This window comes from Flavobacterium sp. 21.1 (genome assembly GCF_057801535.1).
This window is the reverse complement of record NZ_JBYNXA010000003.1, coordinates 576714-621446: the sequence shown is the minus strand read 5'-3', so window position 1 is coordinate 621446 and position 44733 is coordinate 576714. Positions and strand designations below refer to the sequence as shown.

Sequence of the window (44733 nt, the reverse complement as noted above, 5' to 3'; positions counted from 1 at the left end):
CGGTCAAATAAATTCTTTTCATGTTATTTTGTTTTCCTTTTAGAAAACACCGCTCCCGGTAAACGGGAGCAGTGACTCTTGTTCATTTCTATTATCGCTCTCTGTTAATGTATACCCATCCCGTGCGGATCTTACCGTCTGTTGTATCGATCACATAATAGTATGTTCCGTCTGGTAATTCCTGACCTGCATCGGACTGACCATGCCACTGGTTGGTATAACCTGAACCATATGTATAGGTAGCAACACCGTAGCGGTTAAAGATGGACAATTTAGTTATGTCATAACTAGCCAAATCAAAAGTATCGTTCTTACCGTCACCATTTGGAGAGATACCACGTGGAATAGCTAAAATACAACCTAAATCTTCAACAAAAATAGAGCTTGCACCAGAAACACATCCTGTAGTTGTGTCTCTAACTAAAATAGTATAAGTTCCTTCGTTCAATCCGTTGAAAACAGGACTGGACTGATATACACCTGCATTCATCGAATATTCCAAATTAGATCCCAGTGGCGCTGAAACTTTGATACTACCAGCTAAATCATCACAAGTCGGCTGAGCATTAAGGACTATTGTAGGAGCAGCAGGACTAACAGCAGCGTCAATAACAATTGAAGTCTGAGAAGTACATCCTGTAGTGATATCACGAACGATAATAATATGCGTTCCTACTGATAATCCCGTAAATACAGTACTTGTCTGGAATGTCGGATCACCAGCATTATACTCGTAATTAGCCCCTACAGGCGAAGTAATTGTTACTGTCGCTGAAGGAAGTGTACAGGTAGCAGGCGTCGTAATGTTAACTACCGGAACCGTTGGATTTGCCGGTAAAGGATTAACAATCACAATTATTGCTGACGAAGTACATCCGCTAGTTGTATCACGCACTGTCACACTGTATGAACCAGGAGCCAATCCAGCAAATACAGTAGATGCCTGATAGGTCGTACCATTAATACTATATTCATAATTAGCACCTGTTGGAGCAGTTACTGTAATCGTTCCCGTAGGCGTTGTACAAGTAGGCTGAACAGTAGTACTTGCAGTCGGAGCTGCAGGCATACCTGTTGCAGGGTTGATTACAACAACTGTAGCCGCTGAAATACATCCCGTATTGATATCGCGCACAGTAACATTATAAAGTCCAGGTGTTAATCCGGCAAATGTTGTTGCGCTCTGATAAATGTTTCCATCTACACTATATTCATAATTAGCACCAAGTGGAGCTGTTATGTCAATAGTTCCGGTCGGCACAGCACAAATTGGTTGTGCAACAATATTGACTGTCGGAGCCGCAGGTGCTGCAGGAATCGGATCTACTACAAGCGTTGTTGCAGAAGAAACACATCCTGTAACCGTATCGTGTACAGTAACATTATAACTTCCTGGAGCCAAGCCAGCAAAAGTAGTTGATGCCTGGTAAGTTACCCCGTCAATACTATATTCATAGTTTCCTCCTGTCGGAGCAGTCACTACAATTGTACCTGTTGTAATAATACATGTCGGTTGTACAGTAACGCTAGCCGTTGGAGCTGCCGGAGCAACCGGAATTGGATTCACTACCAAAGTCGTCGCAGTTGAAATACATCCTGAAGCAGTATCGCGAACAGAAACCATATAAGTACCAGGAGCCAGACCAGCAAATGTAGTTGCTGCCTGATAAGTAACTCCATCCAAAGTGTACTCTAAAGTAGCACCAACCGGAGCTGTTACTACAATTGTTCCCGATGTCGTAATACAATTTGGCTGAACTGTAACACTAGCTGTTGGAGCAGCTGGAGAACCCGGTGCAGGATTCACAGTTAAAGTTGTAGCTGTAGAAACACATCCTGAAGCAATGTCACGAACGATTACGTTGTAAGTTCCCGGCAATAAATTCGGGAATGTAACACTTGTCTGGAATGTTGTTCCGTCGATACTGTATTCAAAATTCGCACCGATAGGAGCGGTTACCGTTATACTACCAGTAGGAACAGCACAAGTCGTAGGAGAAGTAGCTGTTGCCGTAGGAGCAGCAGGGGCTGGAGGAGCAGTTAATACTGCAGGTGTCGCGTTAGAAACACATCCTGTCGCAGTATTTAAAACAGTAACGTTATATGTCCCTGCCGGAACGTTAGTAAACACAGGACTTGCTTGATAAGTAGTTCCATCAATACTATACTGATAGTTTACAGTTAAAGGAGCATAAGTTCCTACATTAGTATAAACCTCAGGATCTAAGGCGTCCCAATCAGCAGGGTTCCAAGTATTGCTTGGAGCTGATGCTGTTGCAAGTCTTCTGTAAGTGTAACCAGGTAAATTATTAGGTGTAAATGTAACACCGTCTCTTCTACCCCAGTTGTCAATTTCTACTCCTGCGGCATTAGTTAATCTGATGTTGTCATCAATATTAACACCACCGCAAGCCGCAACGACCTGATGAGGAACAACGCCTCCCTGATTTGTTGTACTTCCCACAGCGATGATACGAGTTGCATTATTTGCCACTGTACCCGTCAAAGCAAAATCACAAGATGTAGTTGCCGAAGGTAAAGAAGTATAGAATTTCAATCTGTAATTAGCAAGATTTACCGTTGCACCGGTTCCGTTATAAATTTCAACATAGGTTAAAGAACCTGCGTTCGAATCCGTCACCTCAGAAATAAATAAATCAGAATAAGATCCCGGACCACTTAGCGGAGCAGTAACCGTTATCTGACCACCTGTAGTACATGTCGGCTGAACCAAAGTTACAGTTGGTGCACTTGGTTGCGCCGGTACTGCATTAATTACTGCAACAGTTGGATTTGAAGCACATCCTGTTGCTGTATCACGAATAACAACGTTATAGCTGTTTGGTGCCAATCCACTGAATACGTTCGTCGGAAGGTATGTCGTACCTCCGTCAATACTGTATTCGTATGTCGCCGCAGTAGGTAAAACAGTTATTGTACCTGTTGGCGTTGTACATGTTGGTTGTACAGTAGTTGGAGCCGCAACTGCAGTCGGATTAATAGTAACTGTAGTTGTAAACGACGTATTACCACAACCTGTTGTTACAGGGAAATTATATGAAACTGTATAAGTTCCAGGTACACTTCCTACAGGTGTTATCGCACCATTGTTGGCATTGATAAGTAATCCTACCGGTGTAACGGAGAATGTACCTCCAGGTGTTCCCGTAACCGTAACAGCTTGTGTGCCTGCTAAACTATTACAATAAGCCGGAGCGTTATAACTAATAGTTGCTAAAGCTGGCTCAACGATAGTAATTACATAAGAATAAGTCTTAACAGCACAGTTCGCCGTAGCTGCCAATGTATTGTAAATTACATAGTTTCCTGCCGGTGTCGCTGTTAAGTTGATTTCTCCTGTTGAAGTATTAACAAAAACAACTGCCGGGTTCGGACTAGAGAATGTTCCGGCAAAAGAACCTGCAGATATTGTTGCCACAGGGTTTGCACTGGTACCTCTACAATAGGTTCCCGGAAGATATCTGAAATTAGCGTCAGGACAACAGATAGTTGTTCCCGCTCCCGGAGCACCCGCATTGATTTGATTCAAACTTATCGTTCCTGTCTGGTTAGAGAAGTTAGTAATCAAGATAATATATATTTCACCAGCCTGAGCATTTGGAATATTAAACTGCTCGATTGGTGCAGCACTATAACTACAACCGTGATCCTGAGGGTTATTAGCCGGAGGATTCGTGTTTACCGGCGGTATAAATGGAATACCGGCAGCACATCCTGCAGCCTGACTTGTATATGGTCCCCACGCAGCATAATCCACGTCAAGATTCGGAGTCGCACTTCCAGGAGAAGACTGTGTCAACTCGAAGTTAATCGGACCCGAAGTTCCAACCTGAATTGCAAAATATGTAGGGTTCGGAGAAGATGACAAACATCCGATAGTTCCCAAACTTGTTACACCGGTAGTATTTCCATAAGTAATATTACAAACTGTTGATGCAGTAGCACAAGTTGAAGGTGTTGAAATACATAAGTTGAATGTTGAAGTCTGTGGTCCTGAGGCATTTGAATATACACGAACAAAATAAGTTCCTCCAACAGTTAAACCATTAAGGGTTCCTGCCAGCTGATTGGCTGCACTACAGAAAACCTGAGTTAATCCAGAACATGATCCTGAATAAACCGCAAAATTTAAATTCGTTGTTGAACCTGCTACGTTTTGAAGTGCAACGTTCAAGTACGAGTTGGTTGCAATAAATTGGTACCAAACGTCATCGTCTGCGGTACCGATACACGGAGCAATTGGTGTTCCTGTTGACCCGGTTGCCAAAGCAAGCGTACCCGGAACAGTCTGATTACAAACAGCATTAGCATTTACAGGAACGAATGTTGCAGTTGCACAATCGTCGTTTGCTGGTGCTGTTGTGAAATTAAGTCCGTTTGACCAGTAACTTGCATCCGTTGGAGAACAAATCGCACTTACGAAATAAGTATAAGATGTGCTTGGATTCAATCCGGTAATTAAAGCAGGGTTTGAGTTAACCACTGTTCCGGTAGTTCCTGGAGTAGGTACAGGAGAACCTGCAGGCAGAACCAATACCTGCCATTGTGTTGCTGTTCCCGCTTCAGTCCATCCCAACATTGCTGAAGTGGATGTTACCTGAGTTACTGTTAGAGCAGATGGCTTAGGACATGTTGGTCTTGGCGCACAAGTGACATTCGCTACCCATCCTGCTCTATCAACCGAACTGTCGCTTCGGAAACGGAATGTTAAACATCCGTCTGTACTACTCGAGGTGAAAGGACCAGGGATTGCAGTACCCCAATAACCACCGGCTAAACCTCCCGGTACATTTCCGGCCCCGTTTGTACTGGCAAGTTGTGGAGCAGCAATAGAGTTACCATCAAAAACATAAAGGGCATCCCAGTTTGTTTCTGTATTGAAAGACGTGAATGTAACTGTAACTAAGTCCGTCGGGTTAGTTGGACAGATTGTCCAAGTCACATCCTCACTAAGTCCATAATTTCCTGGTGTAGTAGTACTTGCTCCCGTATCAACAAAGTTTCCGCCACAAACAGGTGGTGCTATTTGCGTTGTTGCCGAAACCGGACCTGTTACCGCACTTGCGTCGGTTGGAGAACAGATTCCTCTTACATAAAAATCATAACACGTAGAACCGGATAACCCAGTTAATGTAAATGGATTCGTAGGCGCCGAAACCCACCCTGGAGTAGCTCCGGTAGGTCTAGGTGATCCACAAGGCACGGCGATTACCTGCCAAGCCGTTGCATTTCCACCACTCCATGATAAAAGAGCAGAGTTGTACGTAACTGCTGATTGTGAAAGTGTAATAGGCGCTTCACATGTTGCTCGTGGCGCACAAGTTACATTAGCTACCCAACCTGCTGCAGTCGTTGATGCGTTAGATCTGAAATTGAATGTTAATGAACCATCTGCTGCCGAAGAGGTGAAAGGGCCAGGAATCGTAGTTCCCCAATATCCGCCGGCCAACCCGCCAGGAACCGTTCCAGCACCATTTACACTGGTAAACTGAGGAGCCGCAGTCGTGTTTCCGTTAAACACATATAAAGCATCGTTACTTGCTTGTGTACTGAATGATGTAAACGTAACCGTTACAACATCTCCAGGATTTTGCGGATAAACCGTCCAGGTTAAGTTTTCATTATTAGCATAAGCTGCAGTCGATCCTCCAGAATCAACAAATGTTCCACCACAAACCGGCGGTGCAACCAAAGTTGTAAAAGTTACAGGACCAACCCAAACACTTGGGCCATTAGCACCACAATTTGCCAATACATATACATCATACGTCGTTGAACCTAAAAGTCCGGTTTGGTTATATGGTAAAGGTAAGTTAGCAGTAGTACCAGCCGTAGGTGAAGTCGGTGCCGGTTGACCCGTCGGTTGCACCACAACCTGCCAAGAAGTCTCAGTTCCACCCGGTGTCCAGCTGATATTTGCCGAGTTAGGAGTAATTCCTGACACTACAATATCCATTGGTTCCGGACAAGGCGGAATATTTTCAACAATTACCTGATCGATAAATATTCTGGAACCGTTCGCTCCCGGAGCAACGTGGAATCCAATATTTACGGGGCCTGAAAGTGACGCCGGTATATTAACAATCTTCTCAAGATACGTCACATTACTGTAAGTGGCCTGAGCAAGGACAGTCGTAGTAAAGTTCCCAGGAATCGGCCCCGCAGTTGAAGCCTTAATTTCAAAGTTACAAGGCGAAGCCGCTGACGAAACTCTGTATCGGTATCTTAAACGCTGACCTCCGCTGGTCAATTGTATTTGTGGAGACATCAACCAGTCGTCGTTAGTCGCTAAACTTGAAACAATACTCGCAGATTGATTTCCTTCAAACGGAGTGGTTGCATAGTTCATGTCCCATGCATTCGCATCGGCGCCAACGTTTGCAACTGTCCAACAAATTTCTGATGTGGAAGTCGAGTTAAACCCTTCAGTGAAAGTAACCGGAAAAACGCCGCACAATGTTCTGAACTGATAAGGACCAGCCCAAATACTGAAAAGACCTCCACCACAATCAACTCTTACGTAAAACTCGTATAAAGTATTCTGAGTTAAACCTGTAATAGGAGCTGAAGTAGCTGCAACAGCGGTACCTGTACCTAAAGGTAATCCTGTACCTGCAGGCTGCACCACATATTCAAAGTTAGTAAAACCGCTTGTCCAAGCAATTGTCGCAGTAGTCTGCCCGATAGCTGTAGTTGTTAAAGCCGTCGGCTGTGCACAGTTAACCTGTTGTATGCTTAAGGTATACGGTATCGTTTGAGGCGTACCATTAGTAGAGATTACTATATAATAAGTAGTTCCTGCTGTTACGTTGAAAGCCGGAATATTTCTGATTCCACCACCCGTATTAGCAACACCTGCCAAACATGTTGTACCAACGTTAGCACAACTGCTGTATACGAATACGCCTGAATTGTTTCCTGTAGGTGTCATTGAAATATCAACAATCCCTGTGAAAGTTGGTGTAAAAGAATAGAAAACATCGTTTCCGTTTAAGTAAGTCCCTGTAATTCCACAAGAAGTTCCCGGGCTTCCGTCGATAAGATCACTGAATAAACCGGTATTACTAGTAGTTGTATAAGGTAATGTTGTAATAGGAATAGGGCCCGAACAAGCCGTTCCCAGAGGAATAGTATTAAAGATAAATGGTCCGGTCCACGCACTGGTGTTACCAGGACCACACACTGATCTTACATAATAATTGTATTGAGTGCCTGGAAGTAATCCTGTATAATTATAAGGCTTGGTTACTCCTGTTCTGGTTGGAACTCCTGTCGGCGCACCTGGCATAGCCACCATTTCAATATCCCATGTTGTAGCAGGTCCTGTACTTGTCCAGTCCAATAACGCCGAAGTTGACGTAACCGAGGAAGCCGTCAATCCTGAAACCGTTGTACATTGTTGTACCATATTCACATCATCAATCAACCATCGGTCGCCGGTTGTCGTAGCTCCGGTTTGCTGATGAACTCTAACAAACGCAAGGTAAACGTTTTGCCCTGCGTAAGTACTTAAGCTTTTTACAATTTCTCCATAGACATTGTAAGCGGTAGATCCGCCTGCAGCCATATCTGTTTCCAGCTGGGCTTCCGTCCATTGTTGGATTGGTGTAAAACTTGCCTGGGCTTGAGTTGTCGTTGAAATACGCAACTGCAAAATCGTTCCATTGTCGCCGGACAACGTCATTTTTGTCCAAAAGCGCAACTGCCCATTTGTCGGAACTGTAAACTGAGGGGTTACCAGCCAGTCCTCCGAGGTGTTACCCGCACCTATATTTCCTCTGTCTATCAAGGCATGCTGCGCACCGCCATGCGTAGGAAGAAACAAAGTACTCGTAGTCGTCCAGCTTTGAGCTGTCCCTACACCATTGTCCATAACACTCCATGTCCCGGGAATTCCCGTGTCAAAACTTTCCGGGAATTGGGCAAACCCCAGGAAAGAAATTAACGACATGAAAATTACAAGAGTAATTTTTTTCATAACTAATATTTGGTTTGTTGTAGTTTAATTTCCAAATGTAAAAAAAAATAACCATTTTATAACACCTCATTGTAAAATTCACAAAAACCGGCTTGTTTGTTTGGTTTTTATTTATTTAACATTTTAAGGCCATTTTGTAAAACCTTCATAGTATTAGTTAATTACTTATTTTTGCAGTTCAATTTAGAAGCATGCTAGAAAAAGTAACACATAATTTTGAGAAAACGGTAATCGTCGGAATCGTTACGCAACAACAAAATGAGGACAAACTCAACGAATATCTGGACGAACTGGAATTCCTTACCTACACGGCTGGTGGAGAAGTAGTTAAGCGTTTTTCTCAAAAAATGGACAAACCTAACCCGAAAACGTTTGTAGGGACAGGAAAAATAGAAGATATTAACCTATATATTAAGGAGAACGATGTTTCGACCGTGATTTTTGACGATGAACTTACGCCGGCACAACAAAAGAACATCACCAAAATTTTAGATTGCAAGGTTTTGGACCGAACCAACCTTATTCTGGACATTTTTGCCCAGCGAGCTGAAACTTCTTATGCCCGCACCCAGGTTGAATTAGCTCAGTGTCAGTATTTGCTGCCACGACTTTCGGGAATGTGGACGCATTTGGAACGTCAGCGAGGGGGTATCGGTATGCGTGGTCCCGGGGAAACCGAGATCGAAACCGACCGTCGAATCGTTCGTGACCGAATTGCTCTCCTTAAAGAGAAGATCAAAACGATTGACAAACAGATGTCGGTTCAGAGAAGCAACCGTGGCGCTATGGTACGTGTGGCTTTAGTGGGGTACACCAATGTCGGCAAATCAACCTTAATGAACGCCGTTGGTAAAAGTGATGTATTTGTGGAAAATAAACTTTTCGCTACATTAGACACTACGGTTCGTAAAGTGGTGATCAAAAACCTTCCTTTTTTATTGTCGGACACGGTTGGATTTATCCGAAAACTACCTACGCAATTAGTTGAATCTTTTAAAAGTACGCTGGATGAAGTTCGTGAAGCGGATTTGTTATTACATGTTGTAGATATTTCCCATGCCGACTTTGAAGACCACATTGCTTCGGTAAATCAGATCCTGCAGGATATAAAAAGTGCCGATAAGCCAACGATAATGGTTTTTAATAAGATTGACTCGTATAAACACCTTACCATTGCTGACGACGATCTGATCACCGAAAAAACAACCAAACATTATTCCTTAGAAGAGTGGAAAAACACCTGGATGTCTAAAGTAGGTAAAGACCACGCGTTATTCATATCTGCCAAGCACAGGGAAAATTTCGAAGAATTCCGTGAAAAGGTTTATGAGGCCGTACGCGAAATACATATCACCCGATTCCCGTACAACAAATTTCTATATCCTGACTATAAGGATGCTGTCGAAAAAGAAGACGAATAAAAAAATGCCATCTGTTACAAGATGGCATTTTTTTATTAAAAACCGTAATTCACAGCGACTCCAAAAACCTGTCGTGTCTGAAGCCCGCGGACGGCGTTATCATCGTATACCTCTTGCAGTGAAAAGTTGGTGGTGAGATACTTATTGATCTTCATGACAACATTCATCTGATAGTCAATATCTACATTTTGAGGATCTTCCAGATAATTGGAATAAAAACTTACAATATTCTCGATGGAGACATTGGCCATAATAATAAGTTTATAATATCCCGAAACATAAGCTCCCAGTTCATAACGCATCGATTCACCCTGTTTTACACCAAAATAAGCTTCGTCCGGTAGTGTTTGCGTCTTGTCAACAAAAGTCATTTTTGAAGTCAGCGGCGCGATGTTAAACTTCAGATTGTCGTTTTTCTTCCAAAGCATTCCGGGTCCGAAGGTAAGATAAGCAGGAGAAAACAAATCGGAGTATTCCGTTCTGATTTCAGTACCGTTTGCATCCTTACCATAAATATAACCTACGGTAAGCTGTGTTTTGAAGTTTGCAAATGCGGAATACGACCAATAACCTATCGCTCGTTTCCCTACTAGGGAATTTAACTCAAAACGGTCATCGGTTTTTTTCTCAAAGGGAGAGTTTGCGGTCTTTACCAGTCCATAGGAAGCTATTACTTTGTTGTCCCAGGTCCATTCGTCTTTCTTATAGTTGAAATCATAATTCACACCCAAAGTCCCGGAAAAGTTATTTTCACCTCCGGCCACCCAATTATTAAAACTGGACTGGTTAAAAAGAAAGGAGATATTGCCCTTTTTCACCCAATGTTTGGTGGTATCCTGCACAACTTCCTGAGCTGAGGCGGTTAACGTCCCAATAAAACATAACAAAAGCGTAATCCTTTTTTTCATAATCAGTACTTTTTGTTACTACTAAAGTAACAAAAATCTGTCAGAAAATAAGAAAAAAAAGGCCTATTTAGATGAGCTGCTTATTTCCTTTTATAAAGTGGAACTGCGGAGCACGCTTCGCCAAACATGATGCTTTTTGCAACGGGTACTAATTTTTGAATCGCCAATACATACACCTCCTGTGGAACCGGTTTGTTGGAACATCCCTTAAGGATTACAGGTTTGTTCTCAAATGGTGTATAATCCACAGCATCCAGTTTTTCCTGATACAGGACCTGCAACAGTTCTTTTTTGGTACCGTTGACAATTTTTAACGCAAACGGCTGTAAAGAAACAGCCACTAAAGAGTAAGCCCAGGCGGGCAGTATAGCATCCTCAGAACAATACAACGCGACATAACTGTCTTGGTATTGTGTCCAATCATGCTCTTTGAGCTGTTCACGAAATTCAGTTTCTTTCAGAATGAATCCGCCAAACAACCATTGTGAAATATCCAACTCTACAATAGGCTGTTTTGGAAAATAATCTTCCAGATCGAACACCTGTAAGGCGCTGTTGGCTACTCTGTTTACAATTTCGTCCATTATTCAGTGGAGTATTCAGTGGTTAGCATTCAGTGATCAGTATTAAGTTAAAACCCCGCTACCTGACCATTGAATACTGCTTACTGATTTATAGCATTCCTAATTCTAATTTGGCTTCTTCGCTCATTAAATCCTTGCTCCATGGCGGGTCGAAGGTAATTTCCACTTCGCACGATTTTACTGCGTCGATGGATTTGATCTTCTCCTCCACTTCCATTGGCAGGGTTTCAGCCACCGGACAGTTAGGAGAGGTTAAAGTCATGAGGATTTTCACTTCGTTGTCTTCATTGATCATTACGTCGTAAATCAATCCTAATTCATAAATATCCACAGGGATTTCCGGGTCGTAAATGCCTTTTAATACTTTTACAACGTCTTCCCCTAAATTGATGGTATCGTTAAATTCTTCCATTGTTCATGTCATTGCGAGATTGCTTGGCAATCTCTTCTATTTAATTAATTCCTTGCCTGAAAGGCCAGGGCGTACATTTTTATCTGTTTGATCATTGACACCAATCCGTTGGCACGAGTAGGCGACAAATGTTCTTTTAATCCAATCTCATCGATAAAATCCGTATCGGCCTCTAAAATGGCCTTCGGGGACTGATTCGAAAAAGCTCTTACCAAAATAGCGATGATTCCCTTAGTGATGATGGCATCACTGTCTGCCGTAAAAACGATATTTCCGTTTTGTTCTTCGGCGTGCACCCATACTTTGGACTGGCAGCCTTTGATAGTATTTTCATCCGTCTTGAATTGTTCATCGATCAACGGAAGATCCTTACCTAAGTCAATGACATATTGAAATCGTTCATCCCAGTCGTCGAACATGGAGAACTCATCAATAATCTCATTTTGTATTTCCTTAATTGTCATTTTATTGTGTATTATCGGCCAAAGCAACAATTTTATTTACCAATTTTTCAAGCTCAACCGGCGGATCACCGTGATCAAAGCCTTTGGTCTCATATCGGTTCCTGTCTACCTGGAAGGTAATGTTTGCATGTGCCGCCCCGTCATAAAAACGTTTTTCCGTCGGTCCTTTCATCTCCTTTACTTTTTCCAGATTTACTGCTTTTGCCAGTGTTTCTAATTCTTTCCAGTCGGCATCACTTACAGGTGTTGCCGTAAGCAGCTTTTTAGCATCCCTGTTTCTTGAGATATACAAATTATGATTCTCCACCCTCACAAAAAGGAAAAAACCCCTTGAGTTGGCTTCATATTCCATTGCCGGCATGACTTGTTGCTGATCTGCCACTTTCATTTCGGTTACATTTGTTTGTTCAGCCGCTTTTTTTTGACAATTACAACTTGCAAAAGTCAGTGTCAGGGCTGATAAAAGAGCAATTCCTTTCATAATGTACAGTTTTTAAGATAACATTCGCTGTGCTTTTTTTACCGCTTCCACAAAGATATCAATTTCTTCCTTGGTATTGTAGAACGCAAAACTTGCTCGTATTGTTCCCGGAATATCGAAGAAGTTCATGATCGGTTGTGTACAATGGTGGCCGGTTCGCACCGCTATTCCTAACTTATCTACAATCGTGCCAATGTCGTACGGATGGATCCCCGCGATATTGAACGAAATTACAGAAGCCTTGTTGTCACTTGTTCCGTAGATTTTCAAGCCTTCAATTTCCGAAAGTCGTTTTGTGCCGTAGTCCAGCAATTCCTTTTCATAATTCGCGATGTTGTCGAAACCGATACTGTTCAGATAATCGATAGCGGTTCCCAGTACGATACCCGCTTCGATGTTTGGTGTTCCGGCTTCAAACTTATGCGGAAGATCGGCATACGTTGTTTTCTCGAAGGTAACTTCTTTGATCATCTCACCTCCGCCTTGGTAAGGAGGCAAATCGTTCAACCAGTTTTCTTTTCCGTATAAAATCCCTACGCCGGTGGGCCCGCACACTTTATGTCCTGAAAACACGTAGAAATCGCAATCCAACTCTTGTACGTCCGGACGTAAATGAGGTGTCGCCTGTGCACCGTCAATTAAGACCGCAGCACCGACACCGTGTGCTTTATCAATGATATATTTGACCGGGTTTACCGTTCCCAAAGCATTGGAAATATGGTTAACCGCCACAATTTTCGTTTTTTCGGAAAGTAATTTATCAAATTCGGATAGGATCAATTCCCCTTTGTTGTTCATCGGGATCACAACCAATTTAGCACCGGTTCTTTCACAAAGAAACTGCCACGGCACAATATTACTGTGGTGCTCCAAAGCCGAAACCATAACCTCATCCCCTTCTTTTACAAATTTTGCAAAACCATTAGCCACCAGATTGATCCCTTGGGTGGTACCGGACGTAAAGATGATTTCGTGATTGTGTTTCGCATTCAGATGCGCCTGGATGGTATTTCGGGAAACTTCATAGGCATCCGTGGCGAGCTGGCTCAACGTATGCACCCCGCGATGGATGTTGGCATTGATCTCGCTGTAATATTGAGAAATCGCATCGATAACTACTTGAGGTTTCTGGGCAGTAGCGCCGTTATCAAAATAAACAAGTGGTTTTCCGTTTACGGTTTGGGACAATATCGGGAATTGTGCTCTTACTTTTTGAACATCAAACATTTTAGTACTTCTAGTTTCTGCAAATTTACGTCTTGTTTATTTAAAATTGGTATAAATAAATGATAAAATCTACTCTAAAACACAATATCAAAAAAATAATAGCGTTTATTTAAATACATTTGAATAAAATGTATATTTACAATATGTATAGCAAAGAACTAACCAAAGGGACTTTATTGCCGATCATCTTAAAACTCATCAGTGAAAGCGATAAGATGTATGGTTATGAGATCACACAGAAAGTAAAAGAGCTCACCTCGGGAAAAATTGACATTTCCGAAGGGGCATTGTATCCGATTTTACACAAATTGGAAGCAGACGGTATTCTGGAAACCGAACGAGTTTATATAGGAAAGCGAGTAAGAAAGTATTACAAGATCACGGTTTCAGGCCAAAAACACGTACAGGAATTAAGTAATGAACTGAACGATTTCATTAATACATTGACTTTGATTTTTAATCCAAAAACCATCAACTCATGAATGTAGCCGACCGTGACATCGATTATATCGAAACCAATCTAAAGTTTTATGGCATTACCGATCCGCTCCTTAAAGAAGACCTGCTGGATCATATTTGCACGCATCTGGAAAAATCCAATCTTACTGATTTTGAAACGGCCTATCAGGAAGCGATAACCAACTTAGGTGGTTATGCAGCAATGCAGCTGCTTCAAAGAGAGAAAACCGAAAAAGCCTTGATCAAAAGTTTTATCCGAAGAAAGCGAAATGTCCATCTGACCTGTGCCATAAACGCCATCGTATTGCTTATCGGATTTCTTTTCTTCATGTTTAAATGGCCTTTTTCGGGGGTATTGATTTTGATTGGCTTTTCAGTACTTATCCTGATTACTATTCCAATGATCATTTACGAACAATACAAATTAAAGGCGCAAAAAATTCTACTACTAAATAAATAAACCATGACAAAATCGTTTTATCTGGTTGGATTTCTGACCACATTTGTTTTAGGAATCGGTACGATGTTCGAATTCCTGCATTGGCCTTTTAGAGGTATGATTGTTTTTGTTGGATTTCTGATGCTGAACTTCGGTGTGATTCCGATGTTTTTCTATCACAAATACAAAACCGCCTTAAAATGATACGGCTTGTTCTCTCGACTTGTTGTCTATTAGCATCCTGGATTTGCGCTTCACAACACAATCCGTATTCTAAAATTGACGAATTACTCCGAAACTATGACAAGCCGAATGCCCCGGGACTCAGCATCGGAATCGTTGAAAATGGGAAGCTGATGTATTCCAAAGGAATCGGCAATGCTAACTTGGAATACAACATCAAAAACTCAGATTCTACCGCTTTTAGTCTGGCTTCCATTGCCAAACAATTTACCTCAGCATGTGTTTGGACATTAGTTCGAGATGGCAAGATTTCGCTCGAAGACGACATCCGAAAATACTTGCCTGAGATGCCTGACTATCCGCAAACCACAAAAATAAAACATCTCCTGAACCATTCCAGCGGATTGAGCAATTACCACACTTTAATGGATCTGAAAGGTTTTGATTATGATGTGGAATACTACGACAACAACACGGTTTTAGATCTTGCGTCAAAACAAAAAAGACTCAATCATACTCCCGGTACCAAAACAGTGTATGGCAATACTTCGTATACCTTGTTGGCAATAATCATAGAACGGGTAGCACAGAAAAATCTACAGGAGTATGCCAAGTCGCAACTGTTTGACCCTTTAGGAATGCATCATACACAAGTACGGATCGAAAACCAATCCCTGATCAAAAACAGAGCCGTTGGCTATCAGGAGCAAGGGACGGAATACCTTCAAAATCCGCGAATTCAGAAAAGCTATGGCTCGGGAAGTATGGCTTCCACGGTAACCGATATGGTGAAATGGTGCTCAGTTTTAAACGGGACAAATACGAATTTTAAAGGTTTATCCGAATTTTTAACAACTTGTGATATAGCTAATCCAAACGAAAAAGCCAATTATGCCCGCGGCGTAATGACCGACAACTACAAAGGCTTTAAAACCATCAGTCACAGTGGCTACGGATGGGGCGGGCAAACCCAGTTAATTACTTTACCGGAAAAACAACTGGGGATCATCATCCTGACGAATCTGGAATCCATCACCTCTGGCCCGCTTTCTTATCAAATCTTGGATTTGTTGCTGCCTAACACCAAATCTGAAAACAAAAAAACGTCCCTATACAAAACGAATCCGAAACAATTTAAGTATTATGTCGGAGCGTACAAAGAAAGCAACAGCGACATGAAAATGAAAATTTTTGTTGAAAACGATACGCTCAAAGCCAGAGGTAGCCAAGCTAAAAAAGCCATCGCGCTAGTAGGCTATGAAAAAGGAAAATTCCATCGAACAGGCAATGAAAGCGCGAAGTACGATTTTACCAAAGCCAAGGAATATGATCTGATCATCCGTTTTGGCGGGACGCCGTTTTACTTTCAACGTGCCGAATTCGTAAAACCGGAAAACGTACAAATCGATGAATTTGTCGGGGATTATTATTCGGAGGAATTGGAGGTTGTCTATCGATTTACTAAAAACGGTAATCGGCTGATCCTTGGTTATACAAACCACGAAAACATACCTTTAGCGCCTGTTCAAAAAGACGAATTCGGAAACAACCAGCGCACTTTATATCATTTTGTAAGGGATGATAACCAACAGATAAAAAGCCTGTTACTTTCCAGTGAAGGCACTGTACAAGATATCCTCTTTGTGAAGAAATAAGCTGTTTTTCCTTCAGCTTATTTTCTAATATCCTCCTCCCGCTCCGCCGCCACTGAAACCGCCACCACCGAAAGGCATTTCATCGTGAGAAGTAACCACTTTGGTTTGCATTTGGGAATTGATGATCAGCGCCTGGGCATTTAAGATCAGGCTGCTGTCGGAACTGCGGTCAGGTGTAAAGGTTAAACCAACTTCTTTGTCTTTCAGTTTTCGAATTGTAAAATAACTTAAAGCAAAAAGCGCCAATCCGCCTAAGATCAAAGCCGTTTCCAAGGGCATCAACTGGTAATAGTACCGAATAGTAAAGAACGAGTACCCAAACGTGAAAAGACCAATTAACAACACCATTCTGTCCTTCCTAAACAAGGAATAACCCATGTAAGAAATGGGAATAAAGAAGGTCAGCCCATAGAACAAAAATGCAAAAGGAATATCATTTTCAGCAGTGACTACAACATGCAGCAAATCGGCCGAAAGTTCCCGAACCACCATATAATTAACAGAGAAATATCCCAGCAATAGGGCAAAACCTCTAACAGCCATAATCGCATTACTGTAGATGAAAAACTTTGGGTTATCTTTGATTTTCTCACCAGCAACATAAAAGCCGCAGGCCAATGCAAAACCGATAAAAGGAAGAAATACGGCGTTGATCATCCCTTGATTTGCAATCAGATCAAACACGAAGGCGACAAGTCCGACACATCCAACCACAGCAGATAAAGTGTGCGCATATCGGAGACAACAGGAAAACCCCAAAAGCATCATTATTATAAAAACCACAGCCGTATTATCCGTGGCAAAAAAGAAAGCAAGGCAGAAAAACAAGGGTATCGACAAGATGAACGCATCATCCAATCCATGTTTAAAATAACCGGCTTTGGCTAAAAATTCCGAGCCAATGATGCTGATTATTGCGTAAATAAAAAAAACATATTCAATCTCTGCCTGCAAAAGCGGAGACAGGAGCATTGCCAAAAACCCCGTTATGGCAGATAACATCAGACATCCCAAAAGGAAAAAACCAATCCTTATCAGTAAATTATTGTGGGAATTAAATAAGTTTAACCGCGAGTTAATATCCTGCAATTGTGCTTTCGGTATAAATTTCATCTGATACAACCCCCTGGCCTGAGCGACCAACAGTTCGTTCTCTATAATTTCTTTATTGTAAGCCAGCATGTTTTTCCTTATTAAAATTACGGACTAATTTGATGAACATAATAATCGATCCCGCCACATAAATTGGTGAAAGATACATGAGTGGTATGGCAAAATCCGCAATATCCAAAGTATCGAAGACTCTTATCACAAAAATATTAAACCCGATATAACCATACAATAACGAAAAAACAAAAAGCGAAGTGGCTCTGTGCTTATGACCCATCTTATAAAAAAACCAAGTGTTTCCCACTAGAGCAAAAATGAATCCGAACCAATAGTCCTCTGTCAGACCTGCAATCGTACAAATGGCGACCAGATGTTGGGCAAAGGTGTAAAAAACAAAATAAAAATGAGGCTTCAGGTTTTCCTTAAGGGTGTACTGCGTCCAGAGAATGAGGACAATCCCTATTAGGATTCCAAAGTAGGTCAGATTCGGGTTGGAATAGATCTCGTTTTCAAAAACCGTTTGTGGCGTTAAAGTAATTCCGGCAAACGCGATTAAAGAAGTGATTGCCATCGAAAGCACGGTCCGATTATCGAAAAAATAGGCAACGCCAAAACAAAGCACAGCCGAAAACAAAGAAACCAGACTGAAATCCTTCCCGAAAATAGTATACTGAAACTGAAGATAGCCAACAAAAATACACGCCAAAAGACTTCCCGTAAGTACAAGATAATCATATAACGAATTGTCAAAAACCACTTGTCCCCTTGAAAATCCTTTGGCTTTTTTAAAACTGAAATAGAAGCAGACCAACATCAAAACCAAGTTCACCGCTAAAATCGCAATGTGTCCGATACTGTCAATATTTTTATAAACCAGTGTTCCGATGCCGGTTGTGAAAAGCAGTACTGATAAATACACCAAAAAAAGAAGTTCCGTATTTAAGGAAAAAAGCCCTAATGACTTATGGTCTTTTACTTCCTGATATTGTGCTTCGGAAATAAAGCCTTTGTCGGCCAGCTTTTGGAGTTGCTGTTCTGAGAATTTATCCATCTCTTGATAATTGAATTACCCAAATATAGGGAAATAGCGCTATGGAAAATTCCTGCAAACAAAAAAACCGCCTTTTACAGCGGTTTGTTTTAGTATAATGATGGATTCTTTGTCTTACAGATCAAAGCCCATATTCACGTTAAGCTTCGTAGCGATGATTTTTGCGATTTTAGCCTTCAATTCCGGAATTTTGATACTCGAGGTCACTTCGTTTGTAAACGCGTACATAAGCAGCGCTTTTGCCTCTTTTTTCGGGATGCCGCGCTGTTGCATGTAGAACATCGCGTTTTCATCCAACTGACCAATGGTACAACCGTGCGAACATTTCACGTCGTCGGCGAAAATTTCCAATTGCGGTTTCGCGTTGATTGTTGCTTTATCGCTTAACAAAATGTTATTATTTTGCTGGAAAGCGTCTGTTTTCTGCGCTTCTTTTTCCACATAGATCTTACCGTTGAACACGCCTGTCGATTGTCCGTCCAAAATTGTTTTGTAGTTCTGATGACTTTCGCAGTTCGGCTGTTCGTGGTTTACCAAAGTATAATGGTCTACGTGTTGTTTGTCGCCGATGATCGTAATTCCTTTCAACGTCGAATCGATTCTTTCCCCGTGATGGAAGAAATTCAGATTGTTTCGCGTAAGATTTCCACCGAAAGAGAACGTGTGAACGGATACTCTACTCTCCTGTTTCTGCGAAATAAAGGTATTGTCAATCAAGTTCGCGGTCTGCACATCATTTTGAATTTTGTAATAATCCACGATAGCGCGTTTTTGAGCGAAAATTTCGGTAACCGAATTGGTCAACACCGGGTTTTCGTTCAGACTCTGATGACGCTCCACGATTTGTACATGTGCATTTTCTCCCACGATTATAAGATTTCTCGGCTGAACCATCAAAGCCGCTTCGTTACCGGTAGAGAAATAAATGATCTCAATCGGTTTGTCCACCACCTTGCTTTTCGGGATGTTGATATAAGCGCCTTCAAATGCAAAAGCGGTATTCAACGTCGTTAAGCTTTCCTCTTTGCTGGCCACCTGATTGAAATACGTATCAATCACCATTTTGTATTTCGGTTTGGTCAATGCCGAAGACATTAAGCAAACGTCCAATCCGTCATGGGTGGTTGAAGATAAAAACGTACTGAAAATCCCGTCGATAAAAATTACCTTATAGGTATCCAAATCGTTCAGGAAATATTTTTTTACGTCTTTAACTTCAATGTTATTTTCCTTTTTCGGGAAGATGCTGAAATCGTTTTTCAACACCGCATTCAGCGAAGTATATTTCCAGGCTTCCTCTTTTTTGGTCGGAAACCCTTTTTCTTCAAAATTCTTTAAGGCTTCGGTACGAACTCCATGCAACGCTTCCGCCACATCAACTTTTTCTTCGAAAGCCATGAAAGAAGCAATCAATTTCTCTTTCAACTCCATTTCTTAGCTTTTTAACCAGTCGTATCCTTTTTCCTCTAACTCCAATGCCAAATCCGCACCGCCTGTTTTCACGATTTTACCGTCGTGCAGCACGTGTACGAAATCCGGAACGATATAGTCTAACAAACGTTGGTAGTGTGTAATCACGATTACCGCGTTGTCTTTACTTTTCAACTTATTAACTCCGTTGGCTACAATACGTAAAGCATCGATGTCCAGGCCAGAATCTGTTTCGTCCAAGATCGCTAATTTTGGATTTAACATCGCCATTTGGAAGATCTCGTTACGTTTCTTCTCCCCACCGGAGAAACCTTCGTTTAACGAACGAGAAAGGAATTTACGGTCGATTTCCAACAATTCGGATTTTTCACGGATCAGTTTCAGCATTTCATTCGCCGGCATTTCTTCTTCACCACGTGCTTTGCGGCTTTCGTTGATTGCGGTTTTCATGAAGTTGGTTACTGAAACGCCAGGGATTTCTACCGGGTACTGGAACGATAAGAATACACCTTTGTGCGCTCTTTCTTCCGGAGCCAGTTCGGAGATGTCTTCCCCGTCCAGGATGATTTCCCCTTCGGTTACTTCGTAAGTTTCATTTCCGGCGATGATTGAGGATAAAGTACTTTTTCCGGCACCGTTTGGTCCCATGATCGCGTGCACTTCACCGGCTTTAACTTCTAAATTGATTCCTCTTAATATTTCTTTGTCTTCTACTGAAGCGTGTAAATTCTTTATGGTTAACATAATTAATTTGAAAATTACGTAATTTGAAAATTTGAAAATTTCTAAACTACTTTTGTTTTTGACGTTATTATTATCTTATTTACTATTCTTGATATATTATTAATTTGTTCTATTAATCTTTCTGTACATGGATAGTTTTCAGAAAACTTACACAATTCCAGCCAATATATCGTTTCTTCAATTTCTTTTGCAGCTATTTAAATTTATGGATGAAATCGGCTTTACTCTCGGCATTTTGTGCTTCACGTATATTTGCTCCGATTGATGTTCCTGATTTTAAAAGCTGATTGGCAATAACAAACTTCTTGTTTTCTTGTAAATCTTCACAATACTGAATGATTTCTAATGCAAACTGAAAAGTCAATTTTATATTACATTTTCTTTGTGCTCCATTTACAAATTTTCAAATTGCCTCATTTTTAAATTTTTATCCTACTGATCCTTCCAACGAAATTTCTAATAATTTTTGGGCTTCCACCGCGAATTCCATCGGTAATTTGTTCAATACGTCTTTGCTGAATCCGTTTACGATAAGCGCAATGGCCTTTTCGGTAGGGATACCGCGTTGGTTACAATAGAACACTTGGTCTTCCCCGATTTTGGAAGTGGTCGCCTCGTGCTCGATCTGAGCCGTTGTATTTTTAGATTCGATATACGGGAAGGTATGCGCTCCACAATTATTACCCATTAATAACGAGTCACATTGCGAGAAGTTACGCGCGTTATCCGCTCTTGAAGAAATCTGTACCAAACCTCGGTAACTGTTTTGCGATTTTCCGGCAGAAATACCTTTTGAAATAATGGTCGATTTGGTGTTTTTACCCAAATGGATCATTTTGGTTCCGGTATCGGCCTGTTGGAAATTGTTGGTCACGGCGATAGAATAGAATTCTCCGATGGAGTTATCCCCTTTCAATACGCATGACGGATATTTCCAGGTTACGGCTGAACCGGTTTCTACCTGTGTCCATGAAATTTTTGCACCAGTCTCGCACAAACCTCTTTTGGTCACGAAGTTGAAAACCCCACCTTTCCCCTCTTTGTTTCCGGGGTACCAGTTTTGTACGGTTGAATATTTGATTTCGGCATTGTCCAAAGCAATAAGCTCAACGACCGCCGCGTGCAATTGGTTTTCGTCACGGCTTGGCGCGGTACAGCCTTCTAAGTACGAAACATAACTGCCTTCATCGGCAATTACCAACGTTCTTTCAAACTGACCTGTTCCTCCCTGATTGATTCGGAAATAGGTTGATAATTCCATCGGACATCTAACGCCTTTCGGAATATAACAGAACGATCCATCTGAGAATACAGCCGAATTTAACGCAGCATAGAAGTTATCGCGTTGCGGTACTACCGATCCGATGTATTTCTGAACCAATTCCGGATGTTCCTGAATCGCTTCGGAAATCGAACAGAAGATAATTCCTTTCTCGGCCAATGTTTTCTTGAAAGTGGTCGCCACGGAAACGGAGTCCATAACGATATCCACAGCCACTCCGGCCAATTGTTTCTGTTCGTCTATAGAGATACCCAGTTTTTTGAAGGTCTCCAACAATTCCGGATCAACCTCATCCAAACTTTCGTATTTGTCTTTTTTCTTCGGAGCCGAATAATAGGAAATAGCCTGAAAGTCCGGTTTTTCATAATGTACGTTTGCCCAGTGCGGCTCGGTCATTTCTTCCCAGGCACGGAACGCTTCCAAACGCCACTCGGTCATCCATTCCGGCTCGTTTTTCTTTTTGGAAATGGCACGTACAATGCCCTCGTTCAAGCCCGCAGGGAACGTATCCGATTCGATGTCGGTGTAAAAACCGTATTCGTATTCTTTGTTTTCGAGTTCGACTTTTAAGTCGTCTTCAGTGTATTTTGACATAATTTCTTGTAACTAAATTTTATAGCGAAAACGATTCGCCACATCCGCAGGTTCTTTGTGCATTCGGATTGTTAAACACGAATCCTTTTCCGTTCAATCCTCCGGAATATTCTAAGGTGGTTCCTACCAGATATAGGAAACTTTTTTTGTCAACGGCAATTTTTATATCGTTGTCCTCGAACACTTTATCATCATCCCCTAAAGTTTTGTCAAACTTTAATTCATACGACAGCCCTGAACACCCGCCACTTTTCACGCCCACGCGGACATAATCGGTCGCAGTGTTAAAACCATCATCCTCCATCAAAAGTGTGATTCTTTTTTTTGCTGTTTCAGATACTTTAATCATAACGTTTATACAGATTAACTCTAATTTAGTGCAAAGATATCACATAAAACGATTAATACCTAACTGCTAACATTTTTATAACTTATTCCGTCATAGTCTTTTCCTATAAAGCATTTTAGATTGCGAATTCCCCGAAGATTGATTAATTTGCAAACGCAATTTTTAAGTCACGAAATCATGAAAATATACCCAATAGAAGCCGGAAATTTCAAATTGGACGGTGGTGCCATGTTCGGCGTGGTCCCGAAAACCCTTTGGAACAAAACCAATCCGGCCGATGAAAACAACCTTATCGATATTGCGGCGCGTTGTATGCTGATCGAAGACGGCAAACGCCTGATTTTGATCGATACGGGCATGGGCGACAAACAATCCGACAAATTTTTCGGTTATTATTCCCTTTGGGGTGACGATACAATAGACAAGTCTCTGGCAAAATACGGATTTCATCGTGACGACATTACCGACGTGTTCATGACGCACCTTCATTTCGACCATTGCGGCGGAAGTGTGGAATGGAACAAAGACCGCACCGGTTACCAACCGGCATTTAAAAATGCTGTCTATTGGTCAAACGACAACCATTGGGATTGGGCCACGAAACCGAACGCAAGAGAAAAAGCGTCTTTTTTGGCGGAAAACATCATTCCGATGCAGGAAAGCGGGCAATTAAAGTTTATTGAACGTCCAAAAGCTGATTTCGGGATTTCCAAGGAAATGGATTTCGGAATTTTTTATGTCGACGGTCATACTGAAAAAATGATGATCCCTCATATCCAATATCAGGACAAAACCATTGTTTTTATGGCCGATCTGTTACCAACTGCAGGACATCTTCCCCTGCCTTATGTAATGGGTTATGATACGAGACCGTTGTTAACGCTTCCGGAAAAAGCCAAATTTTTGAACACAGCAGCGGAGAAAAACTATTATCTGTTCCTCGAACATGATGCCCACAATCAGATCATCACTGTAGAACAAACCGAAAAAGGGGTCCGCCTAAAAGAGGTTTTTACCTGTGAAGACATCCTTTAATAAATGATTAAACGCCTTCCAAAAACTGAAGGCGTTAATTTTTTACTAAAATTTACTTGATATATCAATTATTTAAAAATCCTTCATAACTTTGAGTAAAGAAATTTGTTAGTGGAGAAATTAGTCAATATCATCTTTTACAACATTGATCACAGCATACGACTGTATCGAATGTTTGCACAAAAAAAACTGCGCGAACACGGTTTCAGGATAACCATCGATCAGTGGCTGGTAATCAAATGCATACTCGAAAACCCAACCATCACGCAACACGAACTGAGTGAGATGGTTTTTAAAGACAATGCATCCGTTACGAGAATCATTGACTTATTGATAAAAGCCGGATATCTGGAAAAAGAAATCAATCCGGAAGACCGAAGAAAATTCATGCTTCATGTTACAAAAGCCGGTGAGGAAGTAATAAAAAACGTTCAGGAAGTTGTATTGCAAAACCGCAGCATAGCCTTAGAGGGAATCGGCCAAAAAGAACTGGAAATTGCCGATGCGGTTTTAAGAAAGATAATTGCCAATTGTAAGCAATAGCATCAATCAGAAAACAAAATCATCAATCAAAAATCGAACTGTTATGATTAAGGTTATTTTAATTTTAGTTACCATAGTGATTACAGCAGTGAGCTACCTTATCTTATAAGTAGCTCATTTTTTTTTGCTCCGGCACGTAAGTTTGGTTTTTAAAAAATCGTAACTTGCGGTTTGTTGCCAAAAATCTGTTAATATTTTCCGATTTTGTAACAATTAATAATACTTCAGACAAATCTCAAAAACAAAAAGCACTATGAACATATTCAGAACCTATTACCTGTGCGCAGGACTGGCTTTGGCCCTTGCGAGCTGCGGAACCCAAAAAATGGTGTCCACTCCTACGGAGAACATTGATAAAATGCCGATGAAAACGGGCAAAATTGCTGAGAGCGATTTGAAACGCTGGAGTCATCTGGATTTAGGCAAAGACACTATCCCCGGAATGAGCGTGGATAAAGCGTACAATGAACTGCTAAAAGGTAAAAAAGGGACGAAAGTTATTGTTGGGGTTGTAGACTCCGGTATTGATATCGATCATGAAGATTTAAAACCATCCATCTGGACCAATCCGAAAGAAATCGCAGGAAACGGAAAAGATGATGATAATAATGGCTATGTGGACGATATGCACGGCTGGAATTTCCTAGGGGACTCCGACCAAGAGAACATGGAATTTGTTCGTATCCTTAAAAAAGGTGATGACGGCTCGGAGACCTATAAAAAAGCAAAAGCTGAATATGATAAAGCCATGCAGGAAGCCATGCAGGGCAAAATGCAGGTGGATTTCATAATGGCAGGTGATAAAGCTATTGCTGACCATCTGAAAAAGAAAAACTACACGCTTGACGATGTAAAGACAATTCAGACCACGGATCAGACTTTGTTGCAGTACAAAGGAATGATGATGCAGATTCTGGCCCAAACTTCTAAAGAAGAATTCGACAAAGAAATCGAAGAATACAAAGACCATATCTACGGAGAGACCAATTATCATTTAAATCTTCAGTTCGACGGAAGAAAAGTGGTAGGAGACAATCCGGATGATCTTTCAAACAAGAAATACGGAAACAATAATGTGATCGGACCTGAGAAAAAAGGAGCGAAACACGGAACACACGTTGCCGGAATCATTGCCCAAACAAGAGGTAATAACAAAGGTGGCGACGGTGTGGCAAGCAACAATGTACAGATTATGGCTGTCCGCGCTGTGCCGGATGGGGATGAGTACGACAAAGATATCGCTTTAGGTATCCGTTATGCAGTAGACAACGGTGCTAAAGTAATCAACGGAAGCTTCGGTAAGTACTTCTCAACCCACAGAGACTGGGTTCACGATGCTATCAAATATGCGGCTTCTAAAGACGTTTTGGTGGTCTTTGCTGCCGGAAACGAATCGTATGATTTGGACACGATGAACAAATATCCTACCGATTCTTATGATGGTCAGCCGGAAATTTCCAACAACGTTTTGATCATTGGGGCCATTGCACCAACTTATAGTTCAGACATGGTAGCAAGCTTCTCAAATTACGGAAAAACGAGCGTGGATATTTTTGCACCGGGTGATAAAATCTACGCCACAACGCCTAGCAATACTTACCAGTATCTTCAGGGAACTTCTATGGCATCGCCAAATGTTGCCGGAGTTGCAGCGCTGATCCGTTCGTACTATCCGACACTGACAGCCGCTCAGGTAAAACAGATCATCATGGAATCCGGAACACCAATAACACAAAAAGTTTCTGTTGGAGAAGCTAAAGAAATGAAGTCGTTTAGCGACGTTTCCAAATCCGGAAAAATAGTAAATGCTTACAACGCGTTGGTAATGGCGGCGAAGATGGCAAAAAAATAATTATCTTTGAAAACGTATAATCGGAAGGGAAAATTCCCTTCCTTTTTATTTATTTGAAAATGAAAAAATACCTTTTATTATCGCTGTTCGTTACCACTGCGGTTTTTGCGCAGAACAATCCAAACCCCGGATACTGGCAACAACACGCCGATTACAAAATGGAAGTTTCCATGGATGTGAAAACATACCAGTACAAAGGAAAACAGACCTTGGTTTACACTAATAATTCTCCGGATACTTTACGTCGTGTCTACTATCATCTGTACAATAACGCATTCCAGCCAAACAGTGCAATGGATGCTCGTTTGAAAGCCATAAAAGATCCGGATGGTCGTATGGTAAATAAGGTGAAAGTCGGCGAGAAAGAAACCCGAGAAAGTCGCATCGCCGCTTTAAAACCAAATGAAATCGGATTCCTGAAAATCGCCAACCTGAAACAAGACGGAATGACAGCTCCCAATAAAGTCGTAGGGACTATTTTGGAAGTGGATTTAGCGAAACCATTATTACCTCATACTTCTACTACTTTTACATTGGATTTTAACGGACAGGTTCCGGTACAGATCCGTCGTTCAGGCCGAAATAACAAAGAAGGTGTGGAACTTTCCATGTCGCAGTGGTATCCGAAAATGGCCGAATACGATTTCGAAGGATGGCAGGCAGATCCTTATATCGGAAGGGAATTCCACGGCGTTTGGGGGAATTTCGACGTACAGATCACCATCGATAAGGATTATGTTTTGGGCGGAACCGGTTATCTGCAAAACAAAAACGAAATCGGTCATGGCTATCAGGATAACGGAGTAAATGTGACTATTCCGAAAAAACAGAAAAAATTAACCTGGCATTTTATCGCGCCGAACGTGCATGATTTTACTTGGGCGGCCGATAAAAACTATTTACATGATATCGCACAGGTTCCTGGTGGTGCTACCATACATTTCCTATACAAAAACAATCCTAAAATCATTGATAACTGGAAAAAATTACAGCCGGCGACTGTCCGACTAATGGAAATTTACAACAATACGGTTGGTAAATATCCGTATGACCAATATTCGGTTATTCAGGGTGGTGATGGCGGAATGGAATACGCCATGTGTACGCTTATCCTTGGCGAAGGCACTTTTGAAGGATTGGTTGGCGTTACAGCCCACGAAATGGCTCATTCCTGGTTCCAGCACGTATTAGCTTCCAACGAGGCAAAAAACAGCTGGATGGATGAAGGTTTTACCACTTGGTTGGAGAACTACGGTTTAAATGAAATCGCCGACAAAAAAGTTGACAACCCGCATGAAGATTCGTACAAAGGTTATTACATGCTTGTAAAATCCGGAAAAGAACAACCACAGACCACGCATGCCGACCGATATGACGAAAACCGCCCGTACAGCATTCAGGCATACAGCAAAGGAAATGTATTCTTATCACAATTGGAATACCTTATCGGAAAAGAAAATCTGATGAAAACCATCAAAAGATACTATGCCGAATATAAGATGACCCACCCTACTCCTAATGACATAAAACATGTGGCGGAAAAGGTTTCGGGTGCGAATTTAGACTGGTATTTACAGGAATGGACCAAAACGACCAATACCATCGATTACGGCATTAAATCGGTAGAGGAAAACGGGAAAATCACAAAGGTGACCCTTGAGCGTATCGGAAGAATGCCTATGCCTTTAGACATTGTGGTAACCTATGAAGACGGAACTCAGGAAAGCTTCTATGTACCGCAAACCTTAATGCGTTGGAACAAACCCAACCAAACTTCACTAAAAAGAACAGTTACTGAAGGATGGGATTGGGCCTACCCTACTTTTGAATTTAGTATCGGTAAGGAAAAAGGAAGCATCAAATCCATAGTGATCGATCCTTCCGGTTTAATGGCCGATGTTAACGGAGCCAACAACATCTACAACAAATAAAAAATCTGAACTAAACCGGCTGTAACAGGCCGGTTTTTTTATGTTTATTGGAATTTGACAAATACGGAAATTTGAATTTGAACTTCGTATCTTTGCCCTGAAATGAAAAACACTTACCCAAAGCACGAAAAGCTGAAAAGCAAAACCACCATCGATTTACTGTTTTCCGAAGGGAAATCCGTATCGAAATATCCGTTGCGTTTGGTATATGTTCCGACAGTTTTAGAAAACGAAGAACAGATTAAAATGGGCGTTTCGGTTTCTAAAAAATACTTTAAGAAAGCAGTTGACCGGAATTACTTCAAGCGACTTTTGCGCGAAACCTACCGTCTGAACAAATCATTGCTCTTGGACAACATTAAGGAACCGTATGCGTTTATGTTCTTCTATCAAAGTAAAGAACGCCTCTCCTACCTGGACATCAATAAAAAAACCATTCAGCTTTTTGAAAAGTTTATCGAAGCCACAAACTCCGATTCCAAATAACCCCTGATCAGAAACACTTTTTCTTACAGTTTTTGCGTTACTCATTAAAAACCAAAAACTTATGAGAAAGATACTTTTCTATTTATCACTGCTGATCATCCCGATTTCCTGTAAGAAAGCCACTGCCGAATACGACTCAATGGCTGTCATTGTAGACAGTGTAGAAGTAGAAGACGCTGATAAGGTAGCAGAATCCGCGTTGCTGCCGCCTCCTCCGCCTCCAAGCGAATATTCCAGTGCAAAAATGGATGCGCCTATGCCCGTTCAACAAGAAGACATTCAGCCCAAAATCATTAAAACGGGTCGTTTGCGATTTGAAACATCCGATCTTGAAGCCTCTTTTTCATCCGTTAAAAAAGCAATTACTAACCACCAGGCGTCGGTCCAAAGTGATGTTTCCGGCACAAACGATGAATACCTGTACAGAAACATAACCATCCGAATCCCCAGCGTTTCTTTCGATTCCTTCATCAGCGAAATCAGCAAAGGTGTGAAACACTTTGACCGTAAGGAAATTTCAGCCGAAGATGTCACGGAGGAATACATTGATGTCGAAGCCCGTCTCAACACAAAAAAAGCGCTGGAAAAAAGGTATTTCGAATTATTAGGAAAAGCTACCAAGGTTTCCGAAATGCTTGAAATCGAAAAGTCACTTTCTGAAGTACGCGAGGACATCGAAGCAAAAGAGGGTCGATTAAAATACCTGAAAAGTCAGGTTTCCATGAGCACGGTACATCTGGAAATGTACACCAACATCCCTTCCGAAAGCGGGGCTACGGTTTCTTATGGCGGAAAAATGGGCAATGCCTTCAAAGAAGGATTCAACAACATTGCAACTTTCTTCCTAAGAATGCTAAACGTTTGGCCTTTTATCCTTATTTTCGTAATTGGCTTCTTCCTTATCCGAAGACGACGCCGAAGAAAAACGACTTAAAATGCTAGCAGTACTAAAAAGAAAATACGTCCTTCCTGTTTTGGCGGGCGGATTTTTGTTTGTGGGTGCGAGTTTCAAACAGGATTTTTTTGAGATCGCCAAGCAAATCGAAATTTTCACCACACTCTTTAAAACCGTAAACCAGAATTACGTAGACGAAGTGAATCCGGGTGAATTAATGGACAAGGCCATCAAAAACATGTTGGCCGATCTGGATCCGTACACCAATTACTTCAACGAGCAGGATGTGGCGCGTTTCAAGATCAATTCTACCGGCGAATATACGGGCATTGGTGCAATGATCAACCGAAAGGAAGGGCGACTGATCGTGGTGGAACCATACAAAAACTTTCCTGCCGATAAAGCCGGACTCAAAGCCGGTGACGAGATTGTTCAGATCGGCGATGTGAATCTGGTGGATTTCAAGGAAGACGCCGGAACCCTTTTACGCGGTGCTAAAAACACCAAAGTGGATATCAAGTACAAGCGTCAGGGGAAGATGATGAACACGCAGATCACTCTGGACGAAGTAGAAGTAAAGGCTGTTCCGTTTTATTCCATGCTTTCGGATAAAACAACGGGCTATATTGTCTTATCGCAATTCAATACCAAAGCCTCTTTCGAGGTAAAAGAAGCTTTAACGAAATTAAAAGGGGAGGGCGCTACGAAAATTGTCCTGGATCTAAGAGGAAATCCGGGCGGTTTATTGCACGAAGCGGTGAATATCTGCAACCTTTTTGTGCCGCAAAATGAGGTGATCGTAACCACAAAATCCAAAAACGAAAAACACAACAATACCTACAAAACACAAAAAACACCGGTAGATTTGGAAATTCCGTTGGTGGTTTTGGTAGACGGAAAAAGCGCTTCGGCTTCCGAAATTGTTGCCGGTGCCTTACAGGATCTGGACAGAGCGGTAATTGTAGGGGCACGAAGTTTCGGAAAAGGTCTGGTACAACGTCCGTTGGATCTGACCTACGGGACTCAGGTAAAAGTGACCATTTCAAGATATTACACACCTTCCGGACGCTGTATCCAGGCGTTGGATTACACGCATAAAGACAAAGATGGAAAGGCTATTCGTACAGAATCCAAAAACTATAACGCGTTTAAAACCCGAAAAGGTAGAACCGTGTACGATGGCGGCGGTATTCAGCCTGACGTGGAATTGGCAGAGACCAAACAGAGTACCGTTGCAGCCGCGCTGCTTAAGAACGACGGCATCTTTAATTTTGCCACGGAATATTACTACAAAAACCCGAATATTGGCACTACGATTCCGGTTATTACCGACGCAGATTTCACGGCTTTCAAGGCTTTTCTTAAAAAAGACAACTTCCAATTGGATACCGAAACGGAAATTGCCCTGAGAAACACTTTGGCTACTGCCAAAAAAGAAAAAATCGATGAATCCATTGCTGCAGAATATCAGCAATTATTGTCTGCTTTGCAGCGAAGCGAAGAAAAAGAACTTGAAAAAAACAAAGCCGAAATCAAGGATTTACTGCTGGATGAAATCATCAAACGCTATCAGTACAGAGAAGGTTTGTATCAATATTACACCAAAAGCAACATCGAAATTTCAAAAGCAATTTCCATTTTGAACAATAGCGCAGAGTATAATAAAATTCTGAAAAACTAAATTTCATACCCTTTTTAGTTTTACTGTACTTTTTTATAATAATTTTGTGCTAATTTAAATTTTCTAAAAGTGAGTTCACACAGTAGCAACCACCTGAACAAATTAACATTAGGTGGTTTAATTGTAACCTTAGGGATTATCTACGGAGATATTGGTACTTCTCCGCTTTACGTAATGAAAGCCATCATCGGCAAACAGTCCATTAACCCGGACGTCGTTCTTGGAGCCATTTCCTGTATTTTCTGGACACTGACTTTACAAACCACATTCAAATACGTAATCTTAACGCTTCGAGCGGACAACAAAGGTGAGGGGGGAATTTTTTCGCTTTATACCTTGGTTAAAAAACTGAAAAAGAAATGGTTGCTGGTTCCTGCAATTATTGGAGGGAGTGCCCTTTTAGCGGACGGAATCATTACTCCGCCCATTTCGGTATCCTCTGCCATCGAAGGGTTAAAGACTTATAACCACGACCTGAATACCATTCCGATTGTAATCGGTATTTTGTTCATTCTTTTCTTTATCCAGCGCTTCGGAACCAAGTTTGTCGGGAAGTTTTTCGGTCCGATGATGTTGCTTTGGTTTGGGATGCTGGGCGTATTGGGTTCAATCCATCTTTTTGGAAACATCCAAGTACTAAAAGCTTTAAACCCTTATTATGCAATCCATTTACTGCAGATTCACCATGAAGGTTTCTACGTTTTGGGATATGTTTTCCTTTGTACAACCGGAGCGGAAGCCTTATACAGTGACCTAGGACATTGCGGGATCAAGAACATACGAATCAGTTGGATCTTTGTAAAAACCATGTTGGTTATTAACTATTTCGGACAGGGCGCTTACCTGATTGCGCACAGCGGAAAAACCTTAGCCGAATTAAGCGGCAGCGCGAGCAACCCCGGTAATCCATTCTATTTGGTGATGCCGAACTGGTTTTTACCCTTCGGAATCGCGATCGCTACTTCGGCAGCCGTGATCGCTTCTCAGGCTTTGATCAGTGGTTCGTTTACCTTGATTTCAGAAGCGATGCGTCTGAATTTATGGCCAAAAGTTCGCGTAAAATATCCAACCGAATTGAAAGGGCAGTTGTACATTCCTTCCATCAACTGGTTGCTTTTCATCGGCTGTGTGTTCATTGTTGTTCATTTTGAAGAATCCGGAAACATGGAAGCCGCCTACGGTCTGGCTATCGTACTTTGTATGATCATGACCACCATCCTCTTAGGTTTCTTTATGGTTTTAAAACGATACCATCCGGCGTTCATCATTTTTGTACTGGCGATGTATCTGTCCATCGAGCTTTCATTCTTCATTGCCAACATCGATAAATTCCCTCATGGAGGATATGTGTCGGTATTCATCGCAGGTCTCTTGGCTTTTGTAATGGTAGTCTGGTTTACGGCAAAAAAAATCAGAAAAGAATATACGGAATTCGTAAAGGTAGACACGTTTAAGAAAGTGATTTCCGACTTAAGCAACGACCTTTCCATCCCGAAATACGCCACGCATTTGATTTATTTAACAAACGCTGGAATCAGTGATGAAATTGAATCAAAAATTGTATATTCGATTTTACAAAAAAGACCAAAACGTGCTGATATTTATTGGTTCGTACACGTTAATGTGACCGACGAGCCTTATGAAATGGAATACCGGGTTCGTGAAATGGTGAAAGATGATATTATCCGTGTGGATTTCTACTTAGGTTTCCGTGTGGCGCCACGTATCAACCTTCTTTTCAAAAAAGTAGTTCAGGATATGGTGAAAAACGGTGAAGTGGATATCACCAGCCGTTATGAATCCTTACAGCGAAACAACGTAATTGGCGATTTTAAATTTGTACTGATTGAGAAATTTATATCTTACGATAACGATTTTCCTTGGTATGAAAGAATAATTTTAGATATTTACTTTTTACTGAAAAAAATAAGTTTATCGGAAGAAGAAGCATTTGGGTTGGACAGCAGCTCGGTAAAAGTGGAACAATATCCAATTTTGATCCATCCGCCGTCTGATATCAACCTGCATCGAATTAAAGACCGTAGCCATCATTAAAGATGAAAAAAATTATTTTCTTTTTGTTATTCCTTACCCATTTTGCCCACGCGCAGGAAGAGGTTGTACATTCCGTCTATTTTGAATTTGATAAATTCAAATTGGACGAAAAACAGGCCAATGAGGTAGTGGCTTTCGTAAAAGCAATAGATACTTCCAGAATTGAAAGTGTTCAGATTTACGGATACTGCGATGACAGAGGCAAGGACGCTTACAATTACAAACTTTCAAGCAACAGGGCCAACACGATCAAAGCCAAATTGATTGAGAAGGGAATCAAAAATGTGATCATAGTAACCATCGAAGGAAAAGGGCGCATCTTAATTGATGATGATATCGTTGAAAATCTTCCGGAAGTCCGTCAGAAAAACAGACGTGTAGATGTGGTGATGAATTTCAAAAAGATTCCTCCAAAACCGATACCGGGGGTTTACAAAGACATCAAAAAGGATCTGATCGTAGGGGATCGCATCTATCTTGAAAAAATCCTGTTTGACAATGGAAGCAGTAAGTTAACGGCGAAATCAAAACAGGAACTGGAGCGTATCGCACGTATCCTTCACAAATACAAAAACATTCAGTTTGAAATCCAGGGACACATCTGCTGTACCCCGACATTTCAAAGAGAAGCCATTGATAAGGATACCCGTAAAAGAATGCTTTCCATAAACCGTGCGGAAGCCGTTTACAAATACCTTATCTTCAAAAGAATAGACAAAAGCAGAATGACTTACAAAGGCTACGGAAATACAATGCCTTTAGGAAATGGTCCGGATCAGGACAGACGCGTGGAATTGGTTATTACGAAAATCTAACAGCTTATGAAGAAGCTTTTTACTTTCCTTCTTTTATTCGGTCTGACATTGGGTTATTCTCAGGAATTAACTCAGATAAAAACGGATAAGTATTCCGTTTACTTTAACTTTGACAAGCACAAATTGACCGACGAGGAAAATAAAAGGCTTAACGATTACGTGAAAAGTCTGGGAGACATCGTAATTCTTTCCATCGGATTGGAAGGTTTTTGCGATGACCGCGGAAGTATCGAATACAACAGAGCCTTATCAAACCGCCGTGCTAAAACGGTATCGGATATCCTTCAGGAAATTGCTTCCAAACAGAAAAACGTGGAAGGGAAAGGAAAAATCGATTTGCGAATTACCGAACTTCAGCTTAACGACGACGAATTGGATGCCACGCGGCAATTAAACCGAAGAGTTGATATTTACCTCGAATATTTTCATAACGACTTCATCGACCTAAGCAAGCCTAAAGATTCGGTTCCGACAAAAATTCAGGTGGAAAACCGTCAGCTGCGCCTTAAAACTTTCGAAGACAAACCGCTGAAAGTAGGGGATATCATCAAATTGAAAGATCTTTATTTTGAAGGCGGGCGCGCCGTTTTACTAAGAAAATCAGAAAAGCAGCTGGAGAAACTATTGAACGAATTAAAAAACAATCCTAATTTCAAATTCCAGATACAAGGTCATGTTTGCTGCATTGATACGCAATATTTCCGTGATGCCGTCGATGAAGATACCGGAATCAACAACCTGTCCGAAGCAAGAGCCAAAGCTATCTTTGCTTACTTAAAAGCCAATGGTATTCCTGAGGAGCGTATGACCTACAAAGGATTCGGACGCGATTACCCGTTAGAAGGCGCCAAGGAACACAACAACAAACGCGTGGAAATCGCGATTACCAGTATTGATTAATACCGTTTCATTTCGATGTGAGGAATGTCGTCTTCCAGATACATTTCGCTCGTTTGGGCAAAACCGTGGCTTTCATAGAATTTCTTCAGGTACAATTGTGCTGAAATGGTAATATTAGATTCGCCATAATGCACCGAAATTCCCGATATCGCTTCCCTCATTAGATCATGACCCCATTTTTTATCGCGGTATCCGGGCTTTACGATCACTCTTCCAATCGAAGCTTCATCAAAATAATCCCCGGGAGCAAATAAGCGCGCATAGGCCACTAAAACACCTTCGTACATTCCCAAAAGATGCAATGCTTTGTCATCCTTCCCGTCAATATCCTGATAAACGCAATTTTGCTCCACTACAAAGACTTCTGAGCGCAGTTGTAGTATTTGGTATATCTCGGAGACAGAAAGTTCTTTAAATGGCTTTATTTCGAATTTTGGCTTCATTTGTTTTTCGGTTTTATAAATTGTGTGGATTTTATGATCGATTCCAATTCAAAAATCATATCTCTTTTCATGCTTGACGGATTGTAAACAAAACCTTCAACGATAATATACCGACGGTTTTTAGTATCTTTTATCACATAATTCAGAAAAGGACCGTTCATGAAATTGTTCTGCAGTTCCCAGGTCCCACGCATTTCAAACGCGGGTTTTTCATCGATGTACGTTTTCGAAACGTAAGGGTAATAACTTTCTTCGGTCCGCATACTGGATTTGTCCAGCATACCGTGAATGTACTTTTTTCCGATGGAATCGCGAATGCGGATGACATTATCCACAACGCTGCTTTTTCTGAATGATGAAAGCGGCACCTGATAAATCAGCAGACTGGAATTACCCGAGGGAATGTCTTTTTTCAGCCAAACGAATTTATTTTTCAGCAGCGCATAGGAGAAGTCCTCAGGGATTTGAACTGAAATATTGAATTTCTGCCTGATTTTCTTATCGTTGAATAACGCTTTCGCCGTTACTTTCTGATTTTCGATAATCTCCGAATAATTGATGCTGCCCGTTAAAGTAGACGCATGCAGTTCAATCGTTTCTATGATTTCATTCCAGTTGTGACCGCTGATGTAAAAGATATTCTGCGGCACGGCGTACTTGTCCATTACATGTTTGAATTCGGGATGTGCCGCTTTGGAAATAACGACGATATTCCTGGCCAAACGTACGTTGCTGTTAAGCATCTTGGGCGAATACTGATTCAGCGTAAACAACGGTTCTTCTTCCTGAAGACCGTCCACCGGAGCGGCCAGTTTTTTTCGAAGTACGTCGCCGACTTCCCCATTCCATAAAACATCGTCGATAATTACGGAAACCGAATTGATTTTACCGGTAGATACGGGTAAAACGAAATCGTCCTGCTTAACAGTCTTTTTGCACGCCACGGACAATAGCAGCAGGAACAGGCCGAAAAAAAAATTCGCTTTTCTCACAGTGTTGTTTTGAAAAGCGAATTTACTAAATTATCCGTTGATTTTGAGTTTCATTCCGGGTCTGATGTCATCCCCTTTGATTCCGTTCAGTTTTCTGATGGCGTCAACAGTTGTTCCCTGTTTTTTTGAAATGCTGATTAAAGAATCTCCTGATTTAACAATGTATTCTTTAATTTTTGCGCGCTCGCGTTTACGAATCTCTTTCTTAACCTGGTCTTTTTCAGTAGCAGTTTGTGCAACAGTTTCTGTTTCAATAGCTTTTACAATCAGTTTTTGACCTAACTGAAGATTTTCATTATCCAGTTTGTTTAACTCTTTCAACTGCGCTACTGTCAGGTTATGTTTCTGCGCGATTTGCGTCAGATTATCACTTTTCTGAACTACATAAGTCGCTTCTGAAGTCGTTTCGTTTTGCTCTCTAGCGTCTTTGTTTTCATCCGCTTTTACAATCGGTTCTGAAACTTTCACAGTATCGGTTTTTTTCTTCTTAGCACCTCTGTCAGCCACCATCACCGTGGTTTCGTATTGGATTTTTAGCTTCTGACCTGCGTTAACGCCAGAACCTTTGATTTTATTCCATTTCTTCAGTTCTGCAGCTGAAACATCATTTTTCTCAGCAATTTCAGAAAGGTTGTCGCCACGTTTTACTGTGTAATATTTGATTTTTGTCTTTTTAACTGCCTTGGTAAATACGTCTTCTTTTTCATCATCAGCATCAACATTGTTGGAAGCAATTGCAGTTTGTGTACTGTCTGCAACAATCATTCGCGGTGATTTCACTTTGAACTGTTGTTTTTCTCTCTTGCTTTCCTCGTAGTCAACGTAAGCATATACTTTTTCCTCGTTCGATGTAAAAATCGCTAATTTGTTTTTAGGCAAACGGATGTAATGCGCTTTATCGGAAACAAAAGGAACCACGTTACGCTTGTAAATCGGGTTTAAAAAACGAAGTTGTTCTTCCGGCATGTCTAACAAATCGGCAATCTGTTTGAACGACATTTGTCTTTTTACCATTACCGTATCCGTTTCGAAGTAGGTAACCGATGCTTTTTTAGGGACAATACCGTGTTCTTTTCTGTATTCATACACATACATCGTAGCATAAAACGCCGGCAAATAACCTTGGGTTTCAGGATGCATGTACTTTCTGATGTTCCAGTAGTTGGTGTGTCCGCCCGAACGACGGATTGCTTTTGAAATATTTCCGGGCCCGGTGTTGTAAGAAGCCAAAACCAAATCCCAGTCACCAAAGATTTTGTACATGTTCGTGAAATACTGACAGGCTGCTTCGGTAGCTTTTAACGGATCATAACGCTCGTCAACATAAGAGTTCACCTCAAGGTTGTATTGCTTTCCGGTCTCATACATGAACTGCCATAACCCGCTGGCGCCCACTCTTGATTTAGCAAGTGGATTTAAAGCTGATTCCACAATTGCCAAATATTTAATTTCCAAAGGAAGGTCATATTTTGATAAGCTGGCCTCAAACATCGGGAAGTAATACTCCGACAAGGCCATTAAACGCTCGAATGCACGCGGACGGTTTTTAAGAAATGATTTGATCACATTTTCCACCGTTGGATTATACTCGACATGGAACGGAGATTTTTCATCCAGTTTCGCAAGACGCTGCTTCAAAAGATCGGTTGGGAGATTGTAATAAACGGTCGCATCTGTGTTAGCCTGCGCGATCTCCGATTGCATTTCGTCGAAAAGTTCCTGATTATTCAGTTCTCTCATCCACATTTCATCAATGCAGTTGCTCGTTTCGTTGTGCACGAAAGTACCTTTAATGGAATCCAGATAGGATAATTTTGGGAACGCTTGCGCAATCTGAACCTCTTTTTCACCCGTCTCTTGGGCCAAAGAAGCCAACGAGAAAATTCCGAAAATAAATGAAAATATTTTAGTCCTGTTCATACATCTCTTTTTATAATACGCTATTATTCAATCATTTACGCACATTGCAAACATAATAGCTTATAACTGATAAAATCAAAAAATATTGTTAAAAATTGCAAATTAATTTTCTATCGCTGCAATTCCGGGTAATGTTTTTCCTTCAAGCATCTCCAGCATTGCCCCGCCACCAGTGGAAACGTAGCTCATTTTCGGCTCCAGTCCGAACTGCTTCACAGCAGCAACCGAATCACCGCCACCTACTAGTGAAAAAGCGCCATTTTTAGTCGCTTCGGCAATATAATTACCCAAAGTGATGGTTCCGTCGGCAAATTTATCCAACTCGAAAACACCTAACGGACCGTTCCACAAGATCGTTTTTGAATTATTAATTACATCCTTCAGTGCTTCCAAAGACTTCGGCCCTACGTCAAGCCCCTGCCATCCGTCCGGAATAGCGTTAACATCAACAATCTGGGTATTGGCTTCGTTTGAAAAAGCGTCCGCTGCTACCACATCAACCGGCAAGTGGATCTGAACATTTTTCGCTTTCGCTTTTTCCATGATTTCAAGGGCTAATGCCATTTTATCGTCTTCACAAAGAGAGTTTCCGATTTTTCCGCCCATCGCTTTGATGAACGTAAAAGTCATTCCCCCACCTATGATCATGTGGTCGATTTTATCCAAAACATTTTCGATAACCGTAATTTTTGAAGATACTTTGGATCCTCCAAGTACTGCCGTTACCGGTTTTACCGAATTATTCAATACACGGTTCAAACTTTCAATTTCCTTTGCCAACAAAGTACCGAAACACTTGTGCTCCGGGAAAAACTGCGCAATGATCGTTGTCGAAGCATGCGCTCTGTGTGCCGTTCCGAAGGCATCATTCACATAAATGTCCCCTAACCTCGCTAATTTTTCGGCAAAAGCCACATCTCCTTTTTCTTCTTCAGCATAAAAGCGAAGGTTTTCCAACAACAATACTTCGCCCGGTTGCAATTCGGCTACCGCATTTTCAGCAACTTCTCCGATACAATCCGTAGCAAATTTCACGGGAACACCCAAAACTTCAGACGTTTTAGCTACAATGTGCTTCAATGAATATTTTTCTTCAATCCCTTTTGGTCTTCCCAAATGTGACATTAGAATGGCACTCCCTCCGTCTTTTAAAATTTTATCGATCGTAGGTTTTGCAGCTTCTATTCGGTTCGCATCGGTTACGTTAAAATTTTCATCCAACGGTACGTTAAAATCGACACGGATGATGGCTTTTTTTCCTGCAAAATTAAAATCGGTAAGGGTTTTCATTGTGAACTATTTTTGTTGTTTGTTTACTTTATAATCTGCAAATATACGATTTTTCTTTTTTTAGCTTTTTTCCACATCTGTTTTTAGCGAATTCATAATTTTTTGACAGACGGGCTCTTACTGTTTACGACTACAAATAAGACAGAAAAAACCACCCGGAAAAAGTAGCGAATAGTGGGTTTTTGTTTCTTGCCCTGATTAAACTTTCTGTTATCTTTGCTTCATGCTATTTCAAGAAATTTTAGGACAACAACACCTCAAAAGTCATTTGACGAAAAGCGCCGATTTAGGTCGCATCCCGCATGCACAATTGTTCGTGGGACCCGAAGGGTCGGGGACTTTGCCCATGGCGATTGCCTATGCGCGCTATATTTTGTGTTCGAATACGTCCGGGGAAAACACCAACGGAAATGAAGCCTGCAATCTGAAATTTGAACATTTTTCCCATCCCGATCTGCATTTTGTTTTTCCCGTGGCCACCAACGATGAAGTAAAAAGTCATCCGGTAAGCGCGAATTTCATGAAACATTGGCGGGAATTCGTCATTGAAAACCCTTACGGAAGTCTGTTCGACTGGCTGAAATCGCTTGGTATTCAAAACAAACAGGGACAGATAGGAGTGGACGAAGCACAGGAAATCATGAAATCACTTTCCCTTAAATCCTATGAAGGCGGTTACAAAGTGATGATCATCTGGATGGCCGATAAAATGAATACCGCCACGTCCAACAAACTCTTGAAATTATTGGAAGAACCACCGCAAAAAACGGTTTTTCTGTTGGTGACCGAAAATCAGGACGATATCATGCAGACGATCTTATCGCGTTGTCAGGTATTGGATTTTCAGGGCTTACCTGAAACTGTGATTGCCGATGCTTTGGTTTCACGTGAAAACATCGACGAAAAAATGGCCTTGCGAATTGCGCACCAATCGCAGGGAAATTATAACAAAGCCTTGCATCTGCTTCATAAAGACGCCACCGAATTCCCGTTTGAAGAATGGTTTGTACAATGGGTGAGAGCCGCTTTTCGGGCCAAAGGAAATGCAGCTGCCATTTTGGATCTGACCAGTTGGAGCGAGGAAATTGCCGGAATCGGGCGAGAGGCACAGAAACAGTTTCTGCATTATTGTGTGGAAATGTTCCGTCAGGCCTTGTTGCTGAATTATCAGTCGCCATCACTGGTTTACATCGAACCGACGGTGGACAAATTCAAACTGGAGAATTTTGCACCTTTTGTGAACGGCAACAACATCAACGACATATTCAAGGAACTTTCGGACGCGATCTATCACATTGAACGCAACGGTAATGCGAAAATCATCCTGACCGATTTGTCCATAAAACTGACCCGTTTAATCCATAAAAAATAAGCCATGACCCATACACAACTTTTCGGCGTACTGATTCTTGCCTTTTTAGCCTTGACATTCCTGCATTCCAGCTACGAAAAAATTACCGAATGGAAAGAAACCGTGGCGGGACTGAACGAACATTTTAAAGCTACTTTCATCCGAAATCAGGTGCCGGCTGCTTTAGCCTTGCTTTTGATTACAGAAATTATTGCGGGAGCCTTCTGTCTGGTCGGCATCTTCCAATTGATACAAAACGGAAGTACAACCATTGGTCATTATGGCGCCGTAATGTCATGTATTACTTTGCTTTTAATGCTTTTCGGGCAGCGCCTGGCCAAAGATTATGATGGCGCGCGAACCATTGCGATTTATTACATTCCCGCAATTTTAGCGGTGTATTGGTTGTAGCAATACACAGCCAATTGGTCAAATTATTTGAATTAAAAATAGCTCATATGACCAGATTTTTCTTTTGTATTATTTTATTTGCGTATTCGGCATTTGCGCAGGAAGATTTTGAAAAAAAGGTTGTCGAACCGCTACAAAAAAATAATTTATATTTCGAAAAGGCTTTTGTCCATACCAATAAAACGACTTATCTAGATGATGACATAATTTGGTTTCAAGCGTATGTTGCCGATAACAACAGCCTGCCTTCAAATAAAACCACGCTCTTATATGTGAATCTGGTCGATTCTAAAGGAGAGGTCATTGCTTCAAAAAACATTTTCATTTCCAACGGAATTGGAATAGGCGAGTTTGACATTGCAAATATGAATGGCTCTGGTCGCTATTATATTCAGGCCTATACCAATAACATGCGAAATTTCGGCGATGCTAATTTTTTCATTAAAGAAATTAACGTTATTAAAGAACCGTCGGTCACCGCTAAATCAAACAGAAACGAATACGATATCCAATTTTTCCCCGAAAGTGGTTATTTATTGGATGACACTGAAAATGTTTTAGGCATAAAATTACTGACAAAAGGTAAAGGAACCGATTTTACCGGCAAGATCATCAACAGTAAAAATCATGAAGTTACACGTTTTAAAAACGAATATTCAGGGTTGAGTTCCTGCAAATTTAAATATGCATCCGGAGAATCCTACCAGGCAATCATTGAAACGAACGATACGATAATCAAATTGAAAATCCCTGAGAGTGAAAAAAGGGAGCTTTTACTGGCTGTTGACAATTCCAATCAGCAACTGGCAATAGAATTAAAAGCACCGGAAAAGTTTATCCCAGAGCTTACTAAACATAATTTCACTTTATTATTTCATCAGAACCATACGATAATTGATTTTTTTCAGATTGATCCGAAATCGATGATCAATAAAAAAATGGAAATCGATACGCAGCACTTAAAAAATGGGGTTAATACCATAACCTTGTTTAAAGATTATGAACCAATCGCGGAAAGGAAGTTTTATGTGGACCAACGACTCAACGAACTGTCGGTCAGCCTGGAAAAAAATCTTTCGAAAAACGATTCGATCGTCTGCAACCTTAAGATCCTTAACGGGAATAAGCCCTTAAAATCAAAATTAAGCATTAGCGTTTTACCCGACAGCATCGCTAATTTTAATGAAACAACCACCATAAAAAGCGCTTTTTTACTTTCACCCTATGTTACCGGCTATATCGAAAACCCAGGATATTACTTCGATCCGAAAAATCCAAAAAGACTTGAACATCTGGATTTACTATTGTTAACTCAGGGTTATGTCCGATACTCTTTTTCTGAGATGGTTACAGTTTTCAATCCAAAGCCTGCTTATGAATTTGAATTGGGTTTTAAACTAAAAGGAACTGTGTCGCCGTTAGTCACAAATTATCTCGGTTTAATCGCTAAAAACAATTCCTTAATCCAGAAAATATATTTAAAAAGTGACAATTCCTTCGAATTCAACAAGTTGTTATTGTATAAAAATGATGCGGTTAAAATTTCCTTTTTATCAGCTGAAAATGAGGCTTTTCAACCAAAAAAATTACATTTGAATCCAGTCGAAAAAAGCACTTTTCCAAAAATAAATCGGTATAAAATAAGCGAACCTAAAAAGCAACTGTTTAGTGAAAAGGAATACGAAGACTACAAGCACTACATGGGCATCCGATTAAATGAGATCACATTAAAAACTAAAAATTCCAGTAAGAAAAACATCCGACTTGACAAATTAATAAAAAAACACAAGTCAGAAGTTTTTGACATTGGTTCGTATTACGAAATAGAAATGCCGGAAGATGCCCGTAAAAACAACGAGTTGTTTATGAGTTTTTTGCTTCGGGACCAAGGCATACGCTTAGTAAATTGGAAAGGACTTGAGAACTATTTAGAGGCTTCCTCAGATACAGAGGCCGCTTTATTTGTCAACGGAAAACTGATTACATCAACCGATTTGAGCACCCTGTCTTTAAAAATGAAGGATGTGGAAGCGATAATGAAACAACCTTTTAAAAATTATATTAAGTACCAGGTTTTCACCACGGAGGATTACAATAACGATATTGTGAAACTTTTCGACGAATTTATACTCACAAACGCCTATGACAGGGCCAAAAAATACTACACTCCGGCATTTAATTACAACCGACCTGCCCGTTTTATGGAAATTGATTGGAAAACCAATTTAAATACGGACTATAACGGTCAGACTACTTTCAAAATAGTGAAAAATGACGCGATAAAAAAAACCATTTTTTCCATTCAGGGTTTTTCCGAAGATGGTGTTTTGATCAGCGAAATAATAATAAAATAAACCCATTAAAGAACCTAAGATTTCAGACTGGCTTTAAACAATCGTAATTCGTCCCAGCTGAATTTATCACCGTGGATGTCTTTTAATTCACCCAGACTTTCCCCTTTGAAATCATAAAAAGCTTCACGTAAACCTGCTATTTTATCATCGGGTAAGATATCGTGCAATTGAATCACTTCCATCTGGATCAGCTTCGTGAAATGGCTGAAAATAGTGCCTGGTGTAAGTTTGCGCTTTTTTGCAATCTCATGAATGGACAGGTTTTGTTTCCACAGTTCCAGCGTTTCTTCAATCGTTGCTTTTTTGGGCGCTTTGGCTTTTTTAGGTTTGTGTTCGTAATACGACGCATCGTCTTCGTCTTCGATCAGTTCGGCATGACTGGCGCGGAACTTTTCGGCTACCGTTACCAATTTGTTGATCTTGTAGTTCCTAGCTTCGTCGGAAAGTAAATTCTGTTTGGAAATTTCTTTACCGTCGGCGATAATCTTCAGTAACAACAGCGCTTTTTTGAGTTGGAGCACCGTTTTGATCTGCAGTTCTTCCAAAACCTGCAATTCGTCGTAAAATGCTTTGACTTTCTTAACCCGCTTGATTTCCTCGATCTTGAGTAATAGTTCTTCCACGATCGCATCTAACGGTGTAAAGAAGTAGTTATAAGCCGCCTCACATCGCTCCCTGATAAATGCAATATCCACCGGTTCCGTAGAAAACAATTTGTACAACTGACTTTGGAATTTAACCGAAGCGTCGCCTAGTTTTGCCATAGCTTCCGCATTGGATTCCGCCCAGTCTTTATGTTTGGATTTCGGCGATTTTGGCGCTTCCTGTTTGTAGCTGAAGGTATGATTACGCCATTCCTGAATCAACGCTCTGAAATCGAAACTGGAAATCAGCGTGTTAGACAAATACTGTTTGGTTTCTGAGCTAAGGGAATCCAGCAAAACCTGCTCGGTTGCTTTGTTCGACGCGTATTGCAGCACATCCTC

General features: G+C 41.1%; 37 protein-coding genes (1 of these 37 cut by a window edge). 18 read left to right on the top strand and 19 right to left on the bottom strand.

What is annotated here, in order from left to right:
* Positions 1–91 precede the first annotated feature (91 nt).
* Positions 92–7999 carry a choice-of-anchor J domain-containing protein gene (locus tag AC3E9U_RS09515; RefSeq protein WP_488746667.1) on the bottom strand — a complete coding sequence of 2636 codons (7908 nt, stop codon included), beginning with the start codon at positions 7997–7999 and terminating at the stop codon, positions 92–94.
* A 191-nt stretch (positions 8000–8190) separates the two neighbouring features.
* Here AC3E9U_RS09515 and hflX point away from each other — a divergent pair, with 191 nt between their 5' ends.
* Positions 8191–9420 carry a GTPase HflX gene (gene hflX, locus AC3E9U_RS09510; RefSeq protein WP_488746666.1) on the top strand — a complete coding sequence of 410 codons (1230 nt, stop codon included), beginning with the start codon at positions 8191–8193 and terminating at the stop codon, positions 9418–9420.
* 35 nt (positions 9421–9455) lie between these two features.
* Here the strand turns inward: hflX and AC3E9U_RS09505 are convergent, their stop codons facing one another.
* From AC3E9U_RS09505 to AC3E9U_RS09480, 6 genes are all read right to left on the bottom strand, one after another.
* Complete coding sequence (locus tag AC3E9U_RS09505; protein ID WP_488746665.1) at positions 9456–10328, bottom strand: DUF3078 domain-containing protein; 873 nt, start codon at positions 10326–10328, stop codon at positions 9456–9458.
* A gap of 80 nt (positions 10329–10408) precedes the next feature.
* A complete protein-coding gene (locus tag AC3E9U_RS09500) occupies positions 10409–10912 on the bottom strand; it encodes a DUF2480 family protein (RefSeq protein WP_488746664.1) in 504 nt (167 codons plus the stop codon).
* An 88-nt stretch (positions 10913–11000) separates the two neighbouring features.
* Positions 11001–11324 (bottom strand): SUF system Fe-S cluster assembly protein, encoded by a 324-nt coding sequence (locus AC3E9U_RS09495; protein WP_023569718.1) that lies wholly within the window; start codon positions 11322–11324, stop codon positions 11001–11003.
* Positions 11325–11368: 44 nt separating this feature from the next.
* On the bottom strand, positions 11369–11788 hold the full coding sequence (locus AC3E9U_RS09490) for a SufE family protein (protein ID WP_488746663.1): 420 nt from the start codon (positions 11786–11788) through the stop codon (positions 11369–11371).
* A 1-nt stretch (position 11789) separates the two neighbouring features.
* Positions 11790–12269 carry a hypothetical protein gene (locus tag AC3E9U_RS09485; RefSeq protein ID WP_488746662.1) on the bottom strand — a complete coding sequence of 160 codons (480 nt, stop codon included), beginning with the start codon at positions 12267–12269 and terminating at the stop codon, positions 11790–11792.
* 12 nt (positions 12270–12281) lie between these two features.
* A complete protein-coding gene (locus AC3E9U_RS09480; RefSeq protein ID WP_488746661.1) occupies positions 12282–13496 on the bottom strand; it encodes an aminotransferase class V-fold PLP-dependent enzyme in 1215 nt (404 codons plus the stop codon).
* A gap of 143 nt (positions 13497–13639) precedes the next feature.
* Between AC3E9U_RS09480 and AC3E9U_RS09475 the strand changes: the two genes are divergently transcribed.
* From AC3E9U_RS09475 to AC3E9U_RS09460, 4 genes are read left to right on the top strand one after another with little or no spacing between them, the layout of a single operon-like run.
* Positions 13640–13978: a PadR family transcriptional regulator gene (locus AC3E9U_RS09475; protein ID WP_488746660.1), complete on the top strand. Its 339-nt coding sequence runs from the start codon at positions 13640–13642 to the stop codon at positions 13976–13978.
* Positions 13975–14415, top strand: coding sequence for a hypothetical protein (locus AC3E9U_RS09470; protein ID WP_488746659.1), 441 nt, complete (start codon positions 13975–13977; stop codon positions 14413–14415). The genes AC3E9U_RS09475 and AC3E9U_RS09470 overlap by 4 nt, the downstream gene beginning before the upstream one ends.
* Positions 14416–14418: 3 nt before the next feature.
* Positions 14419–14598, top strand: a complete 180-nt coding sequence (locus tag AC3E9U_RS09465) for a hypothetical protein (RefSeq protein WP_488746658.1) — start codon at positions 14419–14421, stop codon at positions 14596–14598.
* Entirely contained in the window at positions 14595–16232 is a 1638-nt protein-coding gene (locus tag AC3E9U_RS09460) for a serine hydrolase domain-containing protein (protein WP_488746657.1), read from the top strand. Before AC3E9U_RS09465 ends, AC3E9U_RS09460 begins: the two co-directional genes overlap by 4 nt.
* A 24-nt stretch (positions 16233–16256) precedes the next feature.
* On the opposite strand, the gene AC3E9U_RS09455 is transcribed toward AC3E9U_RS09460, so the two are convergent.
* From AC3E9U_RS09455 to AC3E9U_RS09425, 7 genes are all read right to left on the bottom strand, one after another.
* Entirely contained in the window at positions 16257–17414 is a 1158-nt protein-coding gene (locus AC3E9U_RS09455) for a hypothetical protein (RefSeq protein WP_488746656.1), read from the bottom strand.
* A complete protein-coding gene (locus tag AC3E9U_RS09450; RefSeq protein WP_488746655.1) occupies positions 17398–18393 on the bottom strand; it encodes a DUF2157 domain-containing protein in 996 nt (331 codons plus the stop codon). Before AC3E9U_RS09450 ends, AC3E9U_RS09455 begins: the two co-directional genes overlap by 17 nt.
* 114 nt (positions 18394–18507) lie before the next feature.
* Positions 18508–19824 (bottom strand): Fe-S cluster assembly protein SufD, encoded by a 1317-nt coding sequence (gene sufD / locus AC3E9U_RS09445; protein WP_488746654.1) that lies wholly within the window; start codon positions 19822–19824, stop codon positions 18508–18510.
* 3 nt (positions 19825–19827) lie between these two features.
* Entirely contained in the window at positions 19828–20568 is a 741-nt protein-coding gene (sufC, locus tag AC3E9U_RS09440; protein WP_488746653.1) for a Fe-S cluster assembly ATPase SufC, read from the bottom strand.
* Positions 20569–20761: 193 nt separating this feature from the next.
* Entirely contained in the window at positions 20762–20932 is a 171-nt protein-coding gene (locus AC3E9U_RS09435) for a four helix bundle protein (RefSeq protein ID WP_488746652.1), read from the bottom strand.
* A gap of 63 nt (positions 20933–20995) precedes the next feature.
* Entirely contained in the window at positions 20996–22444 is a 1449-nt protein-coding gene (gene sufB, locus AC3E9U_RS09430; protein WP_488746651.1) for a Fe-S cluster assembly protein SufB, read from the bottom strand.
* A 19-nt stretch (positions 22445–22463) separates the two neighbouring features.
* Entirely contained in the window at positions 22464–22793 is a 330-nt protein-coding gene (locus tag AC3E9U_RS09425) for a HesB/IscA family protein (RefSeq protein WP_488746650.1), read from the bottom strand.
* A 177-nt stretch (positions 22794–22970) separates the two neighbouring features.
* Here AC3E9U_RS09425 and AC3E9U_RS09420 point away from each other — a divergent pair, with 177 nt between their 5' ends.
* The 10 genes from AC3E9U_RS09420 (at position 22971) to AC3E9U_RS09375 (ending at position 34986) form a co-directional block, all read left to right on the top strand.
* Positions 22971–23828 (top strand): MBL fold metallo-hydrolase, encoded by an 858-nt coding sequence (locus AC3E9U_RS09420; protein ID WP_488746649.1) that lies wholly within the window; start codon positions 22971–22973, stop codon positions 23826–23828.
* A gap of 111 nt (positions 23829–23939) precedes the next feature.
* Positions 23940–24371 carry a MarR family winged helix-turn-helix transcriptional regulator gene (locus AC3E9U_RS09415; protein WP_488746648.1) on the top strand — a complete coding sequence of 144 codons (432 nt, stop codon included), beginning with the start codon at positions 23940–23942 and terminating at the stop codon, positions 24369–24371.
* 253 nt (positions 24372–24624) lie between these two features.
* Positions 24625–26223 (top strand): S8 family peptidase, encoded by a 1599-nt coding sequence (locus tag AC3E9U_RS09410; protein ID WP_488746647.1) that lies wholly within the window; start codon positions 24625–24627, stop codon positions 26221–26223.
* A 59-nt stretch (positions 26224–26282) separates the two neighbouring features.
* Positions 26283–28154 carry a M1 family metallopeptidase gene (locus AC3E9U_RS09405; RefSeq protein WP_488746646.1) on the top strand — a complete coding sequence of 624 codons (1872 nt, stop codon included), beginning with the start codon at positions 26283–26285 and terminating at the stop codon, positions 28152–28154.
* A 102-nt stretch (positions 28155–28256) separates the two neighbouring features.
* Positions 28257–28640, top strand: a complete 384-nt coding sequence (rnpA, locus tag AC3E9U_RS09400; protein ID WP_488746645.1) for a ribonuclease P protein component — start codon at positions 28257–28259, stop codon at positions 28638–28640.
* A gap of 61 nt (positions 28641–28701) precedes the next feature.
* Positions 28702–29574 (top strand): DUF4349 domain-containing protein, encoded by an 873-nt coding sequence (locus AC3E9U_RS09395; protein ID WP_488746644.1) that lies wholly within the window; start codon positions 28702–28704, stop codon positions 29572–29574.
* Position 29575: 1 nt separating this feature from the next.
* Positions 29576–31216, top strand: a complete 1641-nt coding sequence (locus AC3E9U_RS09390; RefSeq protein WP_488746643.1) for a S41 family peptidase — start codon at positions 29576–29578, stop codon at positions 31214–31216.
* A gap of 69 nt (positions 31217–31285) precedes the next feature.
* Positions 31286–33271, top strand: coding sequence for a KUP/HAK/KT family potassium transporter (locus tag AC3E9U_RS09385; RefSeq protein ID WP_488746642.1), 1986 nt, complete (start codon positions 31286–31288; stop codon positions 33269–33271).
* Between the two features lie 2 nt (positions 33272–33273).
* On the top strand, positions 33274–34086 hold the full coding sequence (locus AC3E9U_RS09380; RefSeq protein WP_488746641.1) for an OmpA family protein: 813 nt from the start codon (positions 33274–33276) through the stop codon (positions 34084–34086).
* 6 nt (positions 34087–34092) lie between these two features.
* Positions 34093–34986: an OmpA family protein gene (locus AC3E9U_RS09375; RefSeq protein WP_488746640.1), complete on the top strand. Its 894-nt coding sequence runs from the start codon at positions 34093–34095 to the stop codon at positions 34984–34986.
* On the opposite strand, the gene AC3E9U_RS09370 is transcribed toward AC3E9U_RS09375, so the two are convergent.
* From AC3E9U_RS09370 to AC3E9U_RS09355, 4 genes are all read right to left on the bottom strand, one after another.
* Complete coding sequence (locus AC3E9U_RS09370) at positions 34983–35429, bottom strand: GNAT family N-acetyltransferase (RefSeq protein WP_488746639.1); 447 nt, start codon at positions 35427–35429, stop codon at positions 34983–34985. The two genes, AC3E9U_RS09375 and AC3E9U_RS09370, sit on opposite strands and share 4 nt — an antisense overlap.
* Entirely contained in the window at positions 35426–36421 is a 996-nt protein-coding gene (locus tag AC3E9U_RS09365) for a DUF4837 family protein (protein ID WP_488746638.1), read from the bottom strand. Before AC3E9U_RS09365 ends, AC3E9U_RS09370 begins: the two co-directional genes overlap by 4 nt.
* Positions 36422–36451: 30 nt before the next feature.
* Positions 36452–38341, bottom strand: coding sequence for a lytic transglycosylase domain-containing protein (locus tag AC3E9U_RS09360; RefSeq protein ID WP_488746637.1), 1890 nt, complete (start codon positions 38339–38341; stop codon positions 36452–36454).
* 102 nt (positions 38342–38443) lie between these two features.
* Positions 38444–39631 (bottom strand): phosphoglycerate kinase, encoded by a 1188-nt coding sequence (locus tag AC3E9U_RS09355; RefSeq protein ID WP_488746636.1) that lies wholly within the window; start codon positions 39629–39631, stop codon positions 38444–38446.
* 223 nt (positions 39632–39854) lie between these two features.
* On the opposite strand from AC3E9U_RS09355, the gene AC3E9U_RS09350 reads away from it, so the two are divergent.
* Genes AC3E9U_RS09350 through AC3E9U_RS09340 form a run of 3 tightly spaced genes read left to right on the top strand, consistent with a single transcriptional unit; the run spans position 39855 to position 43747 of the window.
* Positions 39855–41003 carry a DNA polymerase III subunit gene (locus AC3E9U_RS09350; protein ID WP_488746635.1) on the top strand — a complete coding sequence of 383 codons (1149 nt, stop codon included), beginning with the start codon at positions 39855–39857 and terminating at the stop codon, positions 41001–41003.
* A 3-nt stretch (positions 41004–41006) separates the two neighbouring features.
* Positions 41007–41393 (top strand): DoxX family protein, encoded by a 387-nt coding sequence (locus AC3E9U_RS09345; RefSeq protein WP_488746634.1) that lies wholly within the window; start codon positions 41007–41009, stop codon positions 41391–41393.
* Positions 41394–41440: 47 nt separating this feature from the next.
* Positions 41441–43747 carry a hypothetical protein gene (locus AC3E9U_RS09340; RefSeq protein ID WP_488746633.1) on the top strand — a complete coding sequence of 769 codons (2307 nt, stop codon included), beginning with the start codon at positions 41441–41443 and terminating at the stop codon, positions 43745–43747.
* A gap of 14 nt (positions 43748–43761) precedes the next feature.
* On the opposite strand, the gene AC3E9U_RS09335 is transcribed toward AC3E9U_RS09340, so the two are convergent.
* Positions 43762–44733: the end of a helix-turn-helix domain-containing protein gene (locus AC3E9U_RS09335; RefSeq protein ID WP_488746632.1), read on the bottom strand. Its footprint extends 1302 nt past the window's final position; 972 of the gene's 2274 nt are visible here — the last part of the coding sequence; its start codon lies beyond the right edge, outside the window — the gene reads right to left on this strand; the stop codon is at positions 43762–43764.

Excerpts from the sequence above, each read along its gene's own strand:
- AC3E9U_RS09490 (WP_488746663.1), bottom strand. The coding sequence starts at position 11,788 with ATGACAATTAAGGAAATACAAAATGAGATTATTGATGAGTTCTCCATG.
- AC3E9U_RS09395 (WP_488746644.1), top strand. The coding sequence starts at position 28,702 with ATGAGAAAGATACTTTTCTATTTATCACTGCTGATCATCCCGATTTCC.
- rnpA (WP_488746645.1), top strand. The coding sequence starts at position 28,257 with ATGAAAAACACTTACCCAAAGCACGAAAAGCTGAAAAGCAAAACCACC.
- AC3E9U_RS09485 (WP_488746662.1), bottom strand. The coding sequence starts at position 12,269 with ATGAAAGGAATTGCTCTTTTATCAGCCCTGACACTGACTTTTGCAAGT.
- AC3E9U_RS09450 (WP_488746655.1), bottom strand. The coding sequence starts at position 18,393 with ATGGATAAATTCTCAGAACAGCAACTCCAAAAGCTGGCCGACAAAGGC.
- AC3E9U_RS09350 (WP_488746635.1), top strand. The coding sequence starts at position 39,855 with ATGCTATTTCAAGAAATTTTAGGACAACAACACCTCAAAAGTCATTTG.
- sufC (WP_488746653.1), bottom strand. The coding sequence starts at position 20,568 with ATGTTAACCATAAAGAATTTACACGCTTCAGTAGAAGACAAAGAAATA.
- AC3E9U_RS09360 (WP_488746637.1), bottom strand. The coding sequence starts at position 38,341 with ATGAACAGGACTAAAATATTTTCATTTATTTTCGGAATTTTCTCGTTG.
- sufD (WP_488746654.1), bottom strand. The coding sequence starts at position 19,824 with ATGGAGTTGAAAGAGAAATTGATTGCTTCTTTCATGGCTTTCGAAGAA.
- AC3E9U_RS09405 (WP_488746646.1), top strand. The coding sequence starts at position 26,283 with ATGAAAAAATACCTTTTATTATCGCTGTTCGTTACCACTGCGGTTTTT.
- AC3E9U_RS09410 (WP_488746647.1), top strand. The coding sequence starts at position 24,625 with ATGAACATATTCAGAACCTATTACCTGTGCGCAGGACTGGCTTTGGCC.
- AC3E9U_RS09475 (WP_488746660.1), top strand. The coding sequence starts at position 13,640 with ATGTATAGCAAAGAACTAACCAAAGGGACTTTATTGCCGATCATCTTA.
- AC3E9U_RS09345 (WP_488746634.1), top strand. The coding sequence starts at position 41,007 with ATGACCCATACACAACTTTTCGGCGTACTGATTCTTGCCTTTTTAGCC.
- AC3E9U_RS09515 (WP_488746667.1), bottom strand. The coding sequence starts at position 7,999 with ATGAAAAAAATTACTCTTGTAATTTTCATGTCGTTAATTTCTTTCCTG.
- AC3E9U_RS09420 (WP_488746649.1), top strand. The coding sequence starts at position 22,971 with ATGAAAATATACCCAATAGAAGCCGGAAATTTCAAATTGGACGGTGGT.
- AC3E9U_RS09455 (WP_488746656.1), bottom strand. The coding sequence starts at position 17,414 with ATGCTGGCTTACAATAAAGAAATTATAGAGAACGAACTGTTGGTCGCT.
- AC3E9U_RS09380 (WP_488746641.1), top strand. The coding sequence starts at position 33,274 with ATGAAAAAAATTATTTTCTTTTTGTTATTCCTTACCCATTTTGCCCAC.
- AC3E9U_RS09460 (WP_488746657.1), top strand. The coding sequence starts at position 14,595 with ATGATACGGCTTGTTCTCTCGACTTGTTGTCTATTAGCATCCTGGATT.
- hflX (WP_488746666.1), top strand. The coding sequence starts at position 8,191 with ATGCTAGAAAAAGTAACACATAATTTTGAGAAAACGGTAATCGTCGGA.
- AC3E9U_RS09500 (WP_488746664.1), bottom strand. The coding sequence starts at position 10,912 with ATGGACGAAATTGTAAACAGAGTAGCCAACAGCGCCTTACAGGTGTTC.
- AC3E9U_RS09375 (WP_488746640.1), top strand. The coding sequence starts at position 34,093 with ATGAAGAAGCTTTTTACTTTCCTTCTTTTATTCGGTCTGACATTGGGT.
- AC3E9U_RS09465 (WP_488746658.1), top strand. The coding sequence starts at position 14,419 with ATGACAAAATCGTTTTATCTGGTTGGATTTCTGACCACATTTGTTTTA.
- AC3E9U_RS09370 (WP_488746639.1), bottom strand. The coding sequence starts at position 35,429 with ATGAAGCCAAAATTCGAAATAAAGCCATTTAAAGAACTTTCTGTCTCC.
- AC3E9U_RS09340 (WP_488746633.1), top strand. The coding sequence starts at position 41,441 with ATGACCAGATTTTTCTTTTGTATTATTTTATTTGCGTATTCGGCATTT.
- sufB (WP_488746651.1), bottom strand. The coding sequence starts at position 22,444 with ATGTCAAAATACACTGAAGACGACTTAAAAGTCGAACTCGAAAACAAA.
- AC3E9U_RS09505 (WP_488746665.1), bottom strand. The coding sequence starts at position 10,328 with ATGAAAAAAAGGATTACGCTTTTGTTATGTTTTATTGGGACGTTAACC.
- AC3E9U_RS09390 (WP_488746643.1), top strand. The coding sequence starts at position 29,576 with ATGCTAGCAGTACTAAAAAGAAAATACGTCCTTCCTGTTTTGGCGGGC.
- AC3E9U_RS09480 (WP_488746661.1), bottom strand. The coding sequence starts at position 13,496 with ATGTTTGATGTTCAAAAAGTAAGAGCACAATTCCCGATATTGTCCCAA.
- AC3E9U_RS09355 (WP_488746636.1), bottom strand. The coding sequence starts at position 39,631 with ATGAAAACCCTTACCGATTTTAATTTTGCAGGAAAAAAAGCCATCATC.
- AC3E9U_RS09425 (WP_488746650.1), bottom strand. The coding sequence starts at position 22,793 with ATGATTAAAGTATCTGAAACAGCAAAAAAAAGAATCACACTTTTGATG.
- AC3E9U_RS09495 (WP_023569718.1), bottom strand. The coding sequence starts at position 11,324 with ATGGAAGAATTTAACGATACCATCAATTTAGGGGAAGACGTTGTAAAA.
- AC3E9U_RS09470 (WP_488746659.1), top strand. The coding sequence starts at position 13,975 with ATGAATGTAGCCGACCGTGACATCGATTATATCGAAACCAATCTAAAG.